The sequence below is a fragment of the Frigoribacterium sp. Leaf8 genome, assembly GCF_001421165.1.
In the GTDB taxonomy this organism is placed as follows: Bacteria; Actinomycetota; Actinomycetes; order Actinomycetales; family Microbacteriaceae; genus Frigoribacterium.
In genome coordinates this window covers 1,421,030-1,464,855 of the sequence record NZ_LMKB01000005.1, presented here as the reverse complement: position 1 = coordinate 1,464,855, position 43,826 = coordinate 1,421,030, and the positions used below count along the sequence as shown (strand labels likewise).

40 protein-coding genes and 2 tRNA genes are annotated in these 43,826 nt (G+C 72.1%); 29 read left to right on the top strand and 13 right to left on the bottom strand.

All coding sequences use genetic code 11. From position 1 onward, the window contains the following. Nucleotides 1-103 precede the first annotated feature (103 nt). Genes ASL10_RS11540 through ASL10_RS16055 form a run of 3 tightly spaced genes read left to right on the top strand, consistent with a single transcriptional unit; the run spans nucleotide 104 to nucleotide 1,458 of the window. Complete coding sequence (locus ASL10_RS11540; RefSeq protein ID WP_056047356.1) at nucleotides 104-925, top strand: hypothetical protein; 822 nt, start codon at nucleotides 104-106, stop codon at nucleotides 923-925. A gap of 52 nt (nucleotides 926-977) precedes the next feature. Further along, on the top strand, nucleotides 978-1,286 hold the full coding sequence (locus ASL10_RS11535) for a hypothetical protein (protein ID WP_157485424.1): 309 nt from the start codon (nucleotides 978-980) through the stop codon (nucleotides 1,284-1,286). 19 nt (nucleotides 1,287-1,305) lie between these two features. Beyond that, nucleotides 1,306-1,458, top strand: coding sequence for a hypothetical protein (locus tag ASL10_RS16055; RefSeq protein ID WP_157485422.1), 153 nt, complete (start codon nucleotides 1,306-1,308; stop codon nucleotides 1,456-1,458). A 196-nt stretch (nucleotides 1,459-1,654) separates the two neighbouring features. Here the strand turns inward: ASL10_RS16055 and ASL10_RS11530 are convergent, their stop codons facing one another. Further along, a complete protein-coding gene (locus ASL10_RS11530; protein ID WP_157485420.1) occupies nucleotides 1,655-1,819 on the bottom strand; it encodes a hypothetical protein in 165 nt (54 codons plus the stop codon). Between the two features lie 304 nt (nucleotides 1,820-2,123). Between ASL10_RS11530 and ASL10_RS11525 the strand changes: the two genes are divergently transcribed. Continuing rightward, entirely contained in the window at nucleotides 2,124-3,158 is a 1,035-nt protein-coding gene (locus ASL10_RS11525) for a YdcF family protein (protein ID WP_056047348.1), read from the top strand. A gap of 23 nt (nucleotides 3,159-3,181) precedes the next feature. Here the strand turns inward: ASL10_RS11525 and ASL10_RS11520 are convergent, their stop codons facing one another. Continuing rightward, the gene (locus tag ASL10_RS11520; protein WP_056047345.1) at nucleotides 3,182-4,564 is read right to left on the bottom strand and encodes an MFS transporter; all 1,383 of its coding nucleotides are present in this window, start codon (nucleotides 4,562-4,564) and stop codon (nucleotides 3,182-3,184) included. Beyond that, entirely contained in the window at nucleotides 4,561-5,022 is a 462-nt protein-coding gene (locus ASL10_RS11515; protein ID WP_055978010.1) for a MarR family winged helix-turn-helix transcriptional regulator, read from the bottom strand. Before ASL10_RS11515 ends, ASL10_RS11520 begins: the two co-directional genes overlap by 4 nt. 101 nt (nucleotides 5,023-5,123) lie before the next feature. Between ASL10_RS11515 and ASL10_RS11510 the strand changes: the two genes are divergently transcribed. After that, entirely contained in the window at nucleotides 5,124-6,350 is a 1,227-nt protein-coding gene (locus ASL10_RS11510; RefSeq protein WP_056047343.1) for a multidrug effflux MFS transporter, read from the top strand. 112 nt (nucleotides 6,351-6,462) lie between these two features. Next, a complete protein-coding gene (locus tag ASL10_RS11505) occupies nucleotides 6,463-6,882 on the top strand; it encodes a VOC family protein (protein ID WP_056047339.1) in 420 nt (139 codons plus the stop codon). A 121-nt stretch (nucleotides 6,883-7,003) separates the two neighbouring features. On the opposite strand, the gene ASL10_RS11500 is transcribed toward ASL10_RS11505, so the two are convergent. Beyond that, the gene (locus ASL10_RS11500) at nucleotides 7,004-7,708 is read right to left on the bottom strand and encodes an HAD family hydrolase (protein ID WP_056047337.1); all 705 of its coding nucleotides are present in this window, start codon (nucleotides 7,706-7,708) and stop codon (nucleotides 7,004-7,006) included. Nucleotides 7,709-7,879: 171 nt separating this feature from the next. Between ASL10_RS11500 and ASL10_RS11495 the strand changes: the two genes are divergently transcribed. The 6 genes from ASL10_RS11495 (at nucleotide 7,880) to ASL10_RS11470 (ending at nucleotide 13,933) form a co-directional block, all read left to right on the top strand. After that, entirely contained in the window at nucleotides 7,880-8,632 is a 753-nt protein-coding gene (locus tag ASL10_RS11495) for an SDR family NAD(P)-dependent oxidoreductase (protein ID WP_056047333.1), read from the top strand. 133 nt (nucleotides 8,633-8,765) lie between these two features. Next, complete coding sequence (locus tag ASL10_RS11490; protein ID WP_056047329.1) at nucleotides 8,766-9,443, top strand: response regulator transcription factor; 678 nt, start codon at nucleotides 8,766-8,768, stop codon at nucleotides 9,441-9,443. After that, nucleotides 9,436-11,040 (top strand): HAMP domain-containing sensor histidine kinase, encoded by a 1,605-nt coding sequence (locus tag ASL10_RS16600; RefSeq protein ID WP_235452708.1) that lies wholly within the window; start codon nucleotides 9,436-9,438, stop codon nucleotides 11,038-11,040. The genes ASL10_RS11490 and ASL10_RS16600 overlap by 8 nt, the downstream gene beginning before the upstream one ends. A gap of 230 nt (nucleotides 11,041-11,270) precedes the next feature. Further along, a complete protein-coding gene (locus ASL10_RS11480; RefSeq protein WP_056047323.1) occupies nucleotides 11,271-11,927 on the top strand; it encodes a PepSY domain-containing protein in 657 nt (218 codons plus the stop codon). Nucleotides 11,928-11,998: 71 nt separating this feature from the next. Further along, nucleotides 11,999-12,874 (top strand): alpha/beta fold hydrolase, encoded by an 876-nt coding sequence (locus tag ASL10_RS11475; RefSeq protein ID WP_056047320.1) that lies wholly within the window; start codon nucleotides 11,999-12,001, stop codon nucleotides 12,872-12,874. Between the two features lie 9 nt (nucleotides 12,875-12,883). Next, a complete protein-coding gene (locus tag ASL10_RS11470; RefSeq protein WP_056047318.1) occupies nucleotides 12,884-13,933 on the top strand; it encodes a biotin/lipoate A/B protein ligase family protein in 1,050 nt (349 codons plus the stop codon). 93 nt (nucleotides 13,934-14,026) lie between these two features. On the opposite strand, the gene ASL10_RS11465 is transcribed toward ASL10_RS11470, so the two are convergent. Next, nucleotides 14,027-14,311, bottom strand: coding sequence for a GNAT family N-acetyltransferase (locus tag ASL10_RS11465; RefSeq protein ID WP_056047314.1), 285 nt, complete (start codon nucleotides 14,309-14,311; stop codon nucleotides 14,027-14,029). Nucleotides 14,312-14,382: 71 nt separating this feature from the next. Here ASL10_RS11465 and ASL10_RS11460 point away from each other — a divergent pair, with 71 nt between their 5' ends. Then, on the top strand, nucleotides 14,383-15,243 hold the full coding sequence (locus ASL10_RS11460) for a site-specific DNA-methyltransferase (protein ID WP_056047311.1): 861 nt from the start codon (nucleotides 14,383-14,385) through the stop codon (nucleotides 15,241-15,243). A 114-nt stretch (nucleotides 15,244-15,357) separates the two neighbouring features. On the opposite strand, the gene ASL10_RS16040 is transcribed toward ASL10_RS11460, so the two are convergent. The 3 genes from ASL10_RS16040 to ASL10_RS11450 form a co-directional block, all read right to left on the bottom strand. Beyond that, nucleotides 15,358-15,528, bottom strand: coding sequence for a hypothetical protein (locus ASL10_RS16040; protein ID WP_157485415.1), 171 nt, complete (start codon nucleotides 15,526-15,528; stop codon nucleotides 15,358-15,360). Nucleotides 15,529-15,678: 150 nt separating this feature from the next. Next, a complete protein-coding gene (locus ASL10_RS11455; protein WP_082460377.1) occupies nucleotides 15,679-16,269 on the bottom strand; it encodes a MarR family winged helix-turn-helix transcriptional regulator in 591 nt (196 codons plus the stop codon). A gap of 397 nt (nucleotides 16,270-16,666) precedes the next feature. Further along, on the bottom strand, nucleotides 16,667-18,496 hold the full coding sequence (locus ASL10_RS11450; protein WP_235452706.1) for an MDR family MFS transporter: 1,830 nt from the start codon (nucleotides 18,494-18,496) through the stop codon (nucleotides 16,667-16,669). A 198-nt stretch (nucleotides 18,497-18,694) separates the two neighbouring features. Here ASL10_RS11450 and ASL10_RS11445 point away from each other — a divergent pair, with 198 nt between their 5' ends. Further along, entirely contained in the window at nucleotides 18,695-19,510 is an 816-nt protein-coding gene (locus ASL10_RS11445) for a M15 family metallopeptidase (RefSeq protein ID WP_056047307.1), read from the top strand. Nucleotides 19,511-19,631: 121 nt separating this feature from the next. Here ASL10_RS11445 and pgm read toward each other — a convergent pair whose 3' ends face one another. Beyond that, nucleotides 19,632-21,251 (bottom strand): phosphoglucomutase (alpha-D-glucose-1,6-bisphosphate-dependent), encoded by a 1,620-nt coding sequence (gene pgm / locus ASL10_RS11440; RefSeq protein ID WP_056047304.1) that lies wholly within the window; start codon nucleotides 21,249-21,251, stop codon nucleotides 19,632-19,634. A 69-nt stretch (nucleotides 21,252-21,320) separates the two neighbouring features. Here pgm and pheA point away from each other — a divergent pair, with 69 nt between their 5' ends. Continuing rightward, nucleotides 21,321-22,274, top strand: coding sequence for a prephenate dehydratase (gene pheA, locus ASL10_RS11435; RefSeq protein ID WP_056047302.1), 954 nt, complete (start codon nucleotides 21,321-21,323; stop codon nucleotides 22,272-22,274). A gap of 51 nt (nucleotides 22,275-22,325) precedes the next feature. Here pheA and ASL10_RS11430 read toward each other — a convergent pair whose 3' ends face one another. After that, nucleotides 22,326-23,351 carry a diacylglycerol kinase family protein gene (locus tag ASL10_RS11430; RefSeq protein ID WP_056047299.1) on the bottom strand — a complete coding sequence of 342 codons (1,026 nt, stop codon included), beginning with the start codon at nucleotides 23,349-23,351 and terminating at the stop codon, nucleotides 22,326-22,328. A 98-nt stretch (nucleotides 23,352-23,449) separates the two neighbouring features. Here ASL10_RS11430 and serS point away from each other — a divergent pair, with 98 nt between their 5' ends. From serS to ASL10_RS11415, 3 genes are all read left to right on the top strand, one after another. After that, entirely contained in the window at nucleotides 23,450-24,715 is a 1,266-nt protein-coding gene (serS, locus tag ASL10_RS11425) for a serine--tRNA ligase (RefSeq protein ID WP_056047295.1), read from the top strand. After that, on the top strand, nucleotides 24,712-25,566 hold the full coding sequence (locus ASL10_RS11420) for an HAD family hydrolase (RefSeq protein WP_235452704.1): 855 nt from the start codon (nucleotides 24,712-24,714) through the stop codon (nucleotides 25,564-25,566). The genes serS and ASL10_RS11420 overlap by 4 nt, the downstream gene beginning before the upstream one ends. A 118-nt stretch (nucleotides 25,567-25,684) precedes the next feature. Continuing rightward, nucleotides 25,685-25,772, top strand: a tRNA-Ser gene (locus ASL10_RS11415). Nucleotides 25,773-26,004: 232 nt separating this feature from the next. On the opposite strand, the gene ASL10_RS11410 is transcribed toward ASL10_RS11415, so the two are convergent. Then, the gene (locus ASL10_RS11410; RefSeq protein ID WP_056047292.1) at nucleotides 26,005-26,304 is read right to left on the bottom strand and encodes a hypothetical protein; all 300 of its coding nucleotides are present in this window, start codon (nucleotides 26,302-26,304) and stop codon (nucleotides 26,005-26,007) included. A gap of 301 nt (nucleotides 26,305-26,605) precedes the next feature. On the opposite strand from ASL10_RS11410, the gene ASL10_RS11405 reads away from it, so the two are divergent. From ASL10_RS11405 to ASL10_RS11375, 7 genes are all read left to right on the top strand, one after another. Continuing rightward, nucleotides 26,606-27,814, top strand: a complete 1,209-nt coding sequence (locus tag ASL10_RS11405) for a glycoside hydrolase family 6 protein (protein WP_056047290.1) — start codon at nucleotides 26,606-26,608, stop codon at nucleotides 27,812-27,814. A 141-nt stretch (nucleotides 27,815-27,955) separates the two neighbouring features. Next, nucleotides 27,956-29,338, top strand: a complete 1,383-nt coding sequence (locus ASL10_RS11400) for an LCP family protein (protein WP_056047288.1) — start codon at nucleotides 27,956-27,958, stop codon at nucleotides 29,336-29,338. A gap of 479 nt (nucleotides 29,339-29,817) precedes the next feature. Then, nucleotides 29,818-29,907: transfer RNA gene (locus tag ASL10_RS11395), tRNA-Ser, on the top strand. Nucleotides 29,908-30,072: 165 nt separating this feature from the next. Next, nucleotides 30,073-30,405 carry a hypothetical protein gene (locus tag ASL10_RS11390; protein WP_157485413.1) on the top strand — a complete coding sequence of 111 codons (333 nt, stop codon included), beginning with the start codon at nucleotides 30,073-30,075 and terminating at the stop codon, nucleotides 30,403-30,405. An 82-nt stretch (nucleotides 30,406-30,487) separates the two neighbouring features. Beyond that, nucleotides 30,488-31,672 (top strand): acyl-CoA dehydrogenase family protein, encoded by a 1,185-nt coding sequence (locus ASL10_RS11385; RefSeq protein WP_157485411.1) that lies wholly within the window; start codon nucleotides 30,488-30,490, stop codon nucleotides 31,670-31,672. Between the two features lie 29 nt (nucleotides 31,673-31,701). After that, entirely contained in the window at nucleotides 31,702-33,114 is a 1,413-nt protein-coding gene (locus ASL10_RS11380) for a PIG-L family deacetylase (RefSeq protein WP_162234611.1), read from the top strand. Continuing rightward, nucleotides 33,111-33,872, top strand: coding sequence for a glycosyltransferase (locus ASL10_RS11375; RefSeq protein WP_056047279.1), 762 nt, complete (start codon nucleotides 33,111-33,113; stop codon nucleotides 33,870-33,872). The genes ASL10_RS11380 and ASL10_RS11375 overlap by 4 nt, the downstream gene beginning before the upstream one ends. 125 nt (nucleotides 33,873-33,997) lie before the next feature. Here ASL10_RS11375 and ASL10_RS11370 read toward each other — a convergent pair whose 3' ends face one another. After that, nucleotides 33,998-34,663 (bottom strand): TetR family transcriptional regulator, encoded by a 666-nt coding sequence (locus ASL10_RS11370; protein WP_056047276.1) that lies wholly within the window; start codon nucleotides 34,661-34,663, stop codon nucleotides 33,998-34,000. Between the two features lie 302 nt (nucleotides 34,664-34,965). Between ASL10_RS11370 and ASL10_RS11365 the strand changes: the two genes are divergently transcribed. The 3 genes from ASL10_RS11365 (at nucleotide 34,966) to ASL10_RS11355 (ending at nucleotide 40,405) form a co-directional block, all read left to right on the top strand. Further along, nucleotides 34,966-37,509: an ATP-binding protein gene (locus ASL10_RS11365; RefSeq protein ID WP_056047273.1), complete on the top strand. Its 2,544-nt coding sequence runs from the start codon at nucleotides 34,966-34,968 to the stop codon at nucleotides 37,507-37,509. Nucleotides 37,510-37,514: 5 nt separating this feature from the next. Beyond that, entirely contained in the window at nucleotides 37,515-38,294 is a 780-nt protein-coding gene (locus tag ASL10_RS11360) for a response regulator (protein ID WP_056048013.1), read from the top strand. A gap of 197 nt (nucleotides 38,295-38,491) precedes the next feature. Then, on the top strand, nucleotides 38,492-40,405 hold the full coding sequence (locus tag ASL10_RS11355; RefSeq protein ID WP_123571946.1) for an APC family permease: 1,914 nt from the start codon (nucleotides 38,492-38,494) through the stop codon (nucleotides 40,403-40,405). A gap of 89 nt (nucleotides 40,406-40,494) precedes the next feature. Here the strand turns inward: ASL10_RS11355 and ASL10_RS11350 are convergent, their stop codons facing one another. Continuing rightward, nucleotides 40,495-41,541 (bottom strand): hypothetical protein, encoded by a 1,047-nt coding sequence (locus tag ASL10_RS11350; RefSeq protein WP_056047265.1) that lies wholly within the window; start codon nucleotides 41,539-41,541, stop codon nucleotides 40,495-40,497. Between the two features lie 292 nt (nucleotides 41,542-41,833). On the opposite strand from ASL10_RS11350, the gene glgX reads away from it, so the two are divergent. Continuing rightward, the coding region (gene glgX / locus ASL10_RS11345; RefSeq protein WP_200922591.1) for a glycogen debranching protein GlgX at nucleotides 41,834-43,826 on the top strand (1,993 nt) is incomplete at its 3' end.

Genomic DNA, 43,826 nt, shown 5'->3' with positions numbered 1-43,826 from the left:
GTTCCAGGAGCTACTCTCGGACCCGAAACAACCACCCGTTGCAACGACCCCCTGAAACCGCCACCGGCTATCGGACGTCAACCAAGGCCTCCAAGATTGCTGCATGACAGCAGTAGGTGACGGCGAGCGGGGCCAGCATGACCGGCAGGAAGCTCCCGAGCACGAGGAGCTGGGGAGACGCGCACTGGCGCGCAGCTTCGCGCGCTACGACACGCTTGCGGCCCGTGCCGAGGCGCTGGCTGTGAAGGCAGGCTCATCACTCGCGGGGGACCGAAGCGCGACCCCGTACAGCTCGGCCCCTGACCAGCTACGCGCTGGCCTCGGCGTTGCCCTTGACCACCTGCACGCGTTCAAGATCATCGTTACGGACGGCGGAGCCGTCCTCCCCTTTGCCATGTTCACGCTTGTGAGAAGCGCCTACGAGGCCGCGGGTACGGCCCTGTGGCTCCTGCACCCGTCGTCCCGCGACGACCGAGTGCTTCGGTCATTGAAACTCGCGCGCGAGAACCGCCGTCTGGTTCACGTCGCCATGCAGCATTTGGAACGAGACGACCCAGGGTGGGCGCGAACTCTTGCCGCCCTCGAAAGGAACCGGGACGCGCGGCCCGGACTTGTTGGCGTCGACCTTCGAGACGTTGAGAGGGTGACGAATCGTCTTAAAGAGCTAGGCCCACTACTGCCGTCGTTGTTCCAGTCGCCGTTGACTCTCTGGCAGACCTCTAGTGGCATGGCTCACGCGAACGGCTCGATGATTCTTCTCATGCTTGACCGCGAGCAAGTCGGTCCGTCCGAGCACGGCGGGGCCGACTTCATGATGACGCCCAGCCTGCTTGCCCTAGCCGGCTACTTCGATGCCGCGCTCGACATGATCGAGATAGCTCTCGACCTCTGGGACAGCCGAAACAGGCCCGCCGAACTGCACTGACGGAGGCTCGCCCTACGCTCCCGCCGTGGGAGTTCGAGGATCAGGTGAAGCAGTGGCCAAAATTCTGCGCCGGCCGATCCCAACGCACCCGTTCGCAGTGCCGCCAGCACCGGGACACTTCGGTGTCTGGCAGGTACGCCGGGACCGTGCCGCGCCCCTTGGCTATGTCCTCTCGCGCCCCGAGCTGGGCGGCATCGTTTACCACTGCTACGCCCACGGCCGAGACGATGCCGGCGGCCGGCCCTGGCTGCGCCGAGAGGGGAGCCTGAACAGCGCCGTCGCATGGATGATCCAGCACGAGGCCGAGCTGTCGGCCCTCACGGGCCGGCTGCACCCTGAGCCGGACGAGTGGCCGTCGTGACCCCGGGTAGCGCCCGGTCATGAGCTGGTTCGTCAGGCACCGCCCCAAGGCTGACACGATCGCCGAGGCCATGGCCGTCGAGGTCAACGCCCCGACACCGGCCGCCGCGATCGACCAGGTGCGCGCCACGCTGCCCGAGGATCGCATCGTGACCTCAGTCGCTCCCTACTGAGCCCGAGAGAGCCGTCAGTGGGCTGCGCGTAGCTTGGCTCCGGTCAGCTTCCCCCCGAGCTGGCCGAGAGCTGCCGGGCGGTCCCTAACCCGCTAGGCAGTAGCAGCCCCCGCATTCCGGCTCTCCCAGCCGGGCGGGGGCTTCTTCGTGCACTCCGACCGTTCTCGAGTCCTGTGCCGGCCGACGCGCGCTCGTGTCAGATGACGGCGTAGGCGATGGTCGCGGCCGCGACGATGCCGGCCGCGCAGAGCGTCATGATTGCGCGCCGAGACGCGGGGCGGTTGGCGCGAATGTCTTTCACCATGAGCACCATCGCGACCACGGCGATGACCACCATGAGGCCGACGCCTAGGAGGATCACGACTCGCATCATCACGGGTCGACAGTAGCGAACGGCCCGCTTTGCGGTCCGGGGGAGTCGCTGCGCTCCCAGGGAGCCGCTACGCGGCGCTCAATGCCCTTCGGGCACGTCTTTTTGCCGTGAAGCCTTCGGCGGCTCGGTCGCTGCTCTCCCTCGTAGCCACCTCCGAGACTCCGTTCAAGTGGCTACGCCACCGGCTCCTCCGAGATTTTCGGCACGCGGTCACAAGCTCCCTTATTTCGCGCTGAAATTCTCTCCCTGCCGCCCTCCGGGTTGCATTGCGCCCTGCGGGTAGCCTCTGCTCATGACCGCGATCTCGGCCGGCATCGCCGTCGTCTTCCTGCTGCTCTTCGCCGCGTCGCGTCGGCGGGACGCCCGCCGGTTCCGCAACGGGGTGTTCCTCTTGATGGCCGGGGGCTTCGGGGTCGTCGCCGCCGCGAACGTCCTCGTCGCGGCGTTCCCGCCGCTCGTCTTCGTGTTCCTCGTCGCCGTGGCGCTCGTGCCCCTGCTCGTCCTCGCGCTCGCCGTCTTCGCGATCGCGAACGGCGTCACCATGCTGCGGTCCGAAGGGCGCAGCCTCGGCAACCTGCTGTCGTTGCTGGTCGGCATCGCGCTGATCGGCGTGCCGTTGCTCGTCGTCGTGATCGTCGAGGCCGGTCGCCGGTCGGACGTCGCGGCCCTCCAGGACGCAGCCGTGGGGCTCGGCATCGTCGTGGTCTTCGTCACCGGCTACGCCGCGCTCACGTTCGCCGCGTTCACCCTGTGGTCGCTCGTCTACGCCCGACCCCGGGTGCGCGAGCAGCCCGACGCCCTGATCGTGCTCGGCTCCGGGCTGATCCGCGGCGAGGTGCCGCCGCTGCTGCGCAGCCGACTCGACCGGGCGCTGGCGATCTACCGCGCGACCCCCGAGGGCGTGAGGCGGCCGGTGCTCGTCCCGTCGGGCGGTCAGGGGGCCGACGAACCGCGTCCCGAGGGCGAGGCCATGGCCGAGTACCTGATCGCCCAGGGGGCCGACCCGGCCGACGTGCTGCCCGAGACCGAGTCGCGCTCGACCCGCGAGAACCTCGTGCTGTCGGGGAAGGTGCTCGCCGACGCCGGTCGGACCGGGTCGACCCTGGTCGTGACGAACAACTACCACGTCCTGCGCGCCGCGCTGCTGGCGCGGGACGCCGGCAGCAGCGCCGACGTGGTCGGGGCGCCCACCGCCGCGTACTACGTGCCGAGCGCCTTCCTGCGCGAGTGGGTCGCCGTGATGGTCGAGCACAAGCTGCTCAACGTGCTGCTGATCGCGCCGTTCGTCGTGCTGCTGGCGTCCCTGCTGGTCTACGCGCGCCTCTGACCCGCCGGCACCGCGCCTCCCGGTCAGGACGGTCGCGTCGCCGTGCCCTCGTCGACGGCGAACTCGGCCGCGGTCTCGTCGCGCGCCCGGGCGGCGGCCGCGTCGCCGTCGTGCTGCAGGCGGTAGTGGAACCGGCCCGCCCCGAGCACGGGCAGCGCTCCGGTCACGGGCTCGGGCTCGCCCCCACGGACGCGGCGCACCCGCAGGTGTTGCCCGCGGACGAGCCAGACGATCGCGACGCCGGCCGCCACGAAGCCCGACGCCGCCGCGACGCCGATGGCCCAGCGCGGTCCGGCGACGTTCGCGACCCAGCCGACCATCGGTGCGCCGAGGGGCGTGCCGCCGGTGAAGACGGCCATGTAGAGCGCCATGACGCGCCCGCGCATGCGGGGTGCCGTGGTCAGCTGCACGGTGGCGTTCGCCGTCGTCATCAGGGTGATCGAGGCGAGTCCGACGGTGACGAGCACGGCCGCGAAGCTCCAGTAGGTCGGCATGACGGCGGCGACGAGGCAGGTCACGCCGAAGGCCAGGGCCGCCGTGACGAGCACGCGCCAGCGGGGCTTCTCACGTCGGGCCGAGAGCAGGGCGCCGACCAGCGACCCCACCGCGATCGCCGACGACAGCAGGCCGAACCCGCTCGCGTCGACACCGAACTCGACGCTGGCCATGGTCGAGGTGAAGATGGCGAAGTTCAGGCCGAAGGTGCCGATGACGAAGACCATGACGAAGACGACGACGAGGTCGGGCCTCTCGCGCACGTACCGGAACCCCTCGCGGATCTGGCCCTTGGCCCGCGACACGGCCGGCTTCAGCTCGAGCTGGGCCACCCGGATGAACCGCAACGACAGCAGCACGGCCGCGAACGAGCCGGCGTTGATCAGGAACACCCACCCCGTGCCGATCGTCGCGATCAGCACGCCGGCGACCGCGGGGCCGACCAGGCGTGCGCCGTTGAACGACGCCGAGTTCAGGCTGACGGCGTTCGTCAGGTGGCCGGGGGGCACGAGTTCGGACACGAAGCTCTGCCGCACCGGGGCGTCGATCGCGGCTGCGACGCCGAGCAGGAGGGCGAAGAGGTAGACCATCCAGAGCTGCACGCTGTCGGTGAGGACGAGCACGCCCAGGCCGAGCCCGAGCAGGCCCATGCTCAGCTGCGTGACCATCAGCAGTCGCCGCCGGTCGAACCGGTCGGCGATCAGCCCCGTGATCGGCACCATCAGGATCGGCGGGGCGAACTGCAGCGCCATGGTGATGCCGAGGGCCGTGGCGTCGTTGTCGGTCAGGTCGGTGAGCACGAGCCAGTCCTGTGCCGTGCGCTGCATCCAGGTGCCGATGTTGGACACGAGCGCCCCCGCGAACCAGAGGCGGTAGTTGAACAGCGACAGGCTGCGGAACATGGCGCTCACGAGCGGGTCAGCTTCCGCAGGATCTCGGTGGCGTCGGCCAGGGTGCGGCGCTCGTCCGCGGTGAGGGCCGAGAGGCGGGGCACGAGCCACTCGTCCCGACGTCGACGCGTCTCGAAGACGAAGGCGGCGCCGGCCTCGGTCGTCTCGAGCAGCACGCGGCGCTTGTCGTCGTCGTCGACCGTGCGACGCAGCAGCCCGGCGTCGACGAGCTTGCCGACGGTCCGGTTCATCGACGGGGGAGTGACGCCCTCGTGGGCGGTCAGCGCCCCGATCGTCAGCGGTTGGTTCTGCACGACGTAGCCGAGGGCGGCCATCTGGGCGTCGGTGACGTCGGCGTCGGCCTTCTGCTGGCGCAGGCGGCGGGCGAGCCGCAGCACGGCGCCGCGCACGTCGGTCGCGAGGTGGGCGTGCGGCACGGCCCGGGTGGCGGAGGGGGCGGGAGGCGCGGAGTCGGTCATCGCCGGGCCACGATACTCGTTTAGTTCGGCTAAGTAAACGTCTGGTCGCGGTCCGCGTGCGACGCGACCCCTCGGGGCGCCCCGCGCCTAGGCTCGTGCCGATGAGAGACGACGACGTCCCGGCCGAGCCGAGCCGCCCCTCCTGGTTGTCCGCGAGGGGTGCCGTGCTGACGGTGGCGATCGTCGTGGGCATCTCGCCCTTCGCGACCGACATGTACATCCCCGCGCTGCCGGCCATCGCGCGCGACCTCGGGGCGTCGACGGCCGAGGTGCAGCTCAGCCTGACGGCGTTCCTCGTCGCGTTCGCGGTCGGGCAGATCGTGATCGGGCCGATCAGCGACGGTCGGGGCAGGAGGCGCATCCTGCTGGGCGGGACCGTCCTGTTCGCCCTCGCCTCCCTCGCCTGCGCCGTGGCTCCCGACGCGGCCACCCTCGTCGTCGCGCGCGTCGCGCAGGGCCTCGGCGGCGCGGCGGGCTCGGTGGCCGCCCGGGCCATGGTGGGCGACGCGACGACGGGCCTCGTGCGCAGCAGGCTCTTCGCGACGCTCGCCGCGATCAACGCCGTCGGCCCGGTCGTCGCCCCGCTCGTGGGCGGTGTCGTGCTCTCGGTGTCGAGCTGGAGGGCGACGTTCGTCGTGCTCGCGGTGCTCGGGGCCGCCCTGACCTGGGCGGCCGCGCGCCGTCTGCCCGAGACGCTCGTCGACCCCGAGCCGGGTGCGGGCTCGCTGGTCGCCTCGCTGCGACGGATGGGCACGCTGCTCGCGATGCCGCGCTTCCGGTGGTACCTCGTGACAGGGTGCGCCGCGACGATCGGGTTCTTCTCGTACATCGCGACGTCGTCGTTCGTCTTCCAGGAGCAGTACGGCTTCGGCGAGGGCCTCTACACGCTCGTCTTCGCCTCGAACGCGTCGTGCATGATCGCCTCGACCCTGGTGTTCCGCCGCCTCGTCGGGCGCTTCGCCGAGGACCACCTCTTCACCGTGGGGCTCGTCACCTGCACCGTGGGGTCGGCCCTCGTGCTCGTCGGTGCGCTGACCGGCGTCGGCCCGGCACTGATCTGGCCCGCGCTCGCCCTCGTGACGGCGGGCTGGGGCTGGGTCATCCCCGGGTCGATCACCCTGACGCAGGCGCTCGGGCACCGCGCGCCCGGTACGGCCGCCGCGCTCGCGGGCGGCCTGCAGTTCGGGCTCGGCGGTGCCGCTACCCCGCTCGCCGGGGCACTCGGCGGCACGGCCGTGGTCATGGGCGCGCTGATGCTCGGGTTCATCGCCGCCGGTCTGGCCGTGCAGCTGTGGGCGTCGTCGCGAGGCGGCACCCCGGCGACCTGACCCCGGGGGCCCGACCCGCGCCTCCTGCCGTCGATCCGGGGCTGGTGCGCCGGCCCGGGTGGTGCCACCCTGGGCTCGACGCCATCCGGCGCCGTGACCCGAGGAGGCCCCCGTGACCGTGCAGCTCACCCCGTACCTGGCGTTCCGCTCCGAGGCGAGGGAGGCGTTCGACTTCTACGCCTCCGTCTTCGGCGGCAGCCCCACCTTCAGCACCTTCGGCGAGTTCGGCGTCGGCACCCCCGACGAGGCCGAGAAGGTCATGCACGCCCAGCTGGCCACGCCGTCGGGCCTGCTGCTGATGGGGGCGGACCGCCCCGACTCGTACCCGCTCGAGGAGGCGAGCAGCGTGTCGCTCTCGCTCTTCGGCGGACCCGACGACGCCGAGACGCTGACTGGATGGTTCGACGCGCTCGCCGAGGGCGGCACCGTGCACGAGGCCCTGTCGCAGGCGCCGTGGGGCGACTCGTTCGGCATGCTCGACGACCGCTTCGGCCAGCACTGGATGGTCAACGTCGGCGGCACCGCGGCCTGAGTCGGCACCGCGGCCTGAGCCGGCACCGCGGCCTGAGCCGGGGCACGCCCGACGGACGAGGAGGCGCGGTGGCGGTCGCCGAGGTCGCCCCGCCCGCCCTGCCTGCCAGGCCCGCCCCGCCTCAGTCGCGTCCGAGCCGACCGATCACGCTCTCGTCGAGTCGGGCGAGCAGGTCGGCCACGTCGTCGTAGACCTCCTCGGCTCCCGCCTCGACCAGCTCGGCCCGGGAGAAGCCGCCGCTCAGCACGCCGATGCAGGTCACGCCCGCCCGGTGCGCGGCCTCGACGTCCCACACGGCGTCGCCGACCATGACGGCGCGTTCGGCCGGCACGTCCGCTTTGTCGAGGGCGACCTCGACGATGCCCGGGTCGGGTTTCGCGGTCTCGACGTCCTCGCTCGAGGTGACGGCCCAGAGGGCGTCCTCGACGTCGAGCAGGTCGCGCAGCGCCTTCAGCTCCTCCTCGGGCGCGCTCGTGGCGAGCACGACGCCGTGCCCCCGGCGAGCGAGCTCGGCGAGCAGGTCGGTCGCCCGCCCGAAGACGTGCAGGTCGCCCCGCTCGCCGAGGTGCTCGGCGTAGTGGCGTGAATGCGCGTCCTTGACGTCGTCGAGGAGGCGCGCGGCGGCGTCCTTCCCCACCAGCCCCTCGACCAGCAGGGACGAGTCCTTGCCGATCGACCGGTGGATGCGCCAGCTGTCCACGGGGTGGCCGACGTCGGTGAAGGCCCGCGACCAGGCGTCGACGTGCGCGAAGTTCGAGTCCACCAGGGTGCCGTCGATGTCGAAGAGGACGGCGGTGGACGGAGGGGAGGACGTGGGGGAGGTCATCCCGCCACCCTGCCCCCGAAGGAGCGAAGGTGCACGGACTGCACGAGATCGGCCCGGATCAAGACGACACCTGTTGCTCATGGGTCCCTGCGGGCGTACGTTCGCAGACGGGCTCGTCGACGAGCCCGACCGGCCCCGACGGTCGGCCCACGAACGAGGAAGGCACGCACCATGGCACGGTTCAGCGACAAGACGGCACTCGTCACCGGCGGAGGCAGCGGCATCGGCGCCGCGATCTCGCGCTCCCTGGCGGCCGAGGGGGCATCGGTGGTCGTCACCGACATCAAGCTCGACGCGGCCCAGGGCGTCGTCGACCAGATCGTCGCCGCGGGCGGCACGGCCGTGGCGTTCGAGCAGAACACCGCGAAGCCCGAGCAGTCCGAGGCGGCCGTCGAGTTCGCGAAGACGACCTACGGTGCCCTCCACCTCGCGGTCAACAACGCGGGCATCGGCGCCCCCGCCGCCGACATCGGCGAGTACGACATCGCCGCCTGGGACCGCGTCCGCTCGGTCGACCTCGACGGCGTCTTCTACGGCCTGCGTTACCAGCTGCCCGCGATGGTCGAGGCGGGCGGCGGGTCGATCGTCAACATGAGCTCGGTGCTCGGCTCGGTCGGCATCGCCCAGAACGCCGCCTACGTCGCGAGCAAGCACGCCCTGGTCGGCCTGACCAAGGTCGCCGCGCTCGAGTACTCGAAGCGCGGCGTCCGCACCAACGCGGTCGGCCCCGGCTTCATCGACACGCCCCTCGTCCGCGCCTCGCTCGAGGGCGACGCGCTCTCGTACCTCGAGTCGCAGCACGCGACCGGTCGCCTCGGGACCGACGCCGAGGTCTCGGCGCTCGTCCTCTTCCTGCTGAGCGACGAGGCGTCGTTCGTCACGGGCAGCTACCACCTCGTCGACGGCGGCTACTCGGCGCACTGACGACCGTCCCTCAGGAGGCGCGGTGCGGGGAGTCCTGCGCCGCGCCTCCGCTGCCGGTCCGCTTCAGCCCGGCTTCAGCGCGCTCCCGCCATGATGGGCACGACGCGCACCCGGCGCGACCGAGGGAGGCCCCGTGCGCGTGCTCGTCGTCGAGGACCAGGCGACCCTGGCCGAGGGTCTGCGGCTCGGGCTCGAGGCCGAGGGGATCGCGGTCGACGTCGCGGCGACCGGCACCGACGGGCTCTGGCGGACCCGTGAGGGCAGCTACGACGTGGTCGTCCTCGACATCATGCTGCCCGGCATGAGCGGCTACGCCGTGTGCCGGGCGATGCGCGAGGGAGGCGACTGGACCCCCGTCATCGTGTTGACCGCCAAGGACGGCGAGTGGGACCAGGTCGAGGCCCTCGACACCGGCGCCGACGACTACCTCACCAAACCGTTCTCGTTCGCCGTCCTGCTCGCCCGGCTGCGCGCCCTCGTCCGCCGCGGTGCCCGTGAACGCCCCGTGGTGCTCGAGGCCGGCGACCTCCGCGTCGACCCCGCCTCGCGGAGCGTCCACCGTGGCGACGTCGAGGTCGAGCTCACGAGCCGCGAGTTCGCGGTGCTCGAGTTCCTCATGCGTCACGCCGGCAGCGTCGTGACCAAGCGCGAGGTGCTCGACGGGGTCTGGAACGACGACTTCGAGGGCGACCCCAACATCGTCGAGGTGTACGTGCGTCACCTGCGCAACAAGGTCGACCGGCCGTTCGGCCGAGAAGCCATCGTCACGCTCCGGGGGGCGGGCTACCGTCTGGAGGCGCGGGGTGGCTGAGCGGGCCCCTCGCCGCCCGGCTCCCGGGCCCGGGCCGTCCGCCGGCATCGGGCCGCGCCGGGTGCGACGGGCGTCGCTGCGGTCGCGCATCACCGTGGCCGCCGTGCTCGCCGTGGCGCTGACCCTCGGGGTGTTCGCCCTCGTCTTCGCGCTCGTGCAACAGGCCGTGCTCGCCGACGCCCCGCGCCAGGCCGCCTCGGCCGACGTGGACCGCGCCGTGTCGGCCCTCGCGATCGGTTCGACGCCGAGCGTGGCCGTCGCGGGCGAGACGGACGGGTCCCTGGTCGTCGTGACCGACGCGTCCGGGCGCGTGCTCGCCGTGGGAGGCGACGACGACTTCGCCGACGTCGCCTCGTCGATCGCGTCGTCCGGTTCGGGGGACCGGGTCTCGCTCGACGGCGACGCGTTCGTCGTCGAACGCGAGGACGTCGGGGTCGAGAGCACCGCGACGCCGACGCCGGCCGCGTCGACCCCGACCCCGACGCCGACCCCCACGGATGACGACGACGACGACGCCGACGCCGACTCCGGGTCGGGCGGCTCGCGCCCCGACGACGGCGAGGCGGACGACGACGCCACGTCCTCCACCGACGTCGCCACCCCCGTCCCCACCCGGGTCGTCACGACCGGGTACGGCGTCGTGGCCGCGCGCTCCCTCGAGGAGGCGAGCGCCGCCTCCTCGGCCAGTCTCGTCACGCTCGGCGTGGCGATCCCGGTGGCCCTGCTCGTGCTCGGCGTCACCACCTGGCTCGTCGTGGGCCGTGCCCTGCGCCCGGTCGAGTCGATGCGCCGCGAGGTCGACACGGTCACGGCCCAGAGCCTGTCGCATCGGTTGCCCGACCCGGGCGGCGGCGACGAGATCGCCCGCCTCGCCCGCACGCTGAACGGGATGCTCGACCGGCTCGACTCGTCGGCGACGGCCCAGCGGCGCTTCGTCGGCGACGCCTCGCACGAGCTGAAGACGCCGCTCGCCACCATCCGGCAGCACGCCGAGGTGGCCTTGCTCCACCCCGGCAGCATCGACGGTGCGGCCCTGGCCGGCACCGTGCTCGGCGAGGAGGCGCGGTTGACGGCGCTCGTGCAGGGCCTGTTGGTCCTCGCCAGGGCGGACGAGGGCGCCCTGGGCGTGACGCGCCGCCCGGTCGACCTCGACGACCTCGTGTTATCGGAGACCGCCCGCCTGCGCGGGGTCGCCCGTGCCGACGGTCGGGGGCCCCTCACCGTCGACGCCACGGCCGTCGGCCCGGCTCGCGTCGACGGCGACGAGGGGTTGCTCGGCCAGGTCGTGCACAACCTCGTCGCGAACGCGGCCCGGCACGCCGACGCCCGCGTCGCCGTGGCCCTCGTCGAGCGCGACGGAGGCGTGGTCCTCACCGTGGACGACGACGGCGCCGGGGTGGCCGAGGCGGACCGCGAGCGGGTGTTCGACCGGTTCGTGCGCCTCGACGAGGCCCGCGCCCGCGACGCGGGCGGCAGCGGACTGGGGCTCGCCATCGTGCGCGAGATCGTCCGGGTCCACGGAGGCGCGGTGTCGGTCACGGCCTCGCCTCTCGGAGGTGCCCGGTTCGTGGTCCACCTCCCCGCCGGTCCCGCCTGACCCGAGCGCCCCACCGGGTGGTCGGCGGGTTCCCGCCCTGCGGGGCGGGTGCGCGCCGACCCGCCGAGGGGCACGTGGACCCGCCCGCTCCGGTGACGCGACCCGCGCCTCCTGAACGGATCTTCAGGTCGCTTCAGGACCGCTTCAGTGCCCTCTCGCGAGAGTGGGGTCCATCGGCTCGAGAGAGCGACAGACCCGGCCGCCCGGCGGCCCCACGAACGGAGCGAACCATGCTGAAGAACACCCTCACCAAGAAGAAGTCCCTGCTGATCGCCGGCGGAATCGCGGGCGTCCTCGTGCTGGGCGGCGGCGGCGTGGCCCTCGCCTCGGGCCTCGACGACGGCGTGTCCGCGCAGACCCGCGACCGGGCCCAGGAGGCGGCGCTCGCCGAGACCGGCGGCGGCACCGTGACCGAGGTCGACACCCTCGACGACGGACTCGTCGGCTACGAGGTCGAGGTCGTCCTGCCCGACGGTCGCGAGGCGACGGTGCTGCTCGACGACGACTACTCCGTCACCTCGAGCCGCGTCGACGACGACGACTCGCGCGGGTCCGGCGCCACCCCGACGCCCGTCGCCGGCGAGGACCGCGACGACGACTCGCTCGGGTCGGACGCCACCCCGACGCCCGTCGCCGGTTCGGGGCGCGACGACTCGACCCGCGACGACTCGGCCCGTGACGACGACCTGACCGGCGCGGACTACGACCGGGCCGCGGCCGCCGCCCTCGCCGCCGCCGGTGGGGGCACGGTGACCGATGCCGACCGCAGCGACGACACCGGCGTGGCCTACGAGGTCGACGTGCGCCTCGACGACGGCACCGAGGTCGACGTCGACCTCGACCAGGCGTTCGGCGTGGTGCGCACGGACGTCGACGCCCGGCGCTGACGGGACGGGGCCCGGCGGGCCCGGGCCGGACCGGCCCGGCCCGCGGGGCTCCGTGATGGGAGACTGGCTCCGTGCCCACCTTCTCCGCCGCCCGAGGCGACTACGAGTTCACCGATGCCCACGGCGTGACCGTGCACTACTACGTCTGGAAGGCGGCGTCGCCCAAGGCCGTGGTGCAGCTCGCCCACGGCCTCGGCGAGTACGCCCTGCGCTACGAGGACCTCGCGCAGGACCTCGTGCGGGCCGGCTACACGGTCTACGCGAACGACCACCTCGGTCACGGCGAGACCGGCCTCGGCCAGTGGGGCGGTGACCACACGAAGCTCGGCCGCCTGGGCCCGTCGGGGCTGCGCGGGGCCATGGAGGCGGTGGTCCGGTTGACGGGCATCGCGCGCTCCGAGAACCCCGGCTCGCCGCTCGTGCTGCTCGGGCACTCGTGGGGCTCGTTGATGGCGCAGAAGCTCGTCGACGAGGGCTCCGACCGGTTCGACGCCGTCGTGCTGAGCGGCACGGCCTATCGCATGCCCGGCAGCATGAACGCGGGCGACCTGAACGCCCGGCACGCCCACCTCGGCGACACCGGCTACGAGTGGCTCAGCCGGGACCAGGCCGTGGTCGACGCCATGGCGGCCGACCCCCTGTCGGTGCAGGCGACGGCCCGACAGCTGTTCGGCACGGCCGACACGCTGCGGCTGATGGGTCGCCCCTCGACCCGGCTCGCGAGCGACCTCCCCGTGCTCGTCCTCGTCGGCGACGACGACCCGCTCGGCGGCGAGGCCAGCGCCCGCAAGCTCGCCGATGCGTACGTCAACCGCAGTCGGCTCAGCGACGTCGAGCTCGTGGTCTACCAGGGCGCCCGGCACGAGGTGTTCCGCGAGACCAACCGCGACGAGGTCGTCGCCGACCTGGTGCGGTGGCTCGACGACCGCGTGGGGCACCAGGCATAGGCTGCGACCATGCACGGTGAGTACAAGGTCCCAGGCGGAAAGCTCGTGGTCGTCGACCTCGACGTCAGAGAGGGGCGCATCGCCGGGTTCCGTCTCGCCGGTGACTTCTTCCTCGAGCCCGACACGGCGCTCGACGCCGTCGACCGGGCGGTGAACGGCCTGCCGGTCGAATCCGACGCGGCGACGATCGCGGCGACGATCAAGCAGGGGCTGCCGGCCGACGCGGTGCTGCTCGGCTTCTCGCCCGAGGCGATCGCCGTGGCGATCCGCCGCAGCCTCTCGAAGGCGACCGACTGGCGCGACTACGACTGGCAGATCATCCACGACGCCCCGGTGTCGCCCAACGTGCACCTCGCCCTCGACCAGGTGCTCACCGAAGAGGTCGGAGCGGGCCGCCGCGGGCCCACGCTCCGCTTCTGGGAGTGGGACCAGCCCGCCGTGGTCATCGGCAGCTTCCAGTCGTTGAAGAACGAGGTCGACCTCGACGCCGCCTCGACCCATGGCTTCGAGGTCGTGCGCCGCATCAGCGGCGGCGGTGCGATGTTCATGGACGCCCAGTCGATCGTGACCTACTCGCTCTACGCCCCGGGCGAGCTCGTGCAGGGCATGAGCTTCGCCGACTCGTACGCGTACCTCGACGAGTGGGTCATCACGGCGCTCAAGTCGCTCGGCATCGACGCCTTCTACCAACCGCTCAACGACATCACCAGCGCCAAGGGCAAGATCGGCGGGGCCGCGCAGAAGCGCCTGGGCAACGGGGCCCTGCTGCACCACGCCACCATGTCGTACGACATGGACGGCGACAAGATGGTCAAGGTCCTGCGCATCGGCCGCGAGAAGATGAGCGACAAGGGCACCACCAGCGCCGCCAAGCGCGTCGACCCCCTCCGGAGCCAGACGGGATTGTCCCGCGCCGAGATCATCGAGCGGCTCAAGCAGACCTTCACCGGCCTCTACGGGGCGACCGAAGGGCACGTCACCGAGGCCGAGCTCGAGAAGGCCGAGCAGCTCGTCACCTCCAAGTTCGCGACGCCCGAGTGGCTGGCGCGCGTGCCCTGAGCACGTGAGGGGCGCCGTCGAGGCGACCCGCGCCTCCTGCCGGGGGTACGGCTCGGCGGTCTCGCCGTGGTCGCCTCGGCGGCCGCACCGCGGTCAGCGGTCGAGCAGCTCGCGGTAGTCGACGTGGTCCTCGACGAAGTCGACCACGAACGGGCAGACCGGCACGACGCGCAGGTCGGTGTTCGCGCGCACGTCGTCGAGGGCGCCCTGGACGAGCCGGGCCCCGAGGCCGGCGGATCGTCGGCTGGGGTCGATCTCGGTGTGGGTGAAGCGGATCTCGTGGCCGGCGACGTCGTAGGCCGCGAAGCCGATCGTCTCGCCGTCCTCGACGAGGGCGTACTGGTTCTGGGTGGGGCGGTTCTCTACCTCGGTGGTCATCCCGACACGCTACGCGCCCCGGGCCGGGAGTCGGGCGCGTGTCGGTGCCCGCCAGGCAGCAGAATGGTCGGATGCCCCTCGACTGGACCACCGCCTCCCCGAGCCTCGTGGTCCACGGCGACGCCCTCGACGTCACGGCGCAGCTGCCCGACGGCGGGTTCACGATCGTCTACCTCGACCCCCCGTTCAACACCGGACGGCAGCAGCGTCGCCGGTCGACGACGTCCGTGCGCAGCGCCGAGGACTCGACCACCTCGGTGGCGGGCTTCAAGGGCGTGCGGTACGAGCGCATCCGGGGCGACCTGATGGGCTACGACGACCGCTTCGAGGACTACTGGTCGTTCCTCGAACCGCGCCTGGCCGAGGCCTGGCGGCTGCTGGCCCCCGACGGCACCCTCTACCTGCACCTGGACTACCGCGAGGCGCACTACGCGAAGGTGCTGCTCGACGCCCTGTTCGGGCGGGACTGCTTCCTGAACGAGATCATCTGGGCCTACGACTACGGCGCCAAGAGTCGCACCCGGTGGCCGACCAAGCACGACACGATCCTGGTCTACGTCAAAGACCCCACGAAGTACCACTTCGACTCGACGAGCGTCGACCGCGAGCCGTACATGGCCCCGGGGCTCGTCACACCCGAGAAGGTCGCCCGGGGCAAGCTGCCGACCGACGTGTGGTGGCACACCATCGTGTCGCCGACCGGTCGCGAGAAGACCGGCTACCCGACGCAGAAGCCCGAGGGCGTGTTGCGTCGCATCGTGCAGGCCTCCAGCCGCGAAGGCGACTGGGTGCTCGACTTCTTCGCCGGCAGCGGCACCACCGGGGCGGTGGCGGATGCCCTCGGTCGTCGTTACGTGCTCGTCGACAGCAACGAGGAGGCGGTGGCCGTCATGCGCAGACGGCTCCCGTCGGCGCAGGTCGAGTCGGTCTGACGGCGTGCAGGTCGGCGGCCGAGACGGCCGTCGTGACCGAGCCGCGGACGAACGACACGAGTTGCTCGTGGGTCAGACCCTGCATCTGCTGGGCGGAGAAGCCCGACGGGCACGTCATCGCACGACGCCGAGCGCGAGGAGCAGGGCGGCGACGAGACTGACGCTCGCGCCGGTGGCAGCCGTCGCGATGACGGCCAGCGTTCGCTGGCGGGCGGTGTCGCGCACCTCGGAGAAGGTGCTGCGGGCGGTGGTGCGGTCGCTGCGAGCGACGTCGATCGTGGTCATGTTCGGCTCGTCTCTGGCACCCCTGCGATGCCTGGCGGAACGGTGGGACTTCGGACGGTCACGACACCGCCGTGAATCGGTGTCGCGCGGTCAGACTGTCACGTCGATGGTTAGTCGATCTAGTCAGTTCACCAGTTGTTCGCTCAACGGCTAGGACGGATGGTGACCCGTGCCCGTGCCCGTGCCCGTGCCCGTGCCCGTGCCGGCCCGGTCGGCCGGATCGCCGTCGACGTGGTGGTCGTCGATCTCGATCGCGGCCGTCATGCGCTGCAGGAAGCCCACGACCACGGCCGCCTCGTCGGCGTCGAGCGACTCGGCCGTCGAGATCATGCGGGCGTGCATCGCCGCCATGGTGTCGCGCACCTCGGTGTTCGAGTCGCCCGTGGCGGTCAGCAGGACCCCGCGCTTGTCGGTCGGGTGGGGGTGGCGCAGCATGTGCCCGCTCGCGACGAGGCGGTTGATCAACACCGACGTCGACGCCGAGGTGATCTTCAGCTGGGCGGCCAGTTCTTTCGCGCTGACGGGGTCGCCGAGCCGCTGGGCCCGGAGCAGGAACCGCAGGGCCGCGAGGTCGGTGTCGTTCATCTTCATCGACTTGCGGGTGCGGGCCCGCATCGCGACCTCGGCGGCACGGTAGGCGCGGAGGGTGTTCAACACCGTGACGCCGCGCTCTTCGGTGCTGCTGCTGTACCAATAGCCGGACGCGTCGAAGGGCGCGGCGGTGGCGTGCTGATCGGGCATGAGGGGGAGTCTAGCCCCGTCGCTAGTCCGTCTAGCAAAAAGTCATCGCTGACCAGGTTTTTCTCGTTGTCAACCCCTGTGCTGCGGCTCGTGGCCGTCCTAGGCTCGACATGTCCGCCTCGAGTGGGCAGAGGCGTCCCGCCGTGTCGACCAGAGCTTCACGCAGGGAATCGATTCGGTGGGGCGTCCCATGACGGAGAAAGGCCGCACACCCCGTGGGTGTGCGGCCTTCGGTCGTCTCGCCTCCCGCGTGAGCTTCACGGGCAGGGAACGCCGGACGCGGGACGAACCGTTCGGCACCGAAGCGCCGTCGAGGGAACGCTACCCGACACTTGCCGTGTCGCGACACCAGCTCGAGCGGATCGGGTGCCGGGCGAACGTCGCGCCGGGCACCCGATCAGCGCCGAGACGAGGTGTCGCCGCGCCGTTCTTCCGTGGGCACGACGTCGATCGAACCCGTGTCGGGGGCGACCAGCGAACTGGTCTGCGCGGCGGCGGCCTGCGCCGCGAGTGCGGCGTCGGCGGCCACGGCGGCCCGCGCGTCGTCGGCTGCCTCGTCGATGGCCGACTTCTGGCGCAGCGGCGTGGCCTTGAGGAAGAAGCTCAGCACGAAGGCCACGAGCACCACCACCAGGGCGACCCAGAAGACCGTCACGGCCGCGTTCGCGAAGCCGTCGAGGAACGGCGCGGCGAGACGGCGGTCGGCCGTGTTGAGGAACGACGTGTTGCCGTCGAGTGCGCCGCCGACCTGCGACGTGTCGCCGCCTCCGGCCGCCTGGTAGAGCTTGAGGATCGCGGCGTTCGCCGGGTCGCTCAGCACCGACTGGTCGGCGAGGGCGGCCTGGGCACGGCCCTGCAGGCTCGAGTCGGCGAAGGCGTCCGCGATCGTCCGGGGGATGCGGCTGAAGAGCACGGAGAACAGCACGGCCGTGCCGAGCGTCCCGCCGATCTGTCGGAAGAACGTCGACGCCGACGTGGCCACGCCGATGTCGCGGGCCCCGACCGAGTTCTGCGAGGCGATGGTCAGGGTCTGCATCAGCTGTCCGAGTCCCAGGCCGACCAACAGCATGCCGACCATCATGAACCAGTACGGCTTGTCGAACGAGAGGTTCGTGAACCAGAAGAACCCGGCCGCCATGAACGCCGTGCCCGTGATCGGGAAGATCTTGTACTTGCCCGTCCGTGAGATGAGCTGGCCGGCGACGATCGACGAGATCATCAGGCCGGCGATCATCGGCAGCATCTGGAAGCCGCTCTCGGTCGGGGTCGCCCCGTTCACGAGCTGCAGGTACAGCGGAACCGTCAGCAGGGCGCCGAACATGCCGAACCCGACGAGCACGCCGAGCACGGTCGCCATCGAGAAGGTGGGGTTGCGGAACAGCTTCAGCGGGATGAGTGCGTCGTCGCCCATCGATCGCTCGATCACGACGAACGCGACGATGCCGACGGCCCCGATGACGTAGCAGGCGAAGGCCCCGGGCGAGCTCCAGCCCCAGGTGCGGCCCTGCTCGGCCACCAGCAGCAACGGCACGGCGGCCACGATGACGGCGGCGGCGCCGAACCAGTCGATGCGGACGTTCTCGCGACGCTTCTGGCCCGGGATGTGCAAGAACCGCACGACGATGAACAGCGCCACGATGCCGATCGGCACGTTGATCAGGAACACCCAGCGCCAGCCGGTGACGAAGAGGATCTGGTCGGCTCCGGCGAAGAGTCCGCCGACGAGCGGGCCGATGACGCTCGAGATGCCGAACACGGCGAGGAAGTAGCCCTGGTACTTCGCGCGCTCACGCGGGGCCAGGATGTCGCCCATGATCGTCAGCGGCAGGGCCATGAGGCCGCCGGCGCCCATGCCCTGGATCGCCCGGAAGATGGCGAGCTGGTACATGCTCTCGGAGAAGCCGGCCGCGACGGACCCCAGCAAGAAGATCGTGATGGCGATCAGGAAGAGCGGTCGCCTTCCGAAGATGTCGCTGAGCTTGCCGTAGATGGGCGTCGAGATGGTCGACACGATCAGGTAGGCGGTGGTCACCCAGGCCTGCAGGCTGAGCCCGTCGAGGTCGTCCGCGATCGTCCGCATCGAGGTGCCGACGATCGTCTGGTCGAGGGCCGAGAGGAACATGCCGGCCATCAGGCCGAAGATGACGTACAGGATCTGGCGGTGGGTCATCAGGCCCTGGCGCTCGGCGGGGGCCGTGGTCGTGGGTGCGGAGGCGGCGCTCGACATGGTGTCTCTTCTGTCTGGAAGGGGGAGGCGCGACGAGGAATTGCGCAGTACGCAAAGTTACTTCACGGGCAAGCATCCGACAACAAGAGGAATCGTCCGTCGCGGTCGCGGTCGCGGTCGTGGTCGTGGTCGTGGTCGTGGTCGGCGGCGGCGACGTCCGTCCGTGTCGGTCCGCTCCTCGTGACTAGGCTCGACGCGATGTCACGCCGCCCCTCCCTGCCGCACCCCGCGGCCACCGTCCTGGCCGTCGTCCTCTCGGCCGGCCTGCTGGCCGCGTGCTCGGGGGGCGCGCCCGAGCCGAGCCCGAGCACGTCGGCCGCGACCGTCTCGCCGACGCTCACCCCGACCCCGTCCCCGACCCCGACCGAGGAGGCGCCTCCCACGTCCCCCACGACACCCGCGTTCGACAAGGCGGCCCGGTCGGTCGACGACCCCGCCAGCCTCTGGGTCGTCAGCGACAAGCTGCGCGCGCTCGACCCGGTCGACTACGTCCCCGGCGATCTCGTCACGCCCGACGTGGCGCACCAGAACCCGCCGACCCTCCGCGCCGAGGCGGCTGCCGCGGTCGTCGAGATGTTCCGGGCGGGCGAGGCCGAGGGGGCCGGGGCGTTCCAGGTGCAGAGCGCCTACCGCTCGTACGACACCCAGGTGAGCGTCTACGCCGGCTGGGTCCAGCGTCTCGGGCAGGCACAGGCCGATGCACAGAGCGCCCGTCCGGGATTCAGTGAGCACCAGACCGGGCTCGCCCTCGACATCAGCCCCGTGCCGCTCAGTTGCGCGCTGCAGGCCTGCTTCGGCGACACGCCCCAGGGGCAGTGGCTCGCGGCCAACGCGTGGCGCTTCGGGTTCTTGCTGCGCTACCCGGCCGACAAGGTCGCCGTGACCGGCTTCACCTTCGAGCCGTGGCATTTCCGGTACGTGGGCGTGCCCCTCGCCACCGAGATGCACGACACGGGCGTCACCACGCTCGAGGAGTTCTTCGGCCTACCGGCCGCCCCCGACTACGCGGGCTGACCCTGCCGCCTGCCCGCCGCGCACCCCGCGAACCGCGCGACGGGCGTGTTCGTCGGACGAGGGCGACCGAAGTCGCCCGTCCGTCACGAACACGCCCGTCGGGCGGTGCGGGAGGCGCGGGTCAGGCGCCGAGCGCGGCGTCGACGATGGTCTTCGCCTCGGCCTGGACGCGGGCGAGGTGCTCGGGGCCCTCGAACGACTCGGCGTAGATCTTGTAGACGTCCTCGGTGCCGCTCGGGCGGGCCGCGAACCAGGCCTTGTCGGTGACGACCTTGACGCCGCCGACGGCCGCGTCGTTGCCCGGAGCCTTGCTGAGCTTGGCCGTGATGCGGTCGCCCGCGAGCTCGGTCGCCTCGATGGCGTCGCCGTCGAGCTTGCCCAGACGGGTCTTCTGCTCTTTCGTCGCCGCCGCGTCGACCCGCTGGTAGACCGGGTCGCCGTACTTCTCGACCAGTTCGGCGTAGAGCTGCGAGGGGGTCTTGCCGGTGACGGCGATGATCTCGCTCGCGAGCAGGGCGAGCAGGATGCCGTCCTTGTCGGTCGTCCAGACGGTGCCGTCCTTGCGCAGGAAGGACGCGCCGGCGCTCTCTTCGCCACCGAAGGCGACCGAGCCGTCCACCAGCCCGGGGACGAACCACTTGAACCCGACCGGGACCTCCCACAGGCGACGACCGTGCGACTCGGCGACCTTGTCGATGATGCTCGACGAGACGAGGGTCTTGCCGATGGCCGCGTCGTCGCGCCACTCGGGGCGGTGCGTGTAGAGGTAGTCGATGGCGACCGCGAGGTAGTGGTTCGGGTTCATCAGGCCGCCGTCGGGCGTGACGATGCCGTGCCGGTCGGCGTCGGCGTCGTTGCCGGTCAGGACGTCGAACTCGTCCTTGCGGCGCACGACGCTGGCCATCGCCGAGGGGCTCGACGGGTCCATGCGGATCTTGCCGTCCCAGTCGAGCGTCATGAAGCGCCAGGTGGGGTCGACGCCCGGGTTCGTGACGGTGAGGTCGAGGCCGTAGACGTCGCGGATCGCGCCCCAGTACTCGACGCTCGCGCCACCGAGCGGGTCGGCGCCGATCTTCACGCCGGCCTTCTTGATGGCGTCGATGTCGATGATGTTGACGAGGTCGCCCACGTAGCCGCGGAGGAAGTCGTGGCGGCCGGGCGTGCCGACGCCGCGCTTCACGTCGACGTTGCCGGCGGCGATGATCTCGTTGGCGCGGTTCGCGATCCAGTTCGTGGCGTCGCTGTCGGCCGGCCCGCCGTGGGGCGGGTTGTACTTGAAGCCGCCGTCGCGGGGCGGGTTGTGGCTGGGGGTGACGACGATGCCGTCGGCCTTGTCGGTGTTCGCGGGGTCGTTGTTGTAGACCAGGATCGCGTGGCTGAGCGCGGGCGTCGGCACGTAGCCGCCCTCGGCGTCGGCCAGCACCTTCACGTCGTTGCCGGTGAGCACCTCGACCGCGGTCCGCTCGGCGGGGCCGCTCAGGATGTGCGTGTCGCGCCCGATGAACAGCGGGCCGGTGATGCCCTGGCCCGCGCGGTACTCGACGATCGCCTGCGTGATGGCCGCGATGTGGGTCTCGTTGAAGGCGGCGTCGAGCGAGGACCCGCGGTGGCCCGAGGTGCCGAAGACGACCTTCTGCTCGACCTCGCCGACGTCGGGGACGAGTTCGTAGTACGCGGCCGTGACCTCTTCGGGGTCGATCAGGTCGCTGGCTTCTGCGGGGGTTCCGGCACGGTCGGTCATGGGGACATCCTGGCACCCGCCGCCGACCTTCGTCGCGGTGCCCGGGCGGCTCTCAGTAGGCTCCTCGTCATGCCGACCCGCGCCTCCTCGACGACCTACAGCTACCTCGGGCCCGCGGGCACGTTCACCGAGGCGGCGCTCAAGCAGGTGCCCGAGGCCGTCGGTGCCACCTGGAAGAGCGTCAACAACGTCGGCGAGGCCCTGGCCGACGTCGTCTCGGGCGTCAGCACGGCCGCGATGATCGCGATCGAGAACAGCGTCGAGGGCGGGGTCAGTGCGACGCAGGACGCCCTCGCCACCGTGCCGGGCCTCCGCATCGTCGGCGAGTACCTGGTGCGCGTCAACTTCGTGCTCGTCGCCCGGCCGGGCACCCGCATCGAGGAGGTGCGGGTCGTCAACGCGCACCCGGTCGCCTACGCGCAGACCCACCGCTGGCTCGAACGCAACCTGCCCGGCCACGGTCACCTGCCGGCCTCGTCGAACGTGGCCGCCGCCGCCTCGCTGCTCGAGCCGGGCGGCGCCGGGGGCTCCGCGGACGCCGCGGTCGCGCCTCCCGGCATCACCGACCACCACGACCTCGAGGTGCTCGCCCGCGAGATCGGCGACAACGACCAGGCCGTCACGCGCTTCGTGCTGGTCAGCCGGACGGTGCCCGTGCCGCCCGCGACCGGTGCCGACAAGACCAGCCTGATCGTCGAGCTGCCGGCCGACGGCTCGGGGGCCCTGGTCGACATGCTCGAGCAGTTCGCGACCCGCGGCATCAACCTCAGCCTCATCCAGTCGCGGCCGATCGGCGACGCCCTCGGGCGCTACCGGTTCGTCATCGACCTCGAGGGGCACGTGCTCGACGAACGCGTGGCCGACGCCCTGCTCGGGCTGAAGCGCTTCAGCCCGAGCGTGATGTTCCTCGGGTCGTACCCTCGTGCCGACGGCGCCCCGGCCGAGGTCTCGCCGCGGTACGACGACGAGGCCTTCGTCGACGCCCGCGACTGGCTGCGCGGGCTGATTAGCGGCCTGCGCTGATCAGCGGCCTGCGCTGACGACCGGCCTCGCTCGGCCGGCCGCCCGTGCCGATCAGGCGTCGGCCGGCACGCGGACGGTCAGGCCGCCCGGGTCGACGACCGCACGCAGGGCGACGACCTTGCCGACGGAGTCGCCGTCGATCTCGAAGTCCTGGGGGGAGTCGAGGCGGACCACGAGCTTCTTGCCCTTGTTGTAGCGCAGGGTGCGCACCTCGCGGCTGTTGGCGGCGAGGATGCGGCGGCCGACCTGGGTGCGGCGCATGACGCCGTTCTCCCACACGATCTTGACCCAGATCTGCACCCAGCCGAAGAAGCCCTCGGGGCGCAGGGCGACGATGTCGAAGATGCCGTCGTCGATCGCCGCGTCGGGCAGCAGCATGATGTTGGCGGGCAGCAGGCCGCAGTTGCCGACGATGATCGTGTGGGCGCGCATCGACTTGCGGCCCTGGTCGTCGAGCTCGTACCGGACGTCGATCTTGTTGTCGTCGCGGAGCGCGCGGGCGATGGCGTCGACGTAGGCGAGCCACCCGACGCGCTTCTTCAGCTCGTCGTTGGTGTTCGCGAGCATCTTCGCGTCGAGGCCGACGCCGGCCATGACGACGAACGCCTTGGTCTCGCGCGAGCCGTCCTCACGCTCGACGTCGACGACGCCGAGGTCGATGTCACGGTCGCGACCGCTGAACGCCGTCGCGATCGAGTCGTCGAGGTTGTCGAGCGAGAGCTCGAGGTTGCGGGCCAACAGGTTGCCCGTGCCCGAGGGCAGCAGGGCGAGGGACGCGTCGGTGCCCTGCAGGGCCTCGGCCACGGCACGCACCGTGCCGTCGCCCCCCGCGGCGATCACCATGTCGACGCCCTCGGCGAGGGCCTTCTTCGTCACCTCGCCGCCCGGGTCTTCCTTGCTGGTCTCGTAGAACGTCGTGGGGGCCCAGCCGTTCGAGAACTCGTGGCGCCCGACGGCCGTCTTGATGGCGTCGAGGTCGACCTTGATCGGGTTGTAGACGACCGCGGCGGTCTGGCGAGCCGTCTCGGGCTCGGATGCCGAGGCGTGCTCGGCGGGGGAGGGGGAGGTGGCGGTCATGGGGCGAGCGTATTGGACGCACCCCCGTGAGGTAACGGGAAGGCGAAGGCTCTGTGCAGAACGTCGGCCGCGCGGGTGCCGTTGCCTAGGATGGGCGGGTGATCGATCCCCAGTTGCTTCGTGAATCCCCCGACCTCGTCAAGCAGAGCCAGCGGGCCCGGGGCGACTCCGAGTCGCTGGTCGACGATGCGGTGGCGGCCGACCAGGCCCGCCGCGCGGCGATCGCCGCCTTCGAAGACCTGCGCGCCGAGCAGAACGCCTTCGGCAAGACCGTCGCCAAGGCGCCGAAAGACGAGAAGAAGGCCCTGGTCGCGCAGGCGCAGCAGCTCGCCGCCCGCGTGAAGGAGGCGCAGGCCGCTTCGAACGAGGCCGATGCGGTCTTCGACGCGGCCGCGCGCGGCATCGGCAACCTGATCATCGACGGCGTGCCCTCGGGCGGCGAAGAGAACTTCGTGACGCTCCGTGAGCACGGCACCCGCCCCTCCTTCGACTTCGAAGCCCTCGACCACGCCGACCTCGGCGAGAAGCTCGGCGCGATCGACATCAAGCGCGGCACCAAGGTCTCGGGCTCGCGCTTCTACTTCCTGCGCGGCATCGGTGCGCGCCTCGAGCTCGGCCTGATGAACATGGCCCTCGACCTCGCCCTGAAGAACGACTTCACGCCGCTGATCACCCCGACGCTGGTGCGACCCGAGGTCATGGCCGGCACCGGGTTCCTGGGCTCCCACGCCGACGAGGTCTACCACCTGCCCGCCGACGACCTCTACCTGACCGGCACGAGCGAGGTCGCGCTCGCCGGGTACCACTCCGACGAGATCCTTGACGTCGAGGCGGGCCCGATCCGCTACGCCGGCTGGTCGACCTGCTACCGCCGTGAGGCCGGGGCCGCCGGCAAGGACAACCGGGGCATCCTCCGCGTGCACCAGTTCAACAAGCTCGAGATGTTCAGCTACGTGCACCCCGACCAGGCAGAGGCCGAGCACGACGCCCTCGTCGGGTTCCAGGAGAGCATGCTGCAGGCCCTCGGCCTCACCTACCGCGTCATCGACGTCGCCGCCGGCGACCTCGGTTCGAGCGCCGCACGCAAGTTCGACATCGAGGCCTGGGTGCCGACGCAGGGCACCTACCGCGAGCTGAGCAGCACGTCGAACTGCACCACCTTCCAGGCCCGCCGCCTCGACACCCGCTACCGCACCGAGAGCGGCAAGACGGCTCCCGTCGCGACGCTCAACGGCACCCTCGCGACCACGCGGTGGCTCGTCGCGATCCTCGAGACGCACCAGCAGGCCGACGGCTCGGTGGTCGTGCCCGAGGCGCTGCGCGGCTACCTCGGTGGCCTCGAGGTCATCGAGCCGGTCGCGTGAGCCAGGCCGCCGCCGCACCCCGGCCCGGCGACGAGCCCGTGGCCGCCGCCGACCGCTGGCTGGTCGCGCTCGACGTCGACGGCACGATCATGCCCGAGGACGGCTCCATCTCCGAGGCCGTCCTCGGCGAGATCACGCGCCTCCACGACCAGGGCCACCAGGTCATGATCGCGACCGGACGCTCGGTGTCGATGACGCTGCCCGTCATGGAGCGTCTCGGTCTCGTCTCGGACTACGTCGTCTGCGCGAACGGTGCGATCACCCTGGGCCGTGACGAGTCGGCCCCGACGGGGTACCGCCGCGTGCACGTCGAGGAGTTCGACCCGACCCAGGTGCTGTCGACGATCCGCGAGGCCCTGGCCGACGCGGGGGCCGGGTACGCCGTCGAAGACCAAGAGGGGCTGCTGCGGTACTGCGGGTCGTTCCCCGCGGCGGCGGCGGCACTGAACGCCGAGAAGGTCGAGTTCGACGACCTCGTCGGCCGGCCGGCGACCCGCGTGGTCGTCGTCTCGCCCGACCACGACACCGAGGACTTCCTCACGGCCGTCGAGCGCATGGGCCTCCAGCACGTGAACTACAACGTCGGCTGGACGGCCTGGCTCGACATCGCCCCGGACGGCGTCACGAAGGCGACCGCCCTCGAGCGCGTGCGGCAGTGGCTCGACGTGCCGCGGTCGCAGGTCCTGGCCGCGGGCGACGGACGCAACGACATCGACATGCTGCGCTGGGCCGCGGCCGAGGGACGCGGGGTGGCCATGGGCCAGGCGCCCGACGACGTCGCCGCGGTGGCCAGCGAGCAGACGTCGAGCGACCTGGACGACGGGCTCGCCGAGGTGCTCGCGACGCTCTGAGCCGGTAGACTCGGCCCCGGTTGCCCGATGCGTGCATCCCGCCACGACATGAACACGACGCCACGGTTGAAAGTGGCGCAGTGATCACATCGTGGCGGCGTAGCTCGTCCGGCCACCGGGAGGGCTGTCCGAGCGGCCGATGGAGCTTGTCTTGAAAACAAGTGGGCAGAGATGTCTCGTGGGTTCGAATCCCACGCCCTCCGCCAGACGGGTTACGCGTTCCGCACCGCGCCCTGGGGGGCGCCGACCGGGCGGACGCGTCGCTGGCGCGCCGCGGGGTTCGAATCCCACGCCCTCCGCCGGTCGGGTTACGCGTTCCGCACCGCGCCCTGGAGGGCGCCGACCGGGCGGACGCGTCGCTGGCGCGCCGCGGGGTTCGAATCCCACGCCCTCCGCCAGTCGGGTCGCGCGTTCCGCAGATGACGCGACCCGCGCCTCCTAGGCCTTGGCGGCGGCGTAGGTCGCGAAGGCCTCGCCGATCAGGGTGCTGAGGTCGCGCCAGGTGGTGTCGTCGACCGAGACGGCGGCGTCGCCGTCGACGAAGCCCGCGTGCTTGTGCAGCACGTCCGAACCGACGGCCGGCAGCACGAAGAAGTCGCGGGTCCAGTCGTCGGTGTCGGCCATCACCGGCGCGCGGTACCAGTCGAGGTAGCCGTCGAAGACGTCGTTGCGCTCGTCGCCCTTGAGCCAGGTCTCGACGGAGTCCCGCCACGCGTCTCGGTTGGTCTCGCCGTTCATGTGGTCCTCCCGGGCCTGGTGCGCGCGCGGGAGCGTCCGCGACCGCCCGTCCAGTCTCCCAGGTCGGCCGCCGCGAGGGCCGCCGTGACGATTGCCTCGGATGCCGTGCCCGGAAACCCGCCAGAGGCCCTCTCCGACCCCCGTGGCCCCCGAAGTGGAACGCTCCGTCCCCCCGAACAGGGACTGAACGCCGAGGCACCCCCGTGTTGCACTGATCGAGCCCCCCGTTGCGGTCCCGCACCGGTCGGCACCCCGGGTGGGCCGAACACCGCCCGGGCCCCTCGACACCAGGACCCCCGCCATGACCCACATGACCCCGACGACCCGCGCCGCCGTCGTCCTCGGCGTCGCCGTCGCCCTGACGGCCGGCCTCGCGGTCGCTCCTGCGCGAGCGCACGCGGCCCCCGTCGCCCCCTCGTCGACCTCGGTCACGGCCTCGCCGACCACGGCGTCGAGCCCGCCCGCACGGTCGTCCAAGTCGGCCGAGCGAGCCATCGCCGCCTTCACCTCGCGCGGGGAGCGCGGGTCGACCGGGTCGCCCGTGTCGCCCGACCCGGCCTCGACGTCGGTCCCGTCGGTCCCCACGGTGACGACGCCCGCCGCGGTCTCGCAGACCATCCGCACCACGCCCACCACGACGCTGTTCCGGGGCGGTCTGTACGTCGACCCCGCCGGTGAGGCGGCGCGCGCCGCGACCGCGCTGACGTCCGAGGGCCGGACCGCCGAGGCCGCGGCGGCCCGCACGATCTCCAAGCAGCCGGTGGCGACCTGGCTCGGCAGCTGGCTGACCGACGCCCAGCTCGTGAAGAAGATCGACGGCACCGTCGCCGCCGCCGAGAAGGTCGGCGCGACCCCCCTGTTCGTCACGTACAACATCCCCAACCGCGACTGTGGCAGCCACTCGGCGGGTGGATCGGCCGACAACGCGGCGTACCTGCGCTGGAACTCCCTCGTCGCCTCGCGGCTGGCGGGCCACCGGGTCGTCGTGGTCGTCGAGCCCGACGCCCTCACGCTCATCAGCAACTGCCCCGAGCAGACGAGCGGGCGGGAGGCCACCATCGCCTCCGCGGTCGCGACCCTGGCGGACGCGGGCGTCCCCGCCTACCTCGACGCCGGCAACTCGAACTGGGTGCCGCCGCAGACCATGGCCGCGCGCCTCAAGGCGGCCGGTGTCGACCGTGCCCGCGGCTTCGCGACCAACGTGTCGAACTACTACCCGGTCGAATCCGAGCGCGTCTACGCCGAGAAGGTGTCGCAGGCGACGGGAGGCGCACGGTACGTGATCGACACGTCGCGCAACGGTCGCGGCTGGAAGGGCACGTGGTGCAACGCGCCCGGGGCCGGCCTGGGGGTCGTGCCCTCGGTGCAGACCGGCACGACGAAGCTCGACGCCCTGCTCTGGATCAAGACGCCGGGAGCGAGCGACGGCGAGTGCAACGGGGGACCGGCCGCCGGCAAGTGGCACGCCTCGTACGCCGTCCAGCTCGTCGCGAACCGTGCGACCGGCTGAGTCCCGGCAGCGGCCCAGGACCGCCTGGGTAGTATCTCCATCTGCCCGTACACCGAACGGTGCCCTTCTGCCCGCTCGATCCTCGAACGATCCCGAGGCCGCGCGAGCGAGGGTCGCCCTCGATGACCGAGAGGACACCGCGTGAGCGACCTTCGCGACCGATCCGGCCGTGGCCGACGAGCTGCCCGACCCGAGGCGACCGCCTCCGGACGCCGTTCCGCCCCCGCGACGACGGGAGTCGCCCGACACGGCCGGCTCAAGAGCGGAGGCGCGGTGCGGGCCGTCACGAAGGTGGTGGCCGCCTCGGTGGCCGTCCTGCTCGTGAGCGGAGCCTCGGTCGGCGCCATCGCGGCGTACCAGGTGCGCAGCGACCTCGGTGACGGGGTCGAGCTGCAGGCGGCCCAGGGCGAGACCACCAAGCCCGCGCCCCCGTCGATCAGCGAGTACGAAGGCGGCTTCAACATCCTCGTCGTCGGGACCGACAACGACGCCAGCCAGGACCAGGGGGCGTTCGGCGAGCGGGACGCGACCCTGAACGACGTCAACATCCTGCTCCACGTGTCGGCCGACCACACCAACGCGACCGCCGTCAGCATCCCCCGCGACATGGTCGTGCCGATCCCGTCGTGCGCGAAGGAGGACGGCTCGGGGTACTACTCGGCGATGTCGGCCCGACCCATCAACGAGGCCTACTCGTACGGCGGGCTGAGCTGCGTCGCCTCGACCGTCTCGAGCCTGACCGGTCTCGACATCCCCTTCGCGGGCATGATCTCGTTCAACGGCGTCATCGAGATGTCGAACGCCATCGGCGGCGTCCCCGTGTGTGCCGCGACGCCCATCAAGGACCGCTACACGGGTCTCGACATCCCGGCCGGCGAGACCGTGCTCTCGGGTGCCGACGCCCTGGCCTTCCTCCGCACCCGCCACGGCGTGGGCGACGGGTCCGACCTCGGCCGCATCAGCAGCCAGCAGGTCTACCTCTCGTCGCTGCTGCGGACGGTGAAGAGCGCCGACACCCTCAGCAACCCCACGAAGCTCTACTCGTTGGCCCGCGCCGCGGCGAGCAACATGACCCTGTCCGACCAGCTGACCAAGATCGACACCATGGTGCAGATCGGTCTCGCGCTCCGGGACCTGCCGCTCGACGCCGTCAACTTCGTCCAGTACCCCGGCACGACCGGAGGCTCGGGCGTCTACGAGAACAAGGTGCAGCCCGACGAGGCCGTGGCGACCCAGCTCTTCGACGCGATCGCGAACGACGTCCCGTTCTCGATCCCCGAGGGCAGCACCGGCATCGGCTCCGAGAACACCGCCACGGGTGACGGTGGGGCGGCGACCCAGGCCCCGGCCGCTCCGGTCGAGACGGCTGCTCCGGCCCAGACCGCTGCTCCGGCCGACACGGCGGCACCCACCGACCCGGGCTCGGGGGCGTCGACCACGCCTCCGACGACCGAGGTCATCGAGGGCCTCACCGGCCAGACGGCGGCCGACCAGACCTGCTCGGTGGCGTTCGGCTCGAACTAGGCGCTCCGCCGAGAAGTCGCCCCGGCGAGTAACCAGCTCGCCGGGACGACCGGTGACCTCAAGCGGCGGCCCGAACCGGCACGCATGAGAACCCCGCGATGCCGGGATCAGGGGTGCGGCACCGTGGGGGGTGTGGAGGCCGGCGTCGGTGCCGGCGGCGAGCCCCTCGGGCGCAGCCGTTCGGGTGCGGCGCTCGATGGTGGGGCACGTGACGCGGCGACCGTCGGGGGCCGTGTTCGGCAAGGGTGAACGGGCCCGTGCTGTCGGGCCCCGGCCCCTCGGCCGTCGTCGGCGTCAGGGGTACTCTATGTGTCGGCACAAATGCCGACAAGCCGATCACGCCCCCCAGAGCGGGTGGGGCACGGGTGGTTCTGTCCACGCCCGTCCCGGCCGGACGTCCGACCGGCCCCGGGCCCCGGTTCGGCATCTGGCCTCCGGGCCGCTATGCTTGTCCCTGCGCGTTCGCTCGCGAGCCGCATGGAGCCGTCGCATAGTTCGGCCTAGTGCACCACCCTGCTAAGGTGGAGTTCCCTTTGTGGGAACCGTGGGTTCAAATCCCACCGGCTCCGCGGAAAGCCACGTCGGTTCTCTCTCTCGCCAGAGATGTTCCGGGGTGGCTTTTCTTCTGCCCGCTCGAGGGCCCACCGACGTCGCCCGGCACGGGGCCTTCCCGCCCCGTCGCGCGTAGCGTGATCGGTGACGACGAGTCGTCTCGACTGCAGGGAGAACCACGGGTGAAACGCATCCACTACACCGACGAGTACCTGGTCACCGGCGACGCGATCGCGGCGGCCGTCGTCGAGTACGCGCGAGCGCTGGCCATGCAGAACAAGTCCGACATGGTCGACCTGCCCGGCATGGATCGTGGCGGGGTGCACCAGCGGTTCCAGGTGCTGCTCGGTCCCGCCAGTCAGATGCTGGTCTCCGAAGAGCAGACCGACGAGGCGGAGATCGACGACGGCGCCCTGGTCGACGACATCGAGGGGCGCATCGGCCGCCTCCGCGGAATCGAGCCCCAGACCGCCGAAGCGGCCGAGCGCATCCCGCTCGACAGCGACGAGTTCTGACCCTCCCGCACTGCCCGACGCCTGTCGTCCACCCCGTTGTCAACCCCCACGCTCGATCGGACGACCGACTAGCGTCGAGACCATGAGTCCCTCCGCGCCCGCGCGCTCGACCGACCCGATCGAGCCGGTCACCCTGGGAGGCGCGGGTCCGGTCGTCGGGACGGCCACCGCTCTCGTCGTCGAGGGGCTGCGATCCCGTCAGGCGCCCTCGGTGGGCGACGCACTCGACCTCGCCGTCGAGCTCGGTCGACACGGGGCCCTGCCCGGACTGGGCTCGACGGCCGACCTCTGGCAGGCCCTGGCGACGCTCGCCGCGCACGATCTCGGTGCGGCCCGAGCGGCCGAACCGCACCTCGACGCCCTCGCCATCCTCGACCAGCACGCCGAGGTCGGCGCCGCGACCGCGATCGAGACCCTGTCCGACGAGGACGACGGCGACCGCTCCTCCGTCCCCCCGCGCGCTCGGACCGCCGACCCGTTCACCTGGGGCGTGTTCGCCGCCGAGGGGCCCGGCGTCCGTCTGACGGCGACCCGGGGCCCGGACGGGTCGGGTCCGTGGTCGCTGGCCGGCACGAAGCCCTGGTGCTCCCTGGCGGGCACCCTCGACGGCGCGCTCGTCACCGCCTGGGTCGGCGACGAGCGTCGCCTGTTCTCGGTCGACCTCCGTCAGGCGGGCGTGACCGTGACGGCGGACGCCTGGCACGCCAGGGGCCTCGTCGAGATCCCCTCCGGCCCGGTCGACTTCGACGACGTCGAGGCACGCGAGGTCGGCGCTCCCGGGTGGTACCTCGAGCGTCCCGGCTTCTCGTGGGGCGGGATCGGCGTCGCGGCGTGCTGGTACGGCGGCGCGGTCGGCGTGGCCCGCACGCTGCTGGCCGCGGCGGTGACCGCCTCGTCGCGCACGCCGGAGCGCCCTGCCGACCCGCACCTCCTGCAGGCCCTCGGCCTCGTCGACACGCGACTGGCCGACGCCCGCCGGGCTCTGGTCGAGGCCGCCGACCTCGTCGACGCCGGTGAGGCGACCGGTGACGCCGGGCGGCTGCTGGCCAAGCGCGTCCGCGGGACCGTCGCCCACGCCTGCGACGAGGTGCTCGCGCGGGCGTCCCGTGCCCTCGGCCCGGCCCCGCTCGCGACCGACGCGGCCCACGCCAAGCGCGTCGCCGACCTCGAGCTCTACCTCCGCCAGCACCACGGCGAACGCGACGACGCGTCGCTCGGCCAGACGGTCCTGCGCCGGGCCGTGGCCGACGGACGTCCCACGTGGTGAGCTTCGACGGTCGCGCGCCGGGGACCCCGGTGGAGACCTGGGAGGCCGACCCGCGCCTCCTCGACCTGCCGCCGCTCGACGGCGCCGTCGTCCCGACCAGCGCGTCGCGCGTGGTCGTGCTGGCCGCCCACCCCGACGACGAGACCCTCGGCGCCGGCGGGCTCATCGCCCACGCGGCCGCCCACGGCATCCCGGTCACGGTCGTCGTGGTGACCGACGGCGCGGCCTCGCACCCCGGCTCGACCACGAGCGCCGAGGATCTCGTCGCGACGCGGGCCGAGGAGGCGCGGGTCGCGGTGGACCTGCTGGGTCACGACGTCGAGCTGGTGCACTGGAGCATCGCCGACGGGACGGTCCGCGAGGCCCGTGCCGAGATCACCGAGCGGCTGCGTCCCCTGCTGCCCGGGCCCGGCGGCCTGCTCGTCGCGCCCTGGCGCGGCGACGGGCACCGGGACCACCGCGTGCTCGGCGAGATCGCCGCCGAGCTGGCAGCCGAGGCGGACCAGGCCGGCACGACGGTGCTCGAGTACCCGATCTGGCTGTGGCACTGGGGTTCGCCCGACCACCCCGACGTGCCCTGGCCGTCGCTGCGGCTGTCGCCCCTGGACGCCGTCGCCGACGCCGCGAAGCGCTCGGCCCTCGCGGCGTACGTCTCGCAGCGCCGACCCCTCTCGACCGCGCCCGAGGACGCACCCGTGCTGCACCCGGTGTTCGAGCGGCACTTCACCCGCGGGCGCGAGGTCTTCGTCGTGGCCGGGTCGGAGGCGGACGGTCGGGACGCGGGCGGTCAAGACGCGGGCGGCCAGGACGCGGACGGCCAGGGCGCGGGCGCCGCGGCGTCGGTCCCGGCGACCGAGGCGACGTTCGACCGGACGCACGCCCGCCGCGCCGACCCGTGGCGGGTCACGACGCGCTGGTACGAGCGCCGCAAGCGCGCCCTCACCGTGGCGTCGCTGCCCCGTGAGCGCTACGGTCGCGTGCTCGAGGTGGGCTGCTCGATCGGCGTGCTGACGGGCGACCTGGCCCCCGCGGCGGACCGCCTGCTGGCCCTCGACGTGTCGTCGGTCGCCGTGCAGGCCGCCCGCGAGCGGCTCGCGAACCTGCCCCACGTCACGGTCGAGCAGGCCGACGCCGCCGCGGACTACCCGTCGGGCACCTTCGACCTCGTCGTGCTCAGCGAGGTCGGCTACTACCTGGCCCCGGAGGCGTTCGGGCGGCTGGTGGACTCGATCGTCGACGGTCTGGCCGACGACGGCGACGTCGTGGCCTGCCACTGGACCCAGCCCGAGGGGGACTTCCGGCAGGGCGCGGACGACGTCCACGCCCGGCTGGGCGCCGACCCGCGCCTCCACCGGGTCTCGCACCACGTCGAGGGCGACTTCGTGCTCGACGTCTTCTCGCGCGACCCCCGGTCGGTCGCCCAGCGGACGGGCCTGCGATGAGCGACGCGCCCGCCCGATCGACCCCGCCCCCGGCCCCGACCCCGGCCCGCCCCGTGCGGGCCGTCGCGGTCGTCGTCCCCGCGCACGACGAGGAGGAACTCGTCTCGCGCGCCCTCGACGGCGTCGACGTCGCGCGGCGGCACACGGCCAGGACCCATCCGGAGGTGCGGGTCGTCGTCGTCCTCGTGGCCGACGCCTGCACCGACGGGACGGTGGCTGCCGCTCGTGCGCACGCCCGCGTGACCGTCGTCGAGATCGAGGCCCGCGGGGTCGGCGTCGCACGGGCCGTCGGCGTCGACGTCGCCCTGGACGAGCTCGGCGCGCCCTTGGACGACCTGCCGCTCGACGCGGTGTGGCTCGCCTGCACCGACGCCGACTCGGTCGTGCCGCCGGGCTGGATCGACGACCAGCTCGACCGGGCCGCCTCGGGCGCCGACGTCGTGATCGGGACCGTGCGCCCGGACTTCGCCGACCTCTCGCCGCGGCAGATCGCGGCCTGGACGGCCCGGCACACGCCCGGGCGGCCGAACGGCCACGTGCACGGCGCCAACCTGGGGGTGCGGGCGTCGTCGTACCGGTCCGTCGGCGGGTTCGCACCCGTCGACCTGCACGAGGACAACGTCCTCGTCGACCGGCTGCGTGACGCGGGCGCGACGCTCGTCGCCTCGGACGTCGGCGAGGTGCTGACCTCGGGACGGCGCGACGGACGCACGTCGGGCGGCTACGCCGGCTACCTCGCCGTGGACCTGCTGGCCTGACGAGGCCGGCGCCGCGCCTCCTCGTCCCGAGCCCAGCGTGTCGCACCGCGTTTCGTGCACGGCGCCACGTCTCTACCCGGTGCCTAGCACGAAACGCGGTGCCGTGCGGTGCGGTGCGGACCGGCTCAGGCGACGGGCCCGAAGCCCGTGCGGAAGCGCTCGAACGTCGTCGCCCAGTAGGCGCGGAGGGCGTCGACGCGTTCGTCGTCGGTGGTCGTGTCGACCCAGGGGTCGTAGACGCCGCGCAGCACGGCGATGACGGCACCCCAGGTCGAGTGGATCAGCAAGGACGTGGTCAGGTCGTCCCGCGAGGGGCCGACGGCCAGGCCGATCACGTCGCCGACGCGTTCGGTCATGGGGACGCCGACCGCGAGCACGTAGGGCAGCAGGGGTTCGTGCGTCCGCAGCAGGTGGCGGAGGCTGATCATGTAGTCCACGAGCTGGGCGTCGACGGCCGACAGCAGCAGCAGCTCGAGCAGGTCGATGTCGGTGCCCTGGAAGGACGCGAGCATCGACAGGTCGGAGGCGTCGACCGCCGCGCCCGCCTTGTTCAGGAGCACCGAGGCCACGGCGTCCTCCTTGCACGAGTAGTGGTTCGCGAAGGTGCGCCTCGAGTAACCGGCCAGAGCGGTGACGTCCTCGACGACGAAGCCGTCGAAGCCCTTCTCGGTCGCCAGTCGGAAGGCCGCGTCGGCGAGCCCACGGCTCGTCGCCCGACGCTTCTCGTCGCGCCCGCCGACCGCTTCCGTGCCGAATCGGGTGAGGTCCCCACGCGCCGGAGTCTGCTGCATCGGACCATCGTGCCGGGGCTTCCTGAGAATTTCCATGCCCAATGGGCAACGGAGCCTCCGGATCGCGTATCCTGCAAGAGTCCGATTCGGGTCGGACGGCCTCGAGAGGCACCAGGCACACAACCCCCTGTGAGATCGCGCAGGGTCGCGTCGGGTGCGACCCTCCAGCTGAACCACGGAGGGGGCCAGGTCCCCTCGAGACATACGCCTCGTGGCCCCCGTGGTCACGGGGCGTTCCCGTGTGCCCGGCGGGTGGTCCCCGTCCGGCACGCTCGGGTCCGCAGGGGTGACAGGCTGAGCCCATGAAGCGAGGGCGGTTGCGGGTGGTGCTGGGGGCGGCGCCCGGCGTGGGCAAGACGTACACGATGCTCGAAGAAGGGGCACGGTTGCGATCCGAAGGGGTCGACGTCGTCGTGGCCGTCGTCGAGACGCACGGGCGGCGCGCGACCTCGGCGCTGGTCGGCGACCTCGAGGTCGTGCCCCGCCGGGCGGTCGTCCACCGCGGCGTCGCGCTGGACGAACTCGACCTGGAGGCGGTGCTCGCGCGGGCACCGCAGCTCGCGCTGGTCGACGAGCTCGCCCACACGAACGCCCCCGGCTCCACCCACGAGAAGCGGTGGCAGGACGTCGAGGCCCTGCTCGTCGCCGGCATCGACGTCGTCTCGACCGTCAACGTCCAGCACGTCGACTCGCTCACCGACGTGGTCGAGCGCATCACCGGGGCGACGCAGCGCGAGACGGTGCCCGACGCCGTGCTGCGGGCGGCCGACCAGGTGGAGCTCGTCGACCTCGCCCCTCAGGCCCTCCGGGACCGACTGGCCGAGGGCGTCGTCTACCCGGCCGACCGGGTCGACGCGGCGCTCTCGAACTTCTTCCGCCTCGGCAACCTGACGGCCCTCCGCGAGCTGGCGCTGCTCTGGCTGGCCGACGAGGTGGACAGCGCGCTGAAGGCGTACCGCGACGAGCACGGCATCGACAGCACCTGGGAGGCCCGGGAGCGCGTCGTCGTCGCCCTGACCGGCGGCCCCGAGGGCGAGACGCTGATCAGGCGGGGCGCCCGCATCGCCGCCCGGTCCTCCGGAGGGGAACTCGTCGCCGTGCACGTCAGTGCGCAGGACGGTCTCCGGCAGGGAGCGCCGGGTGCCCTGGCGGCGCAGCGGGCCCTGGTCGAGAAGCTCGGCGGCACGTACCACCAGGTCGTCGGCTCGGACGTGCCCCGCGCGCTCGTCGCCTTCGCCCGCGGGGTCAACGCCTCGCAGCTCGTCATCGGCGTCAGCCGGCGGGGGCGCCTGGCCGCGGCGTTGACCGGGCCCGGCATCGGCTCGACGGTGATCCGCGAGTCGGGACGCATCGACGTGCACATCGTCACCCACTCCTCGGCCGGACGCGACCGGGTGCTGCCGCGACTCGGCGGGGCCCTGTCGCGACGCCGCGTGATCGCCGGGTTCGTGCTCGCCCTCGTGGCCGGGCCGCTGCTCACCGGGCTGCTGGCCGGGCACCGCTCGGAGGACGCCATCGCGGGCACCGTGCTGGTCTTCCAGCTGCTGGTCGTGGTGGTCGCCGTCACGGGCGGCATCTGGCCGGCCCTGCTGGCGGCGCTGCTCTCGGGCGTGACGCTCGACCTGTTCTTCATCGCGCCGATCTACCAGCTGACCATCGCCGAGCCGCTGCACCTGGCGGCACTCGTGCTGTACGTGCTCAACGCCGCGATCGTCAGCTACGTGGTCGACCAGGCCGCACGCCGCAGCCGTGCCGCCGCCCGGGCGCTCGCCGAGACCGAGCTGCTCGCCACGGTCGCGGGGAGCGTGCTGCGCGGCCAGGACGCCCTGCAGGCCCTGATCGGCCGCACCCGCGAGGCCCTGGGCATGACCCGGGTGCGCGTCGTCCAGGGCGGGGTCGAGATCGGGGAGGCGCGGCTCGCCGACGACGGCCGTCCCGGAGCCGGGTCCCCGGCCGGGACCACCACGTCGATCGCCGCGGGCGCCGACGCAGCCCTCGAGCTGACCGGACCCGAACTGCAGGCGGCCGACCGGCGCCTCCTGGACGTCGTCGCGGCGCAGGTCGAGGCGGCCCTCGAGCACTCCGAGCTGAGCCGGGCCGCAGGCCAGGTCGCGCCGCTCGCCGAGGTCGACCGCATGCGCAGCGCCCTGCTCGCCGCCGTCGGTCACGACCTGCGTCGCCCGCTGGCCGCCGCGACGGCCGCCGTCAGCGGACTGCGGCAGACCGACGTCGCCTGGAGCGACTCCGACCGGGACGAGCTGCTGTCCACCGCCCACGAGAGCCTCGACTCGCTCTCGACCCTGGTCACCGACCTGCTCGACGTCAGCCGCGTGCAGGCCGGGGCCCTCGCCGTGACGCCCGCCGACGTCGACGTCGACGAGGTCGTGCTCGGCGCCCTCGACGAGCTCGGCCTCGGGCCGGCCGACGTCGAGCTCGCGCTGCGGGCGACGGTGCCGCCCGTGCGGGCCGACGCCGTGCTGTTGCAGCGCGTGGTCGTCAACCTGCTCGACAACGCCCTGCGACACTCGCCGCCGGATGCGAGCGTCCGCATCTCGACGAGCGCCTTCGGCGACCGGGTCGAGCTGCGGGTCGTGGACCGCGGACCCGGGGTCCCGGTCGAACGGCGGGACGAGATCCTCGTCGCGTTCCAGCGGCTGGGCGACACCGACAACGGCACGGGCCTCGGGCTCGGGCTGGCGCTCAGCAAGGGGTTCGTCGAGGCGATGGGCGGCACGCTCGCACTCGACGACACCCCCGGCGGCGGGTTGACCATGGTGGTCGGGCTGCCGGTGGTGCCCGGGGCCGGCGGGGCAGGCGAGGCCGATCGGGTACGGTCGGCCACGTGAGCGCCGTGAAGATCCTGATCGCCGACGACGACCCGCAGATCCTGCGGGCGCTCAAGGTGACCCTCGGCGCGCGCGGCTACGACGTCTTCACGGCCGCCGACGGGCGGGAGGCGCTCGACCTCGCGGCGAGCCGGCACCCCGACCTCGTCATGCTCGACCTCGGCATGCCCCATCTCGACGGGGTCGAGGTGATCACCGGTCTGCGCGGCTGGTCGACCGTGCCCATCCTCGTCGTGTCGGGCCGCACCGACGCCGCCGACAAGGTCGAGGCGTTGGACGCGGGCGCCGACGACTACGTCACGAAGCCCTTCTCGATGGACGAGCTGCTCGCCCGCATCCGGGCGCAGACCCGCCGGTTGCCCTCGGGCACCGACGACGAGCAGCCCGTGGTCACGTTCGGCGACGTACAGGTCGACCTCGCGGCGAAGACCGTGGTCCGTCGTCCGGGCGGCGGCGCGGGCGGCGGCGCGGGTGCGCGCGGCGGCGCGGGTGCGGGCGGCGGCGCGGGCAGCGGCGGCACGGCCGTCCGGCTGACGCCGACCGAGTGGAAGATCCTCGAGTTGTTGCTGCACAGCCCCGACAAGCTGATCACGCGCGAGACCATCCTGACCGAGGTCTGGGGCCCCTTCCACGCGAAGGACACCGGCTACCTGAGGCTCTACTTCGCGCAACTCCGCAAGAAGCTCGAACCCGTGCCGGCCGCACCGCGACACCTCGTCACGGTGCTCGGGATGGGCTACCGCTTCGTGCCCGACGCCGGGGCAGAGGTCGTCGAGGAGGCGTGACCGCGGTCGCCGTCGGGATCCTCACGGTTTCCTAACGCTGGACGTCACCACCGGGAGGCGCGCGAGGCCTAACGTTGCAGGGCGCGTGCCCGCCTCCCGGTCGGTGCGCCCCGCACGTCCGAGAGGAACCCGTGTCCGCGCAGCCCGAGTCACCCGCCAGGGTCGCACCGCCGACCTCGCACCCGACCACGCGACGGATGCGGAGCTGGCTGCTGCACGGCCTCACCGAGACCGCGGGGACGCACCAGGGTCCGCACGCCGAGACCCCGGAGAAGACGCACTCGTGGTGGCGGGTGATGTGCCTGACCGGCGTGGACTACTTCTCGACCCTCGGGTACCAACCGGCCATCGCGGCCGTCGCGGCGGGGCTGCTCTCGCCCCTCGCGACCATCGTGCTGGTGCTGCTGACGCTGTTCGGCGCGCTCCCCGTCTACCGCCGCGTCGCCCGTGAGAGCCCGCGCGGCGAGGGCTCGATCGCGATGCTCGAGCGCCTGCTGCCCTGGTGGGGCGGCAAGCTGTTCGTCCTCGTCCTGCTCGGCTTCGCCGCCACGGACTTCATGATCACCATCACCCTGTCGGCGGCCGACGCCACGGCGCACGCCGTCGAGAACCCGTTCGCCCCGTCGTGGTTCCACGGGGCCGAGGTGCCACTGACGCTCGTGTTGGTCGCGTTGCTCGCCGCCGTCTTCCTGCGGGGCTTCCGCGAGGCGATCGGCATCGCGGTCGTGCTCGTCGCGATCTTCCTGACGCTCAACCTCGTCGTCATCGCCGTGTCGCTCTTCCACATCGGCGAGAATCCGGTGGTCATCGGCAACTGGTGGGAAGCGCTGACCGTGCAGCACGGCAACCCGTTCGTGATGGTCGGCATCGCGCTGATCGTCTTCCCGAAGCTGGCCCTCGGCCTGTCGGGCTTCGAGACCGGGGTGGCCGTCATGCCCCAGATCACCGGCGACCCGACCGACACCCCGGCCAAACCCGTGGGACGCATCCGCGGGGCCCGTCGCCTGCTCGCCACGGCCGCGATCATCATGAGCTCGTTCCTGATCCTGTCGAGCTTCGTCACCACGCTCTTGATCCCCCAGGCCGAGTTCCAGGCCGGCGGGTCGGCCAACGGCCGAGCCCTGGCGTTCCTGGCTCACCAGTACCTCGGCGACGGCTTCGGCACGCTGTACGACGTCAGCACCATCTGCATCCTGTGGTTCGCCGGGGCGTCGGCCATGGCCGGGCTGCTCAACCTCGTGCCGCGCTACCTGCCGCGCTACGGCATGGCGCCGCAGTGGGCCCGGGCCGTCCGTCCCCTCGTGCTGGTGTTCACGGTGATCGCCTTCGTCATCACCATCGTGTTCGAGGCAGACGTCGACGCCCAGGGCGGGGCCTACGCGACGGGGGTCCTCGTGTTGATCACCAGCGCCTCCGTGGCCGTGACGCTGTCGGCACGACGCGCGCGCCAGCGGAAGCGCACGATCGGCTTCGGCGTCGTCGCCCTCGTGTTCGTCTACACGACCATCACCAACGTCGTCGAGCGTCCCGACGGCGTGCGCATCGCCGCGATCTTCATCATCGGGATCATCGCGGTGTCGCTCGTCTCGCGCGTGCAACGCTCGTTCCAGCTGCGGGCGACCTCGGTCACCCTGGACGACACCGCGCTCGCGTACGTGCGCGAGGACGCCGACGAGTACGGCACGATCCGCGTCATCGCCCACGAGCCGGGGCGCGAGGTCGCCGAGATCTACAAGAAGAAGCTGACGGCCGAGCGGAAGTACAGCGGCATCCCGCAGCGCTCGCCGGTCATCTTCCTCGAGGTGCACAAGGGGGACTCGTCGAACTTCGAGGAGGACCTCGTCGTGACGGGGCACGCGCTGCACGGCTACCGGGTGCTGCGCACGACGAGCGGCGCGGTGCCGAACGCCGTGGCCAGCGTGCTGCTGGCGATCCGCGACGAGACCGGCGTCGTGCCCGACATCTACTTCGAGTGGACCGAGGGCAACCCGCTGTCCAACATGGGGCGGTTCTTCCTGACCGGGGTGGGCGAGGTCGCACCGGTGACCCGCGAGGTGCTGCGCCGGGCCGAGCCCTCGCGCAGCCGCCGCCCCGACGTGCACGTCAGCTAGCCGCTCCTGCCCCAACCTTCTGCACGCGCGCGAACCCCGTTTGCGAAGATGAACCCCGATTGAACGGGGTTCATCTTCGTGAACGGGGTTCATCCGGACGCCCCGACGAAGCGCCGTCGAGCGACCCGTGCAGCGTGCGTCACCCGACGTGGATCGATGAGGACGTCGGCCGCCCGGAGGAGTTCGACCAGCCTCTCCGGGAACACCAGATCGGCGTATTCGCAGTGCACCACGTGACGGATCTCGGGATGGCGCAGGAGGCGGCGGTCGCGACGTCCCCGAAGCCTGATGGCCTCCGCGGGAGTCCGTCCGGCGAGGATCTCGGGGTCGGTGAGCTTGATGTGCCCGTCGAACTCGACCGCGACGCCGAAGGTCCGGAGGAAGACGTCGCAGCGTCCGAGGAACCGGTCGCCGAGGATGAAGGTCTTCTGCAACTCGACCGACGACAAGCCCAGTTCGAACAGCACGACACGCAGGAGGGATTCGCCTCCGTTCTCGGCCCACGCGGACGAGAACTCGACGGCGCGACGGGCCATCCGTCCGCCCGGGTGTGAGGACGGGCCCAGTCGGGACATGAGTCGAGTGCGTCGGCGGAGGAACTCGGCCTCGACGGCAGCGCCCGTCCGGTGTCCGTCGGGCAGGACCAGGCGGCGCAGGACGGCGTCGACACACAGCACGGCATCGCCGAACGAGGCGCTCCGAGCCACGTCGACGGCGGTCCGCTCGAGGCTCGTGAGCCACACTCCGTGGAGTTCGTCGCGGTCGGCCGCCTGAACCGAGCCGGGGCGGCGCAGGAGGTCGGTCGAACGCCTCGTGGTCGTCCGCCGAGGATCGATGACGGTCACCACGTCCGCGTAGGCGTCGTGGACCCGCGGCAGACCCCACAGGGCCGCGGCCGAGTCGTGGGAGACCGTGCACCGTCGGTCCAGCCCTCGGGTGACCGCCCTGGTCAGGACGACGTGCCGCCCTCGCGCGTCGAGGTCGTCCCAGTCGGCGGCGGCGGCGTAGGTGCCCCGATGGACGCGGACCAGCGATCCCCGCCGCGCCTCGAGCTGCAGGCGTCGCGCCTCGCGTGTCGTGCCCCCGTGGGTCGAGGTGAAGACGAGCGGGCAGAGGTGGGGCGCGGTGCTGGTCATGGGGCGAGCGTGACGGGCGGCGCCCGACCAGCGTGATCCGCGCCTCCTCGCCTGGGGGCGGTGGGAGCTCCCTCCCGGCGTGTGGGGGAGGCGTGGTCGTCCTCGACACGAGGCCATGAACCCCGTTCACGAAGTTGAACCACGCGGAAACGGGGTTCATCTTCGTGAACGGGGTTCGTGGCGGGGAGGGCCGGGCAGGCGGGGGAGGCGCGGGCGGGGCGGGCGGGACGGTTCGGCGGGGTACGGCGCTCAGCTTGGCCGCCGGCGGCGCTCCTCCTGTACTGCTGGGAGCATGAACGACTCCCGCTCCCTGCCCTACCCCCTCGGCGTGACGCCCCTGCCCGACGGCGGCGCCCACGTCGCGGTGTACTCCGAGACCGCCGACCACGTCTGGTTCTGCCTGTTCGACGACGAGGCCGACGGCGGCACCGAGCGCCGCTTCGAGCTGACGAACCGCACCGGCCACGTCTTCCACGCCGTGGTCGAGGAGGCGCGGGTCGGCTCCCGCTACGGCCTCCGTGTCGCAGGCCCCTGGAACCCGGCCGCCGGCCTCCGCCACAACGAGCACAAGCTGCTGCTCGACCCGTACGCGACGGCCCTCGACGGCACGTTCGACTGGGGTCAGGCCGTCTTCGGGCACGACATGGACGAGCCCGAGACGATGGACGAGTCCGACTCCGCCGCGGCCATGCCCCGCAACGTCATCGCCGACCGCGACTTCGACTGGGGCGACGACCAGCGTCCGCTCACGCCGATGGAGGACACGGTCGTCTACGAGGTGCACGTCAAGGGCTTCACGCAGACGCACCCCGACGTCCCCGAGGACATCCGGGGCACCTACGCCGGCATGGGGCACCCCGCCGCGATCAAGCACTTCACCGACCTGGGCGTGACCGCCGTCGAGCTGCTGCCGACGCACCAGTTCGTGCAGGACAGCCACCTCGAGGAGAAGGGCCTCCGCAACTACTGGGGCTACAACTCGATCGGCTTCTTCGCCCCGCACGACGAGTACGCCTCGAAGGCCGCGGGCACGGCCGGCGGCCAGGTCGCCGAGTTCAAGCAGATGGTCAAGGACCTCCACGCCGCCGGCCTCGAGGTGTGGATGGACGTCGTCTACAACCACACGGCCGAGGGCAACCACATGGGCCCGACGATCTCGTTCAAGGGCATCGACAACGCCGCCTACTACCGACTGGTCGAGGGCGACGAGGGCAACTACTTCGACACGACCGGCACCGGCAACAGCCTGAACGTCAGCCACCCGGCGGCGCTCGGCCTGATCATGGACAGCCTGCGCTACTGGGTCACCGAGATGCACGTCGACGGCTTCCGCTTCGACCTCGCCACGACGCTCACCCGTCAGGGCGGCGAGGCCAGCGAGCACAGCGCGTTCCTCACGCTGATCCACCAGGACCCGGTGCTGCAGAGCGTCAAGATGATCGCCGAGCCCTGGGACACCGCCGGCTACCAGGTCGGCGGCTTCCCGGCCGACTGGTCGGAGTGGAACGGCAAGTTCCGCGACGACGTGCGCGAGTTCTGGAACGGCGAGCCCGGCGTCCTCTCGACGTTCTCGGACCGCGTGCTCGGCAGCCCCGACGTCTACGAGGGTGACCGCCGCTCGCCGCTGTCGAGCGTCAACTTCGTCACCGCGCACGACGGCTTCACCCTCGCCGACCTGACGAGCTACGCCGAGAAGCACAACGAGGAGAACGGCGAGGACAGCCAGGACGGCGAGAGCGACAACAAGTCGTTCAACGGCGGCGCCGAGGGCCCGACCGACGACCCCGCGGTCAACGAGTACCGCGACCGCCAGCGTCGCAACTTCCTCGGCACGCTGCTGCTCAGCGCGGGCGTGCCGATGATCCTCGGCGGCGACGAGATCGCCCGCAGCCAGGGCGGCAACAACAACGCCTACTGCCAGGACAGCGAGATCTCGTGGTTCGACTGGGAGCGCGCCGACCGCGACCTGCTCGCCTTCACGACCGAGCTGATCACGCTGCGTCGCGAGAACCCGGCGCTGCGGCCCGACTGGTTCCGTTACGCGCCCGAGGTCGAGAGCGACGACCACGTGCAGGTGCGCCGTGCCGACGACCACTCGTTCTCGAGCGGTGACTGGCAGCAGGGCGAGAACAAGGCGATCACCTTCGTGCTGACCCACAAGGACGCCGACGCGTTCGCCTACCTCGTCAACGGTTCGACGGCGGTCGTCGAGTTCAACGTGCCCGACGCGCCCCACGGCGAGTGGGAGCTCGCCGCGTCGAGCGACCCCGGCCAGCAGGTCGAGG

What these genes read in the sequence shown, in the direction of transcription:
- ASL10_RS11540 (WP_056047356.1), top strand. Translation starts at nt 104, where the DNA reads ATGACAGCAGTAGGTGACGGCGAGCGGGGCCAGCATGACCGGCAGGAA.
- ASL10_RS16055 (WP_157485422.1), top strand. Translation starts at nt 1,306, where the DNA reads ATGAGCTGGTTCGTCAGGCACCGCCCCAAGGCTGACACGATCGCCGAG.
- ASL10_RS11525 (WP_056047348.1), top strand. Translation starts at nt 2,124, where the DNA reads ATGACCGCGATCTCGGCCGGCATCGCCGTCGTCTTCCTGCTGCTCTTC.
- ASL10_RS11515 (WP_055978010.1), bottom strand. Translation starts at nt 5,022, where the DNA reads ATGACCGACTCCGCGCCTCCCGCCCCCTCCGCCACCCGGGCCGTGCCG.
- ASL10_RS11510 (WP_056047343.1), top strand. Translation starts at nt 5,124, where the DNA reads ATGAGAGACGACGACGTCCCGGCCGAGCCGAGCCGCCCCTCCTGGTTG.
- ASL10_RS11500 (WP_056047337.1), bottom strand. Translation starts at nt 7,708, where the DNA reads ATGACCTCCCCCACGTCCTCCCCTCCGTCCACCGCCGTCCTCTTCGAC.
- ASL10_RS11495 (WP_056047333.1), top strand. Translation starts at nt 7,880, where the DNA reads ATGGCACGGTTCAGCGACAAGACGGCACTCGTCACCGGCGGAGGCAGC.
- ASL10_RS11480 (WP_056047323.1), top strand. Translation starts at nt 11,271, where the DNA reads ATGCTGAAGAACACCCTCACCAAGAAGAAGTCCCTGCTGATCGCCGGC.
- ASL10_RS11470 (WP_056047318.1), top strand. Translation starts at nt 12,884, where the DNA reads ATGCACGGTGAGTACAAGGTCCCAGGCGGAAAGCTCGTGGTCGTCGAC.
- ASL10_RS11465 (WP_056047314.1), bottom strand. Translation starts at nt 14,311, where the DNA reads ATGACCACCGAGGTAGAGAACCGCCCCACCCAGAACCAGTACGCCCTC.
- ASL10_RS11460 (WP_056047311.1), top strand. Translation starts at nt 14,383, where the DNA reads ATGCCCCTCGACTGGACCACCGCCTCCCCGAGCCTCGTGGTCCACGGC.
- ASL10_RS16040 (WP_157485415.1), bottom strand. Translation starts at nt 15,528, where the DNA reads ATGACCACGATCGACGTCGCTCGCAGCGACCGCACCACCGCCCGCAGC.
- ASL10_RS11455 (WP_082460377.1), bottom strand. Translation starts at nt 16,269, where the DNA reads ATGCCCGATCAGCACGCCACCGCCGCGCCCTTCGACGCGTCCGGCTAT.
- ASL10_RS11450 (WP_235452706.1), bottom strand. Translation starts at nt 18,496, where the DNA reads ATGTCGAGCGCCGCCTCCGCACCCACGACCACGGCCCCCGCCGAGCGC.
- ASL10_RS11445 (WP_056047307.1), top strand. Translation starts at nt 18,695, where the DNA reads ATGTCACGCCGCCCCTCCCTGCCGCACCCCGCGGCCACCGTCCTGGCC.
- pgm (WP_056047304.1), bottom strand. Translation starts at nt 21,251, where the DNA reads ATGACCGACCGTGCCGGAACCCCCGCAGAAGCCAGCGACCTGATCGAC.
- pheA (WP_056047302.1), top strand. Translation starts at nt 21,321, where the DNA reads ATGCCGACCCGCGCCTCCTCGACGACCTACAGCTACCTCGGGCCCGCG.
- ASL10_RS11430 (WP_056047299.1), bottom strand. Translation starts at nt 23,351, where the DNA reads ATGACCGCCACCTCCCCCTCCCCCGCCGAGCACGCCTCGGCATCCGAG.
- ASL10_RS11410 (WP_056047292.1), bottom strand. Translation starts at nt 26,304, where the DNA reads ATGAACGGCGAGACCAACCGAGACGCGTGGCGGGACTCCGTCGAGACC.
- ASL10_RS11405 (WP_056047290.1), top strand. Translation starts at nt 26,606, where the DNA reads ATGACCCACATGACCCCGACGACCCGCGCCGCCGTCGTCCTCGGCGTC.
- ASL10_RS11385 (WP_157485411.1), top strand. Translation starts at nt 30,488, where the DNA reads ATGAGTCCCTCCGCGCCCGCGCGCTCGACCGACCCGATCGAGCCGGTC.
- ASL10_RS11375 (WP_056047279.1), top strand. Translation starts at nt 33,111, where the DNA reads ATGAGCGACGCGCCCGCCCGATCGACCCCGCCCCCGGCCCCGACCCCG.
- ASL10_RS11370 (WP_056047276.1), bottom strand. Translation starts at nt 34,663, where the DNA reads ATGCAGCAGACTCCGGCGCGTGGGGACCTCACCCGATTCGGCACGGAA.
- ASL10_RS11365 (WP_056047273.1), top strand. Translation starts at nt 34,966, where the DNA reads ATGAAGCGAGGGCGGTTGCGGGTGGTGCTGGGGGCGGCGCCCGGCGTG.
- ASL10_RS11355 (WP_123571946.1), top strand. Translation starts at nt 38,492, where the DNA reads ATGCGGAGCTGGCTGCTGCACGGCCTCACCGAGACCGCGGGGACGCAC.
- ASL10_RS11350 (WP_056047265.1), bottom strand. Translation starts at nt 41,541, where the DNA reads ATGACCAGCACCGCGCCCCACCTCTGCCCGCTCGTCTTCACCTCGACC.